The 57,671-nt window shown below is 67.3% G+C and carries 37 protein-coding genes (1 of these 37 running past the window's edge); 18 read left to right on the top strand and 19 right to left on the bottom strand.

The annotated features are described in order from the left end of the window. The 5 genes from rfbG to KVP70_RS30235 form a co-directional block, all read right to left on the bottom strand. On the bottom strand, window positions 1-748 hold a 748-nt coding region (gene rfbG, locus KVP70_RS30215; RefSeq protein ID WP_217946122.1), incomplete at its 3' end, for a CDP-glucose 4,6-dehydratase. Next, complete coding sequence (rfbF, locus tag KVP70_RS30220; protein ID WP_217946088.1) at window positions 745-1,518, bottom strand: glucose-1-phosphate cytidylyltransferase; 774 nt, start codon at window positions 1,516-1,518, stop codon at window positions 745-747. The genes rfbG and rfbF, both read right to left, overlap by 4 nt. A gap of 143 nt (window positions 1,519-1,661) precedes the next feature. Continuing rightward, complete coding sequence (locus KVP70_RS30225) at window positions 1,662-4,475, bottom strand: O-linked N-acetylglucosamine transferase family protein (RefSeq protein WP_217946089.1); 2,814 nt, start codon at window positions 4,473-4,475, stop codon at window positions 1,662-1,664. Between the two features lie 13 nt (window positions 4,476-4,488). Then, window positions 4,489-7,683: an O-linked N-acetylglucosamine transferase family protein gene (locus KVP70_RS30230; RefSeq protein ID WP_217946090.1), complete on the bottom strand. Its 3,195-nt coding sequence runs from the start codon at window positions 7,681-7,683 to the stop codon at window positions 4,489-4,491. Between the two features lie 151 nt (window positions 7,684-7,834). Continuing rightward, window positions 7,835-17,722 carry an SPM autocatalytic domain-containing protein gene (locus KVP70_RS30235; RefSeq protein WP_229225192.1) on the bottom strand — a complete coding sequence of 3,296 codons (9,888 nt, stop codon included), beginning with the start codon at window positions 17,720-17,722 and terminating at the stop codon, window positions 7,835-7,837. 208 nt (window positions 17,723-17,930) lie between these two features. Between KVP70_RS30235 and nudC the strand changes: the two genes are divergently transcribed. The 3 genes from nudC to KVP70_RS30250 all read left to right on the top strand — a co-directional run bounded on the left by nudC (window position 17,931) and on the right by KVP70_RS30250 (window position 20,717). Then, entirely contained in the window at window positions 17,931-18,749 is an 819-nt protein-coding gene (gene nudC / locus KVP70_RS30240) for an NAD(+) diphosphatase (RefSeq protein WP_217946091.1), read from the top strand. 61 nt (window positions 18,750-18,810) lie between these two features. Beyond that, complete coding sequence (gene folE / locus KVP70_RS30245; RefSeq protein ID WP_217946092.1) at window positions 18,811-19,377, top strand: GTP cyclohydrolase I FolE; 567 nt, start codon at window positions 18,811-18,813, stop codon at window positions 19,375-19,377. A 5-nt stretch (window positions 19,378-19,382) separates the two neighbouring features. Then, entirely contained in the window at window positions 19,383-20,717 is a 1,335-nt protein-coding gene (locus KVP70_RS30250; RefSeq protein ID WP_217946093.1) for a thioredoxin family protein, read from the top strand. On the opposite strand, the gene KVP70_RS30255 is transcribed toward KVP70_RS30250, so the two are convergent. From KVP70_RS30255 to KVP70_RS30265, 3 genes are all read right to left on the bottom strand, one after another. Then, window positions 20,707-21,564 carry an REP-associated tyrosine transposase gene (locus KVP70_RS30255; protein ID WP_217946094.1) on the bottom strand — a complete coding sequence of 286 codons (858 nt, stop codon included), beginning with the start codon at window positions 21,562-21,564 and terminating at the stop codon, window positions 20,707-20,709. The genes KVP70_RS30250 and KVP70_RS30255 overlap by 11 nt on opposite strands. A gap of 127 nt (window positions 21,565-21,691) precedes the next feature. Next, window positions 21,692-23,356 (bottom strand): M20/M25/M40 family metallo-hydrolase, encoded by a 1,665-nt coding sequence (locus KVP70_RS30260; RefSeq protein ID WP_217946095.1) that lies wholly within the window; start codon window positions 23,354-23,356, stop codon window positions 21,692-21,694. Window positions 23,357-23,384: 28 nt separating this feature from the next. After that, window positions 23,385-24,293 (bottom strand): LysR family transcriptional regulator, encoded by a 909-nt coding sequence (locus tag KVP70_RS30265; protein ID WP_217946096.1) that lies wholly within the window; start codon window positions 24,291-24,293, stop codon window positions 23,385-23,387. 107 nt (window positions 24,294-24,400) lie between these two features. Here KVP70_RS30265 and KVP70_RS30270 point away from each other — a divergent pair, with 107 nt between their 5' ends. The 3 genes from KVP70_RS30270 to KVP70_RS30280 all read left to right on the top strand — a co-directional run bounded on the left by KVP70_RS30270 (window position 24,401) and on the right by KVP70_RS30280 (window position 27,597). Continuing rightward, window positions 24,401-25,399, top strand: coding sequence for an aldo/keto reductase (locus KVP70_RS30270; protein WP_217946123.1), 999 nt, complete (start codon window positions 24,401-24,403; stop codon window positions 25,397-25,399). Window positions 25,400-25,554: 155 nt separating this feature from the next. After that, the gene (locus tag KVP70_RS30275) at window positions 25,555-25,851 is read left to right on the top strand and encodes a DUF4148 domain-containing protein (RefSeq protein ID WP_217946097.1); all 297 of its coding nucleotides are present in this window, start codon (window positions 25,555-25,557) and stop codon (window positions 25,849-25,851) included. A gap of 147 nt (window positions 25,852-25,998) precedes the next feature. Further along, window positions 25,999-27,597, top strand: a complete 1,599-nt coding sequence (locus KVP70_RS30280; RefSeq protein WP_217946098.1) for a methyl-accepting chemotaxis protein — start codon at window positions 25,999-26,001, stop codon at window positions 27,595-27,597. Between the two features lie 57 nt (window positions 27,598-27,654). Here the strand turns inward: KVP70_RS30280 and KVP70_RS30285 are convergent, their stop codons facing one another. The 3 genes from KVP70_RS30285 to KVP70_RS30295 form a co-directional block, all read right to left on the bottom strand. After that, window positions 27,655-28,092, bottom strand: coding sequence for a hypothetical protein (locus tag KVP70_RS30285; protein ID WP_217946099.1), 438 nt, complete (start codon window positions 28,090-28,092; stop codon window positions 27,655-27,657). 14 nt (window positions 28,093-28,106) lie between these two features. Next, window positions 28,107-29,690, bottom strand: a complete 1,584-nt coding sequence (locus tag KVP70_RS30290) for a methyl-accepting chemotaxis protein (protein ID WP_217946100.1) — start codon at window positions 29,688-29,690, stop codon at window positions 28,107-28,109. A gap of 126 nt (window positions 29,691-29,816) precedes the next feature. Then, window positions 29,817-30,431 (bottom strand): OmpW/AlkL family protein, encoded by a 615-nt coding sequence (locus KVP70_RS30295; RefSeq protein WP_217946101.1) that lies wholly within the window; start codon window positions 30,429-30,431, stop codon window positions 29,817-29,819. A 175-nt stretch (window positions 30,432-30,606) separates the two neighbouring features. On the opposite strand from KVP70_RS30295, the gene bufA2 reads away from it, so the two are divergent. The 3 genes from bufA2 to KVP70_RS30310 are packed head-to-tail and all read left to right on the top strand — an operon-like array spanning window position 30,607 to window position 32,498. Next, window positions 30,607-30,873 (top strand): BufA2 family periplasmic bufferin-type metallophore, encoded by a 267-nt coding sequence (gene bufA2, locus KVP70_RS30300; protein ID WP_008453189.1) that lies wholly within the window; start codon window positions 30,607-30,609, stop codon window positions 30,871-30,873. A gap of 39 nt (window positions 30,874-30,912) precedes the next feature. Further along, entirely contained in the window at window positions 30,913-31,743 is an 831-nt protein-coding gene (gene bufB / locus KVP70_RS30305) for an MNIO family bufferin maturase (protein ID WP_217946102.1), read from the top strand. Then, window positions 31,740-32,498 (top strand): HvfC/BufC N-terminal domain-containing protein, encoded by a 759-nt coding sequence (locus KVP70_RS30310; RefSeq protein ID WP_217946103.1) that lies wholly within the window; start codon window positions 31,740-31,742, stop codon window positions 32,496-32,498. Before bufB ends, KVP70_RS30310 begins: the two co-directional genes overlap by 4 nt. On the opposite strand, the gene KVP70_RS30315 is transcribed toward KVP70_RS30310, so the two are convergent. Both KVP70_RS30315 and KVP70_RS30320 read right to left on the bottom strand, forming a co-directional pair. Then, complete coding sequence (locus tag KVP70_RS30315; protein ID WP_217946104.1) at window positions 32,499-33,473, bottom strand: DUF2252 family protein; 975 nt, start codon at window positions 33,471-33,473, stop codon at window positions 32,499-32,501. Between the two features lie 9 nt (window positions 33,474-33,482). Then, window positions 33,483-34,214, bottom strand: coding sequence for a substrate-binding periplasmic protein (locus KVP70_RS30320; RefSeq protein WP_217946105.1), 732 nt, complete (start codon window positions 34,212-34,214; stop codon window positions 33,483-33,485). A 133-nt stretch (window positions 34,215-34,347) separates the two neighbouring features. On the opposite strand from KVP70_RS30320, the gene KVP70_RS30325 reads away from it, so the two are divergent. The 4 genes from KVP70_RS30325 (at window position 34,348) to KVP70_RS30340 (ending at window position 41,639) form a co-directional block, all read left to right on the top strand. Beyond that, window positions 34,348-37,725, top strand: coding sequence for a DUF4214 domain-containing protein (locus KVP70_RS30325; RefSeq protein ID WP_217946106.1), 3,378 nt, complete (start codon window positions 34,348-34,350; stop codon window positions 37,723-37,725). Window positions 37,726-37,989: 264 nt separating this feature from the next. Then, a complete protein-coding gene (locus tag KVP70_RS30330) occupies window positions 37,990-39,918 on the top strand; it encodes an SPFH domain-containing protein (protein ID WP_217946107.1) in 1,929 nt (642 codons plus the stop codon). 149 nt (window positions 39,919-40,067) lie between these two features. Beyond that, complete coding sequence (locus KVP70_RS30335) at window positions 40,068-40,604, top strand: type 1 glutamine amidotransferase domain-containing protein (RefSeq protein ID WP_229225193.1); 537 nt, start codon at window positions 40,068-40,070, stop codon at window positions 40,602-40,604. Between the two features lie 120 nt (window positions 40,605-40,724). Further along, window positions 40,725-41,639, top strand: a complete 915-nt coding sequence (locus tag KVP70_RS30340; RefSeq protein WP_217946109.1) for a hypothetical protein — start codon at window positions 40,725-40,727, stop codon at window positions 41,637-41,639. Window positions 41,640-41,656: 17 nt separating this feature from the next. On the opposite strand, the gene KVP70_RS30345 is transcribed toward KVP70_RS30340, so the two are convergent. From KVP70_RS30345 to KVP70_RS30360, 4 genes are read right to left on the bottom strand one after another with little or no spacing between them, the layout of a single operon-like run. Next, window positions 41,657-42,811 (bottom strand): DUF3322 domain-containing protein, encoded by a 1,155-nt coding sequence (locus KVP70_RS30345; protein WP_217946110.1) that lies wholly within the window; start codon window positions 42,809-42,811, stop codon window positions 41,657-41,659. After that, window positions 42,795-46,118 (bottom strand): ATP-binding protein, encoded by a 3,324-nt coding sequence (locus KVP70_RS30350; protein ID WP_217946124.1) that lies wholly within the window; start codon window positions 46,116-46,118, stop codon window positions 42,795-42,797. The genes KVP70_RS30345 and KVP70_RS30350 overlap by 17 nt, the downstream gene beginning before the upstream one ends. 59 nt (window positions 46,119-46,177) lie before the next feature. Next, window positions 46,178-46,891: a DUF4194 domain-containing protein gene (locus KVP70_RS30355; protein WP_217946111.1), complete on the bottom strand. Its 714-nt coding sequence runs from the start codon at window positions 46,889-46,891 to the stop codon at window positions 46,178-46,180. Continuing rightward, entirely contained in the window at window positions 46,878-48,338 is a 1,461-nt protein-coding gene (locus tag KVP70_RS30360) for a DUF3375 domain-containing protein (RefSeq protein WP_217946112.1), read from the bottom strand. Before KVP70_RS30360 ends, KVP70_RS30355 begins: the two co-directional genes overlap by 14 nt. Window positions 48,339-48,439: 101 nt before the next feature. On the opposite strand from KVP70_RS30360, the gene KVP70_RS30365 reads away from it, so the two are divergent. Further along, window positions 48,440-49,558 (top strand): J domain-containing protein, encoded by a 1,119-nt coding sequence (locus KVP70_RS30365; RefSeq protein ID WP_217946113.1) that lies wholly within the window; start codon window positions 48,440-48,442, stop codon window positions 49,556-49,558. Between the two features lie 94 nt (window positions 49,559-49,652). After that, complete coding sequence (locus KVP70_RS30370; RefSeq protein WP_229225194.1) at window positions 49,653-52,934, top strand: DEAD/DEAH box helicase; 3,282 nt, start codon at window positions 49,653-49,655, stop codon at window positions 52,932-52,934. Here the strand turns inward: KVP70_RS30370 and KVP70_RS30375 are convergent. Both KVP70_RS30375 and KVP70_RS30380 read right to left on the bottom strand, forming a co-directional pair. Beyond that, the gene (locus KVP70_RS30375; protein ID WP_217946115.1) at window positions 52,894-53,307 is read right to left on the bottom strand and encodes a nucleotidyltransferase domain-containing protein; all 414 of its coding nucleotides are present in this window, start codon (window positions 53,305-53,307) and stop codon (window positions 52,894-52,896) included. The two genes, KVP70_RS30370 and KVP70_RS30375, sit on opposite strands and share 41 nt — an antisense overlap. Continuing rightward, window positions 53,295-53,684, bottom strand: coding sequence for an HI0074 family nucleotidyltransferase substrate-binding subunit (locus KVP70_RS30380; RefSeq protein ID WP_217946116.1), 390 nt, complete (start codon window positions 53,682-53,684; stop codon window positions 53,295-53,297). The genes KVP70_RS30375 and KVP70_RS30380 overlap by 13 nt, the downstream gene beginning before the upstream one ends. A gap of 151 nt (window positions 53,685-53,835) precedes the next feature. Between KVP70_RS30380 and tssF the strand changes: the two genes are divergently transcribed. The 3 genes in view from tssF to KVP70_RS30395 are tightly spaced (at most 9 nt apart) and all read left to right on the top strand, a layout consistent with a single transcriptional unit that may run on beyond the window. Next, window positions 53,836-55,674 (top strand): type VI secretion system baseplate subunit TssF, encoded by a 1,839-nt coding sequence (gene tssF, locus KVP70_RS30385; protein ID WP_217946117.1) that lies wholly within the window; start codon window positions 53,836-53,838, stop codon window positions 55,672-55,674. Continuing rightward, entirely contained in the window at window positions 55,638-56,594 is a 957-nt protein-coding gene (gene tssG / locus KVP70_RS30390) for a type VI secretion system baseplate subunit TssG (protein ID WP_217946118.1), read from the top strand. Before tssF ends, tssG begins: the two co-directional genes overlap by 37 nt. 9 nt (window positions 56,595-56,603) lie before the next feature. Further along, window positions 56,604-57,671, top strand: partial view of a type VI secretion system Vgr family protein gene (locus KVP70_RS30395; protein WP_262311808.1) — the beginning only. 1,575 nt of this gene lie beyond the right edge of the window; the window shows 1,068 of its 2,643 coding nt (coding positions 1-1,068); the start codon lies at window positions 56,604-56,606; the stop codon falls past the right edge of the window.

Genomic DNA, 57,671 nt, shown 5'->3' on the forward strand with positions numbered 1-57,671 from the left:
TGTACAGGTGCTCGGCCAGGGTCAGGTAGCCCGACAGCGGCTCCAGCACGTGCTGCCACGGGCGGATCGCGTGCGGGCTGCGGATGCGCACCGGCTTGCCGGCGGCGATGGCGCGCACCATGTCGGGGATCAAACGGTCCTCGGCCCAGTCGCCGCCGCCGATCACGTTGCCGGCGCGGCCCGAGGCCAGCGCGACGCCATGCTCGGCGTATTTGTCAGGGTGGAAGAACGACGAGCGGTAGCCGGCCGTCACCAGCTCGGCGCAGGCCTTGCTGTTGCTGTAGGGGTCGTAGCCGCCGAAGGCTTCGTTCTCGCGGTAGCCCCAGGCCCATTCCTTGTTTTCATAGCACTTGTCGCTGGTGACGTTGACCACGGCCTTGACGCCGGGCGTGTTGCGCACCGCCTCGAAGAAGTTCACCAGGCCCATGACGTTGGTGGCGTAGGTCTCGACCGGGTTGGCGTACGAGTAGCGCACCAGCGCCTGCGCCGCCATGTGGATGACGATCTCGGGCCGGGCCTTCATCATCGCCTCGCGCAGGGCGGCGCCGTCGCGCACGTCGCCGATGATGGAGCTCATGCCGGCGGCGACGCCGGCGCTCTCGAACAGGCTGGGCTGGCTTGGTGCTTCGAGGGCGTAGCCGGTGACGTCGGCGCCCAGTTGCTGCAACCACAGGCTCAGCCAGCTACCCTTGAAACCGGTGTGTCCGGTCAGGAAAACACGCTTGCCGCGCCAGAAGGCCGGATTCATGGCCATCGCTTCCACGGCGCCTTGCCGCTGTCCCACAGCTCTTCGAGCAGGATCTTGTCGCGCAGCGTGTCCATCGGCTGCCAGAAGCCCTTGTGCAGCCAGGCGTCGAGCTGGCCGTCGGCGGCCAGCTGTTCCAGCGGGCCCTTTTCCCAGATGGTGCTGTCGTCTTCGATCAGGTCGATCACTTTCGGCGACAGCACGAAGTAGCCGCCGTTGATCCAGTTGCCGTCGCCCTGCGGTTTTTCCTTGAAGCTCAGGATGCGCTGGCCGTCCATGTCGATCGCGCCGAAGCGTCCCGGCGGCTGCACCGCGGTCATGGTGGCGAGCTTGCCGTGTTCCTTGTGGAAGGCGATCGACGCGGCGATGTCGATGTCGGCCACGCCGTCGCCGTAGGTGAAGCAGAAGGCTTCGTCGTTTTCGACGTGCTGGCGCACGCGCTTGAGGCGGCCGCCGGTGAGGGTGTCGGCGCCGGTGTCGACCAGCGTGACCTTCCACGGTTCGGCGTGGCGCTCGTGCACTTCCATGCTGTTCTTCTGCAGGTCGAAGGTGACGTCCGAGGTGTGCAGGAAGTAGTTGGCGAAGAACTCCTTGATGACGTAGCCGCGGTAGCCGCAGCAGATGACGAAGTCATTGATGCCGTGGGCGGAGTAGCTCTTCAGGATGTGCCACAGGATAGGCTTGCCGCCGACTTCGACCATCGGCTTCGGTTTGACAGTGGTTTCCTCGCTCAGCCTGGTGCCCAGGCCGCCTGCCAATATGACTGCTTTCATACTATCCCCGACTAGTTGAGCTGATGATGTGTGTGGTCCGTACTGGACGTATTGTCAGCCACATCCGTCGTATTTTAAACGAAAAGCAGGGGCCGATTGGGGCATCTTCTGGAAGGATGGGAAATTTCCACAAAAAAGCGAACTCAGGTTGACAGCAGCAGTTGGTAGCCCTGTCGCAGCACGTCGTGCAGCGCGTCGAGATGGGGTCCGGCGCCCGGCGCCAGCGCGGCGTGGCGGCTGGTGAGCAGCGCGCCCAGCGCGGCCAGGCGGCTCGCCAGTATCTGCTTGAAAGCGTCGGCGTCGGTCAGGAAGGCATGCTGCGCATGGGCTGCGTATAAAAGATGCAAGCCGTCGAGGGCGCGCGCCAGCGCGCCGAGCTCGGACTGCGCGGCGGCCGGCGCGCTGTGCGCGTGGCGCTCGGACAGCGGCTCGGCCAGGTAGACGCCGGAGCCGGACGCCAGCGCCGACAGCGCGATGGCGATGCCGGGCAGCGATGGATAGTGCCGTCCGAGATAGCGGCCGAAGCCCGCGCCAAGTATGCTGCGGCGCAGCAGCAGCGTGCCCGGTTCGCACAGCGTGGCGGTGGCGGCGGGATCGGACGACAGCAGCAGGCTGCCCAGCGCGGCGCCGTCGACCACCGTGTCGGCGCCGAACAGCGGCTGCTCGTTGCCGTCCGGCGGCCGGCGCCAGCTGCCGACCAGGCCGACGTTCGGGAAGTTGATGTAGAAGTGCATCATGCGCGCCAGTTTTTCCGGATGCAGCGCGTCGCCGTGCGGCGCGACGGCGATGTACTCGCCCAGCGACAGCGCCAGGCAGTGATCCAGGCAGGCGGCCGGCGACAGGCCGGGCGCGCGGCTGTAGCGCAGCTGCGGATGGCGTTTCAACAAGGGTGCGATGCGGGCGCGCAGCGCGTCGCCGCCGCTGCTGTCGCAGATGACGATCTCGGTATGGCCCCAGCTTTGCGCGAGGGCGCTGTGCAGCGTGCGTTCCAGTGAGGTTCCATCGCCGTCCGCGTCGTCGTGCGCGGCGATCAGGATGCTGGCCAGCGGCAGGCTGGTGTCGTGATGGCGGCTGCGGTCGGCGGCGCCGTCGCTGGCGCCATTGCTGTTGCTGTTGCGCTCCAGCGTGCCGCGCGCCACGCGCAGGTAAGCCTGTTCGAGGTGGCGAACGAAGCGCGGCGTGTCGAACAGCGCGGCGGTCTTGCGCTGGTTGGACAGGCGCCGGCGCAACGCGGTGAGCTGCGCCGGCGCGCAGGCCAGCCGCACCGCCGCATCCTCGTATTCCTGCCGGCTGTGGGTGACCAGTTCCGGCAGGCCGGCCGCGTGCAGCAGGCTGCCGGATGTGCGACTTGCATAACCGCGGCCGGAGCGGGTCAGCAGCGGCAGGCCGGCTTGCAGCGCGTCGCAGGCCTGGTCCGCGGCGTTGAACGGCAGGGTGTCGAGGAACAGGTCGGCCACCTGGCAGCGCCGCAGATCAAGCTGCGGCTGCGGCTCGGCAAAGCGCAGCCGATCGCTGGAAACGCCGTGGCGCAGCGCGGCCACGCGCAGGTTGTCGCGCACTTGTTCGCTGTCGGCGGCCAGCCACAGCACGCTGTCCGGCACGCGCTGCAGGATGCGCATCCAGCTGGCGAACTGCGGCGGCGCCAGTTTGTGGCCGTCGCTGAAGCAGCAGAAGACGAAGCCCTGGTCCGGCAGCCCGCACGCGGCACGCGCCCTGGCGCGCGCGGGACGCCGGCCGGGTTTGCGCTGGCGGTCGACGATCTGGAAGGTGTCCGGCAAATACAGCGGCTGTTCGCTGAAGTAGGGCGCCAGTTCCTGCGGCAGCGCGTAGGCGTCGGCCAGCACGTGGTCGACGCCGTCGAGCGCGGTGGTGCCGGGATAGCCGGGCCACGCGATCTGCATCGGCGCCGGGCGCAGCGCCAGGATGCCCGGCCGCCCGCCGGCGTGCAGGCCGTGCAGGTCGACCAGGATGTCGATTTCGTGCGCCCGTATCAGCTGCGCGGCTTGCAGGTCGGTGCTGCCGGCGATGCGCAGATGGTGGTCCAGGCCCTGCACGATGCGCAGGCGCAGCGCCGAGTTGTCTTCCTCGTCCCAGCAGAAGCCGTAGACCTCGACCAGGCTGCGGTCGTGCAGCGCATACAGTTCCGCCGTGTGGGCGAACGAGTCCGGCGACAGGTAGCCGATGCGCAGCTTGCGGTGGGTGTAGCCGGCGGCATCGGCCAGCGGCGCCGCGCCGCGCGCGACGTGGGTGGCGACGTGGCGGCGGGCGGCCGCCAGCTGCACGGCCGGATCGTCGCTGGCGCTGAGCGTGGCCGGCGCGGAGGCGGTGGCCAGCAGCTGCTCTTCGTCCAGCCCCGGCAACGGCGCCAGCACCGGCCAGGCGCACTGCTGCTGGCGCAGGCGCAGCCAGTGCGCGGCCACCAGCGGCTGGCGCGGGTCCAGCTGCAGGCTGTGGGTCAGCGCTTCTTCCGCCTCGTGGCGGCGCTGCAGGCCGTCGGCCACGCGGCCGATGTTGTTGAACAGCTGGATCTGCAGCTTGCCGGCGTTGGCGGCGTTGGGGTCGAGCAGGTCCAGCGCTTCGTGCCAGGTGTCGAGCGCTTCTTCCGGACTGCGGCGGCGCTCCATCAGCGCGCCCAGGCCCAGATAGGCTTCGGTGAAGCGCGGCTGGATCTCCAGCGCGCGGCGGTAGGCGTTTTCGGCGCCGCGCTCATCGCCGCCCTGCATCTGCAGCACCGCCAGGTTGTACCAGGCCGCGTGCATCAGCGGCGTATCGGCATGCCTGATCCACAGTTGGTAGAGGGCGACCGCCTGTTCGGGCTTGCCGCGCGCGGTCAGCAGGCCGGCGATGCCGATCAGCTCCGTGATCGGCAGCACGCCCAGTCCCGCCTGCGCAAACGCCAGCGTGGCCGCTTCCGCGACGTTGCCGGCGGCGATGGCGGCGTTCAGCTGGGCGGACATGGCGATTCCGGCGTCAGGCGGCGACCGCCACCAGGATGTACTGCGGCGCCAGCGCGTCCTCGACCGCGATGTCCGGATCGACGCCGCTGGCCTGCGCCATCAGGCGTATCGCCGCCAGGTATTTGTCGCGCGCCGCCTCGTCCGGAACCCGCGAGCTGCCGCCGGCGATCTTGAAGCCGGCCTGCTGGAACAGGTCGAGCATGGCGCCGCGCGTGAAGATGCGCTTGTGGCCCTTGTTCATCGCCGCGCCGTGGCCGTAGCGCAGGTCGCCGGCGTTGAGGCGGGCCTGGATGCTCCAGTGCTGGAAGTTGGGAATGGCCGCCACCACCCGTCCGCCCGGCGACATATTCGAGCGGATCTTGGTCAGCACGGCCCACGGGTCGTTCATGTATTCGAGCACCTCGCCGAGGATCCAGCAATCGGCGCCGGCCACGTGCGACCAGAATTCCGGGCTGGCGCTTTCGATGTCCTGGTCGAACACGTAGTCGCAGTGGGGGCGGGCGGCGTTGGCCGGCGCCGGATCGCGCTCGATGCCGGTGTAGTGGCAGATCGGGTTGCGCTGGCGGTAGGCCTTGGCGAAGGCGCCGTCGTGGCAGCCGACGTCGACCAGCTTGCCGGCGTTGGCCGGCACCTGCGCCAGCAGGTCCTGGTTGACGTGCGGCGTGGCGGCGGGCAGGTCGTAGTGGTAGCCACCGGTGCGGATCACGGTGCCTTGCCAGTCGTGCTTGAGGAAGCGGCGTTGCGGCGCGCGGCTGAAATCGTCGCCGACCCAGTCGACGGCGGCGATCAGGTCATGGGCGCCGGCGCGGTGGATGGCCAGCATGGCTTGCACCATCGGCGCGCCGTGCTTGATCGGCAGCGGCCACAGTCGCGCCACGTCCAGGTTGACCAGCATGCAGGCCGGGTGCAGGTAGCGCACGGTGCCATCCTGCGGACGGTCGTAGCCTTGTTCATTGACCAGGTGCAGATTGCCGGCGCCGTACATGCCCGGCTGCAGGTGGCTTTGCAGCGATTCGATGAAGCCGGGGTTGATCACTTCCACGTCCGAATCGAGGAACAGCACCTCGCCCTTCAGGCCAAGGTTGTTGATGGCCCAGGTCATGCCGGGGCCGTGGTGGATGTTGTAGCCGAACGGGATGAACTCGACGTTGTCGTGGCGCGCGGCGATGGCGCGGATCTGTTCCGCGATGTCCGGATTGGAGCCGTCGATGATGGTGACGCGGTTCGGGTAGAACTTGCGCAGCGACACCAGCAGCGCCTCCACCAGGTCGGGCGCGTTGTAGGAGACGGTGACGATCGGGATCTGCGTGGCGGGCAGGCGCGGCGCGCCGGCCTTCAGCAGCGCGGTAGGCGGCGGCGCCATGCGCGGCGCGGCCGGTTTGGCGATCTTCTGCAGCACCGCCTCCATGTTGCGCACGAAGCGCGGGCTGTCGAACAGCGCGCAGGTGCCGCGGTGGTCGTGCAGCTGGCGTTTCATGGCGGCGATGTGCGGCGGATCGTTGGCCAGCGCCACCGCCTTCTCTTCGTAGTCGGCGAAGTTGAAGGTGATCAGTTCCGGCAGGTCGACCGCGCGCAGCAGGCTGCCGGCCATGCGCGACGAGAAGGTCTGGCCGGCGCAGGTCAGCAGCGGCAGGCCGGCCCACAGCGCGTCGCTGGCGGTGGTGCCGGCGTTGAACGGGTAGGTGTCGAGGAACAGGTCGGCCAGCTGGTAGCGTGCCAGGTAGTCGGCCGGCATGGCGCGGCTGTTGAAGATCAGGCGCGTGCGCTGGACGCCGGCCTGCTCGGCGTAGCGGTACAGGTTCTCGCGCACTTCCGGATAGTCGGCCACCAGCCACAGCACGCTGCCGGGCACGCGGCGCAGGATGTTCATCCACACCGTGAACACCTCCGGCGTGAACTTGAAGTTGTTGTTGAACGAGCAGAAGACGAAGGCGTCTTCCGGCAGGTTGACCGAGGCGCGGGTCGGCTTGGGCGCGATCAGGCGCTGGCGGTCGTTGATCTGGAAGGTGTCGGGCAGGTACAGCGGCTGTTCGCTGAAGTCCCTGGTCATCTCCGGCGTGATCAGGAATTCGTCGGCCAGCACGTAGTCGATGCCGGGCAGGCCGGTGCTGCCGGGGAAGCCGAGATAGGTCAGCTGCACCGGCGCCGGGCGGTAGGCCAGGATGTTGGGGCGCGCGCCCAGGGTCAGGCCGTGCAGGTCGATCAGGATGTCGATTTCGTGGGCGCGGATGGTGCGGGCGGCCTGCTCGTCGGTTAGGTGGTCGATGCGCAGGTAGTGGTCCATGGCCTTGACCACGCGGGCGCGGATCGGCGAGCCGTCCTCGCGGCTCCAGCTGAAGGCGTAGATGTCGAACTTGCTGCGGTCGTGCAGCTCGTACAGTTCGGCGGTCAGGATAGACACCGCGTGCGAGCAGAAGTCCGACGACAGGTAGCCGATGCGCAGGCGGTCGTGCCGGTAGCCGTGGGCGCCGGTCAGCGGCGGCACGTCGGCCTTGACCTTGTCCTTGACGAAGCGGCGCGCGGCGGCCAGCTGCTGGGCCGGATCGGCGGAGGCGCTGAGCATGGCCAGCGCCGAGGTGCCGTCCATCATGGTGCTGAGCGGGATGTCGAGGCCGCTGTAGACCGGCCACGCGCACTGCTTCTGGCGCAGGTGGACCCAGTGGGTCATGACGTCGGCCTGCTTGGGGTTGACGCGCAGGCTCTGGGCCAGCCGGGCTTCGGCCTCCGGATAGCGCTTGCGGATTTCCAGCAGGCGGCCGAGGTTGTTGAGGGTCTGGGTGTACAGCGCGGGGGTGCTCTGGATAGGGGGCTGGATCGGATCGTTGAGGATCTGGTTCCACATGGCCAGCGCCTCGTCCGGGCGGCCGCCGCGTTCGAGCAGCGAGCCGAGGTTCAGGCGGCCCTCGACGAAGTCCGGATTGAGCGCCACGGCCTGGCGCAGCAGCGCCTCGGCGCCGGCGTCGTCGCCGGCGCCGGACAGCACCACGGCCAGGTTGAAGCAGGCGGCATAGGCCAGCGGGGTCGGCGTGTGGTCGATCCAGGTGCGGTACAGGGCGATGGCGGCCGGCAGCTGTCCGCTCTCCTGCAGCACGCCGGCGGCGCTGAACAGGTCGGCGATCGACAAGCTGCCCTGGGCGGCCATCGCCATGACGGTGCCGAGCGGGCTGGACTGAAACAAAGCGGGGTCGATAGGCAGGTGTGCGGTCATGGCGTGGCGGGCAGTGAAATTCCTTGCATTCTACCCCGCAACCCCGGGGTCAAGTCTGACATTCGGACACGGTCTCTGCCGTAGCGGCTGCTACGGCAGAGACCGTGTCCGAATGTCAGACTTGACCCCCATGGGGTTGAGCCCCGCGGGGTCAGCGGTTGGGGACGCTGAACCAGGTGGCGCCGTGGCCGGCGCCCTGGGTTTTGTCGCCCTGGCTGTCGCTCCATGCGGCTTGCAGGGCCTGGCTGGACTGGTAGTGGCGCAGCGCTGCGGCCAGCGTGCTGTCGGCGGCTTTGGCGAGCGTCAGCTGCGGGGCCGGGCTGGCCGTCGCCGCCGCCGCGCCGGCGGCGAAGCTGGCGATGGCGTTGCTCAGGCCGCTGACCTGCTGTTGCAGCGTGGCCGAGGCCGCCGCCGCGCCTTGCTGCGCCAGGAACCAGACGTCGGCGCTGGCGTGCGTGCCGCCGTCGCTGCTGGTGTAGCTCGACGTCAGGCCGATGGCGTTGCCGTTCTGCAGCGTCAACGCGGCGTCGGCGTGGGTGGCGATGCTGGCGATGCCCAGTTGGCCCAGCGTCTTCAACTCGTCCGCCTGGCTGACGCCGTCGGCGTTGCCGTCGACCCAGACCCGCAGCGCGCCGTAGCTGCCGTCGGCGGCGTCGATCTGGCCGTCGCCGTTGCTGTCGAGCGCTTGCAGCGCGGCGTAGCCGTCGCGCGCCTTGCGGCCGTCGGCCAGCGTGGTGGCGCTGCCGAACAACTCGCCGCCGTCGTTGATGACGCCGTCGCCGTTGCGGTCCAGGGCCAGCAGGCCGTCGTGGGCGTCGACCCAGCCGGTGTGCACCGCCTTGCCGTCGGCGCGGATGTCGAACTGCACGCCGGCGGTGATGCTCACGGTGCGCACGCCGTTGCCGTCCAGGTCCAGCACCAGCGGCGTGGCGTAGTTGGTCGACGAGGCGTTCAGCGCCATGGTCTGCGTCACCGTCATCGCCGCCACCTGGCCGGCGGTGAAGGCGTTGGCCTGCGTCACGCTGAGCGCGGTCAGGCCGGCGGTGCTCAGCGACGGCACCTGGCCGGCCGTGAACGCGGCGATCTGGTCGGTCGTGAAGACGATCAGCTGGCTGGTCTTCAGGCCCACCACCTGAGGGTTGGTCAGGCCGGCAATCTGCGTGGTCGACAGGTAGCCGATCTGGGTCGCCGTCAGCGAACCGAGCTGGCTGGTGGTCCAGGCGCCCAGCTGGGTGGTGGTGAAGGCGTTGATCTGGTCCACCGTCAGTGCGGCGATCTGGGCGTTCTTCAACGCCGCCATCTGCTGCGTGGTCAGCGCGGCCGCCTGCGGGCCGGTCAGCGCGTTGAGCTGGGTGGTGCTCAGGGCCTGGATCTGGGTGGTGGTCAGCGAGCGCAGCTGGTCGGTGCCGAAGGCCGCCATCTGGTCCACGGTCAGCGCGGTGATCTGGCTGAGCTTGATCGACGCGACCTGGGCCGTGGTGAACGACTGGATCTGGCCGTCCGACAGCGCCGCCAACTGGGTGGTGTTCAGGTAGCCGATCTGCGCGGTGCGCAGCGCGCTGATCTGGCCGGTGCTCAGGGCGATCATCTGGTCGGCCGTCATTGCGCCGAGCTGGACGCTGGTGAGCGCCTGCACTTGCGCGGTGTTCAGGCCGGGCAGTTGGGTGACGTCGAGGCTGGAGATCTGCAAGGTGCCGATCGCGGCCACGTCGGCCGTCAGCAGCGCGCCGACCTGGTCGGTCGACAGCGCGACCACCGCCGTCACGCTGAGCGCGGCCGCTTGCGCGGTGCTCAGCGCGGCGATCTGGTCGGTGCTGAAGACGCTGATCTGGCCGGCCACGATGGCGGCCACCTGCGCGGTCTTCAGGCCGCGCACCTGGGCCGTGGTCAGCGCCACGGTCTGGTCGGTGGACAGGCCGGTGAACTGGCCGGCGGTCAGCGCGGCCAGGTCCTGGGTGTCGAGCGCGGCGACCTGGGCGGTGTTAAACGCGGCCAGCTGGTCGGCGGTCAGCCACGGCATTTGCGCGGTGGACAGGCCGGTGATCTGGGCGGTGGCCAAGGCGGCGATCTGGTCGGTGGACAGGCTGCTGGCCTGGGCCGTCGTCAGCGCGGCGATCTGCGCGGTCTTCAGTGCGTTGATCTGGTCGCTGGTCAGCGCCAGGATGGCATCAGTGCTCAGTCCGTAGGCCAGCTGCGCCGTGCTGAGCGCGGCGATGTGGTCGGTGTCGAGCGCCGCCACCTGGGCCGTTTGCAGGCCCTGGGCCAGCTGGCGGGTGGTCAGCGCGGCCAGTTGCGTGGTGCGCAGCGCGTTGAGCTGGTCGCTGCCCAGCACGGCGACCTGGTCGCTGGTCAGGGCCGCGATCTGGCGCGTGGCCAGGGCGTTGACGTCGACCGTTTCCAGCGCCACCACCTGGTCGGTGGTGAGGGCGGCGATCTGCTGGGTGCTCAGGGTCGCGGCCTGGGCCGTGCCCAGGGCGACGATCTGGTCGGTGGTCAGCTGCTGCAGCTGGGCCGTGCTCAGCATCGAGGTTTGCGCGGTGCGCAGCGCGACCAGCTGGTCGGTGGTGAGCGCGGCGATGCCGTCGCTGCCGATGCCGTACACCAGCTGCGCGGTGGTCAGCGCGCTGATGTGGGCGCTGTCGAGCGCGGCCAGCTGGGTCGTGCTGAGGCCGTTGCTCAGCTGGCTGGTGCTCAGCGCCGCCTGCTCGGCGGTGGTCAAGGCGTTCAGCTGGTCGCTGCCCAGGGCCGCCACTTGCGCGCTGCCCAGCGCGGCGATCTGGCGCGTGGCGAACGCGGCCAGGTCGGCCGTCTCCAGCGCGGTGATCTGGTCGGTGGTCAGCGCCGCCACCTGGCGCGTGGCCAGGTTGCTCGCCTGCGCGGTGGTCAGCGCGACGATCTGGTCGGTGGTCAGGCCGGTGCTGATCTGGTCGGTGGTCAGCGTCGACAGCTGCGCCGTCGCCAGCGTGGCGAACTGGGCGACCAGCAGCGCCTGCAGCTGGTCGCTGCCCAACGTGACGATCTGGGCGGTGGACAGCGCGGCCAGGTCCACCGTCTCCAGCGCGCCGACCTGGTCGCTGGTGAGCGCGGTCAGTTGCACGCTGGTCAGGGCGCGGGTCTGCGCGGTGCTCAGCGCGACGATCTGGTCGGTCGTCAGCGCGCCGAACTGGGCGGCCAACAGGTTCTTGATGACGCTGGTGCTCAATACGGCGAACTGCGCGGTATTGAGCGCGGCCAGCTGGGCCGTGCCCAGGGTCGGCACCTGGACCGAGGTCAGCGCCGCGATCTGGGTGGTGCCCAGCTGGCTGAACTGGTCGCTGGTGAGCGCGCCCAGGACCTGCGTGCTCAGGCCGGAGACGGCGCTGCTGGCCAGCGCGTTGAGCTGGTCGCTGGTCAGCGCGGCGAACTGGTCGGTGCGGAACGCGGCCAGCTGGTTGCTGTGCAGCGCCACGAAGTCCATGGTGCTGAGCGCGGCGATCTGGCTGGTGCCCATGACGCCGATCTGCGCCGAACTGAGCACGCCCACCTGGGCGGTGCCGAGCGCGGCGATCTGGTCGCTGCCGAGGGCGACGATCTGGTCGCTGCCCAGGCCGCTGATCTGGGCCGTGACCAGCGCGGCGACCAGGCTGGTGGTCAGCGCGGCGATGTTGGCGGTCGGGATGGCGGCGATCTGCGCCGTCTTCATGGCGGCGAAGTCGGACGTCTCCAGCGCGTCGAGCTGGTCGCTGCTGAGCGCGGCCACTTGCGCCGTGCTCAGCGACGTCACCTGCATGCTGCTCAGCGCGACCATCTGGTCGGTGGTGATGGCGCCGAACTGGGCGGCGTTGAGCGCGGCGATCTGCGTGCTCGACAGCGTGACGAAGTCGTCGGTGCTGAGGGCGGCGATCTGGTTGCTGGTGAAGGCGTTCAGCTGGCGGGTGGCGAGGTTATCCACCTGCAGCGTGGTCAGCGCGGCGATCTGGTCGGTGGTCAGCGAGCTCGCCTGCGCCGAGGTCAGCGCGTCGATCTGCGCGGTGCTCAGGTTTTGCAGCTGGTCCATGGTCAGCGAGATCAGCTGCTGCGTGGTGAGCGCCTGGATCTGCGTGGTCTTCAACGCCTGCAGGTCGTCGGTGCCCAGCGCCTGCAGCTGGTCGGTGCTCAGCGCCACCAGCTGGGCACTGCCCAGGGCGGACGCCTGCAGCGTGGTCAGGGCGCCGATCTGCGCCAGGCCGAGCTGGCTGATCTGCAGTGTCGACAGCGAGGCGATCTGCGTGCTCAGCAGCGCGGCCAGGTCTTCCAGTTCCAGCGCCAGCAGCTGGTCCGAGCTCAGCGCGGCCAGTTGTGCGGTGGCCAGTTGCGCCACCTGGAGCGTGGTCAGCTGGACGATCTGGTCGGTGCCCAAGGCCTGGAATTGCGCCGTGGTCAGGCCGTTCAGCTGGGTCGAGCCCAGGCTTTGCAGCTGGTCGACCAGCAGGGAATTGAGCTGGTTGGTGTTCAGCGCGACGATTTGCGCGGCCTTCAGGGCCAGCAGGTCGTCGGTGCTCAGCGCCTGGATCTGGTCCGAGCTCAGCGCCTGCAACTGGTTGCTGCCCAGCGCCTGCGCCTGCGCGGTGGTCAGCGCGGCGATGCGGTCGACCGTCAGCGCCTGCACCTGGCCGGTGCCGAGCGCGGCGATCTGGGTGGTCTTGAGCGCGGCCAGGTCTTCCAGTTCGATCGCCGCCAGTTGCAGCGTGGTCAGCGCGGCCACTTGCGCCGTGCCCAGGGCCTGGTATTGCTGCGTGGTCAGCTGGATGATCTGGTCGGTGTTAAGCGCCTGGAATTGCGTGCTGCTCAATGCGTTCAACTGGGTGCCGCCCAGGCTCTGCACCTGGTCGATCAGCAGCGCGCCGATCTGGTCGCTGCTGAGGGTGGCGATCTGCGCGGTCTTCAGCGCCAGCAGGTCGGCGGTAGCCAGCGCCTGCACCTGGCCGGTGCCCAGCGCGGCGATCTGCGCGGTCGTCAGGCCGGCGGCCTGCGCCGTGGTCAAGGTCGTGATCTGGTCGCTGGTCAGCTGGCCGACCTGGACGGTGGTGAGGGCGGCGATCTGCGAGGTTTTCATCTGCGCCAGGTCTTCCAGCTCCAGCGCCTGCAATTGGTCGCTGTTGAGGATGCTGACGCCGGCGGTGCTCAGGCTGCCGATCTGGCGGGTGGTCAGGGCGACGATCTGGGCGGTGTTCAGCGCGGCGATCTGGTCGGTGGTCAGGCCGCCAATCTGGGTCGGCGTCAGGGCCTGGATCTGGTCGGTGGTCAGGTTGCTCAGCATGCCCAGCGCGGCCAGCTGGGCGGCGCTCAGCGCGGCAAAGTCGGCCGTGCTGAGCGCGCCGATCTGGTCGCTGCTCAGCGAGGACAGCTGGCCGGTCGACATGGCGCCGACCTGGTTGCTGGTCAGCGCGGCGATCTGGTCGGTGCTCAGCAGCGCCACCTGGGCGGTGCGCAGCGCGTTCACCTGCGCGGTTTTCAGCGCGGCCACTTCGTCGGTGTTGAGCGCGGCCAGCTGGTCGGACGTCAGGCTGGCGACCTGGCCGGTGGCCAGCGCCGCCACCTGCAGCGTGGTCAGCGAGGTGATCTGCGAAGTCAGCAGGCCCTGGAATTGCGCCGTGCTCAGCGACGCAAGCTGGGCCGCCGTCATCGCCTGCAGCTGGTCGGTCGACAGCGCGTCCAGCTGGGCCGTGCCCAGCGCCTGCAGCTGCGCGGTCTTCAGCGCCGCCAGGTCTTGCGTTTCCAGCGCCAGCAGCTGGCCGTTGGTCAGCGACGCCATTTGCGCGGTGCTGAGGTTGGACACTTGCGTGACGCTCAGGCCGGCGATCTGGTCGCTATTGAGCAGCACCAGCTGGTCGGTGCTCAGCGCGGCCACTTGCTGGGTCTTGAAGGCGGCCAGGTCCTGGGTTTCCAGCGCGGCCAGCTGGGCGGCAGTCATGGCGCGCACCTGGGCGGTGGCGAGGCCGCCCGCCTGCAGCGTGCTCAGCGCGACGATCTGGTCGGTGGCGAGGCCGTGGAACTGGGCGCTGCTCAGCGACGCCAGCTGCGTCACGCTCAGGGCGCGGAACTGGTCGGTGCTCAGCGCGTCGAGCTGGTCGGTGCTCAGGGCCAGCAGCTGCGCGGTCTTCAGCGCGACGATGTCGGCGCTCGACAGCGCCTGCAACTGCGCCGTGCCGAGGGCGGCGATCTGGCGCGTGCCCAGGCTGCCGACCTGGATGCTGGTCAATGCGGCGGCCTGGGCGGTGCTCAGACTGGCGATGACGTCGGTGCTCAGCGCGGCCAATTGCGCGGTTTTCAGCGCGGCGAAGTCCTGGCTTTCCAGCGCGTTCAGCTGGTCGCTGCCGAGGGCGGCGATCTGCAGCGTGGTCAGGTTGCTGACCTGCGCGGTGCTCAGCGCGATCAGCTGGTCGCTGTTCAGGGCGGCGATCTGCGCGGTCTTGAGGGCGGCGATCTGCGCCGTCTTCATCAGCGACAGCGTCTGCGTGCCCAGCGCCACCAACTGGTCGCTGCCCAGCAGCGCCACTTGCGCGGTGGCCAGCGCCGCCACTTGCGCCGTGCCCAGGGCGGCGATCTGCGTGGTGCTCAGCGCGCTCAGTTGGGCGGTGCTCAGGCCGTTGAGCTGGACGCTGGTCAGGGCCAGCATCTGGTCGCTGGTCAGCGCGTTCAGCTGGTCGCTGCCTAGGCCTATCATCTGGGCGGTCTTGAGCGAGGCCAGGTCGCGCGTCTCCATCGCCGTCAGCTGGTCGCTGGTCAGCGCCTGCAACTGGCGCGAGCCCAGGCCGGCGTATTGGGCGGTGCCCAGCGCGACGATCTGGTCGGTGCTCAGCAGCTTGATCTGCGCGGTGCCGATGGCGGCCAGCTGCGCGGTTTTCAGCGCGGCGAAGTCGGCCGTTTCGATCGCGACCAGCTGGTCGGTCGACAGCGCGGCGATTTGCTGCGTGGTCAGGCTGGACGCTTGCGCGGTGGTCAGCGCGACGATCTGGTCGGTGGTCAGCGCGGCCACTTGTTTGGTGCCCAGCGCGGCGGTCTGCAGCGTTTTCAGCGCCTGCAGCTGGGTGGTGCTCAGCGCGGCGATGGCGGACGTGCCGAGGCTGGCGATCTGGTTCGATTTGAGCGCGGCCAGGTCCTGGGTTTCCAGCGCGACCAGCTGGTCGGTCGACAGCAGCGCCAGTTGTTGCGTGCTGAGGTTGGACGCTTGCGCGCTGCTCAGCGCGACGATCTGGTCGGTGGTGACGGCGGCGATCTGCTTCGAGCTCAGCGCATTCAGCTGCGACGATTTCAACGCGGCCCAGTCGGCGGTGGTCAGCACGGCGATCTGGTCGGTCAACAGGTAGCCGATCTGGACGGTGCTCAGGGCGTTGACCTGCTGCGTGGTCAGCGCGCCCAGCTGGATCGAGCTCAGCACCTGGATCTGGTCCGACGTCAGTTGCGAGATCTGCGAGGTTTGCAGCGCGGCGACCTGGCCCGGCGTCAGCGTGGCGATCGACTTGGTGCCCAGGCCCAGCAGCTGGCTGGTCTTGAGCGCGCCGAAGTCCTGGGTTTCCATGGCGGCCAGCTGGTCGCTGCTGAGCGCGTTCAACTGGCCCGGCGTCAGCGCGCCGGCCTGGGCGGTGGTGAGGGCGACGATCAGGTCGGTGCCGAGGGCGGCCACCTGGTTCGAGGTCAGCGCGACGATTTGCGCGGTCTTCAGCGCGGCGAAGTCGGCCGTTTCCAGCGCGTTCAGCTGATCGGTCGACAGCGCGGCGATTTCACGGGTGGCCAGCTGGCTCGCCTGCAGCGTGGTCAGCGCGACGATCTGGTCGGTCGTCAGCGCGGCGACCTGGGCGGTGGTGAAGTTGGCCAGCTGCGTGCTGGCCAGCGCGGCGAACTGCGCCGTGGTCAGCGCGGCGACGGCGGCGGTGGCCAGCGCGGCGGCCTGCTGCGATTTGAGCGCCAGCAAGTCCTGGGTTTCCATCGCGGCCAGTTGGTCGGAATTGAGGGCGGCCACTTGCAGCGTGCCCAGCGAGGCGACCTGCGCGCTGGTCAGCGCGACGATCTGGTCGGTGCTGAGCGCGCCGATCTGGCCGCTGTTCAGCGCGGCCAGTTGCGAACTCTTCAGCACGGCGATGTCGCGGGTTTCCAGCGCGGCGATGGCGTTGCTGCCCAGCGCGGCGACCTGGCGGGTGGTCAGCGCGGCGGTCTGGGCGGTGGTCAGGCTGACGATCTGGTCGGTGTTGAGCGCGTTCAGCTGCAGGGTCGACAGCGCGGCCAGTTGCGCCGTGCCCAGCGCGGCGACCTGGTCGGTGCTCAGGCTGAGCAGATTATTGGTGCTCAGGCCGGCCAGCTGCTGGGTTTTCAGCGCGGCCAGGTCCTGGGTTTGCATGGCGCTCAGCTGGTCGCTGGACAGCGCGCCCAGTTGCAGCGAGTTCAGCGCGGCCGCTTGCGCGGTGCTCAGCGCGACGATCTGGTCGGTGGTCAGCGCGGCGATCAGGCCGGTGTTCAGGGCCGCCAGCGCCTGCGAGCGCAGCGCCGCGAAGTTGGCGGTGCCCAGCGCGGCCAGCTGCGCGGTCGACAGCGCGGCCACTTGCTGCGTGCCCAGGCCGATCGCCTGGTTCGAGCTCAGCACGCCGATCTGGTCGGTGTCCAGCGCCGCCAGCTGCGCGGTCTTGAGCGCGGCGATCTGCTGCGTGGTCAGGGCGGCGACCTGCGCGGTGCCGAGCGCGGCGATGCCGTTGCTGGAGATGGCGGCGATCTGCTGCGACTTCATGGCGGCCAGGTCGGCCGTTTCCAGCGCGGCGATCAGGGCGGTGCCGAGCGTGGCCATTTGCTGCGTGGTCAGGGCCGCCGCTTGCGCGGTGGTCAGCGCCTGCAGCTGGTCGCTGCCCAAGGCGTTGAGCTGGGCCGTGGCCATGGCGGCCAACTGCGCCGACTTCATCGCGGCGATGTCGCGCGTTTCGATGGCGGCGACCTGGTCGGACGTCAGCGCCAGCACCTGGGCGCTGGTCAGCGCGCCGATTTGCGCGGTGCTCAGCGCGACGATCTGGTCGGTGCTCAGGCCGCGGATCTGGCTGGTTTTCAATGCGGCGACCTGGGCGGTGCTGAGCGCGGCGATCTGGTCGGTGCTGAGCACGGCGGTGGTGCTGGTGTTCAGGGCGTTGAGCTGCTGGCTTTTCAGCGCGGCGAAGTCCTGGGTCTCCAGCGCGGCCAGCTGGTCGCTGGACATCTGCGCCAGCTGCAGCGTGGTCAGCGCGGCGGTTTGCGCGGTGGTCAGCGCGACGATCTGGTCGGTGCTGAGCGCGACGAATTGCTTGGTGGTCAGGGCGGCGATCTGCGCCGTTTTCAGCGCGGCAAAACCGTCGGTGCCGAGCGCGGCCAGCTGGTCGCTGCCGAGGACTCTGATCTGGTTGGACGCCAGGCTGCCGGCCTGGGCGGTGTCCAGCGCCGCCACCTGGTCGGTGGTCAGCGCGCCCAGCAGGCTGGTGCCGAGGGCGGCCAGCTGCAGCGTGGTCAGCGCGGCCACGTCTTCGGTGTCGAAGCTGATCAGCTGGTTGCTGCTCAACGCGGCGATCTGGCTGGTTTTCAGCGCGGCGCTCTGGCTGCTGCCCAGCGCGGCGATCTGGTCGGTGCGCAAGCCGCGCAGCTGCTGGGTGCTCAGCGCCGCCAGCGCCTGCGTCTTGAGCGCGGCGATGTCGCCGCTGCCGACCATGGCCAGTTGCGCGGTCGTCAGCGCGGCCAGTTGCGTGCTCGCCAGCGCGGCGAACTGGGCGGTGGTGAGGCCGTTGACCAGCTGGTTGGTCGTCAGGCTGAGCAGTTGTGCGCTCGACAGCGCCGGGATTTGCTGGGTGGTGATGCCATACCCGAGCTGATCGGTGCTCAGCGCCTGCAGGTTTTGCGTGGACAGCGCGCGTAGCTGGTTGGTCCCAAAATAGCCGAGCTGCTCTGTGGTCCATGCGGTCATTTGCAGGGTCGAGAGCAGTTGCACGTCGGCAGTCGTCAACATGGCGATCTGGTAGGACTGCAGGCTGATGATTTGGTCGGTGGTTAAACCAGGTACGAGTGATGGCATTTAATTGTTCTCCTTACGGAAATATATAGTACCGCCAATCGAACCCATGCGGAGAGCAAAGCCCCAAAAGTAGTTTAAATCTTGGTCTGAAAACAATGACTTAGCGCGTTTCCCGTGATCGAATTGTCATCGATTCTCCCCGCCTGAAATAATCATTTAGGAAACACTGTAAGATCATGTTTTGCGATGAATCCAGAGTCTCCCCGCCATGTTGCTGACGCCCGCCACATTTACGCCGCTGATCCGCCCCGCCGTGCATGAACATCCGCTCACTTTCGTGTTCCACCGGGGAGAGTTGCTTTTGCGCAACGAAATCCTGGGTTTGCCCGACCAGCAGGCGCTGGCGGCGCTGGATTTGCCGCCGGAACGCTTCCATGCGCTGGGCGAGTGGGAAGGCCGCTACTATCAGCTGGCGTGGGTCGATCAACCGGAACTACCGGGACCGGAGTACGGCTACCACGGTTTGCGCTCGCTGTTCGGCCTCGTCGACGACGGTTTCGCGGCCCTGGCCGGCCGGGCTTTCCAGCTGGCCGACTGGGCCCGCACCCACCGCTATTGTGGCGCCTGCGCGACGCCGATGCGCCAGCTCGAAGGCGAGCGCTGCTATCAATGCCCGGCCTGCGGCATGAGCGCCTATCCGCGCATCTCGCCGGCGATGATGGTGTTGATACGCAAGGGCGAGCAAGTGCTGCTGGCCATGCACGCCAACGCGCCGTACAAGCGCTACACGGCGCTGGCCGGCTTCCTGGAGGCCGGCGAGTCGATCGAAGAGGCGGTGCATCGCGAGGTGTACGAGGAAGTCGGACTGCGGGTGCACAACTTGCAGTACTTCGGCAGCCAGTCGTGGCCGTTCCCGCATTCGCTGATGGTCGCCTACACGGCCGACTACCTGGACGGCGAGATCCGCGTCGATCCGACGGAAATCGCCGACGCCCGCTGGTTCGGGCCGGGCGACGAATGGCCGGACATGACGACCACGGTGTCGATCGCCGCCGCGCTGCTGAAGGCCAACCGGCCGCGGGCCTGACGAGTACGCCGCCGCGGATTTCTATATACTGTCGGCAATCGTAAAAAAAAGGTGTTTCATCATGTCTCAAAAAGAATTCTCGGAAGGCGACTGGCGTCGTCTGATCGCCAGTTTCGGTGAAGATCCCGACCGTCCGGGCCTGGTGGAAACGCCGGCGCGCGTCAGCAAGGCATGGAAACACTGGACCTCCGGCTACGGCCAGGACCCGGTCGAGCTGCTGAAAGCCTTCGAAGACGGCGCCGAGCAGTACAACGAGTTGATCGTGGTGCGCGGCATCCCGGTCTACAGCCATTGCGAGCACCACCTGGCGCCGTTCTTCGGCAAGGCCACGGTCGGCTACGTCCCGAACGGCAAGATCGTCGGCCTGTCCAAGCTGACCCGCCTGGTCGACTGCTTCGCCAAGCGCCTGCAGGTGCAGGAACGCATGACCATGCAGATCGCCAACGCGCTGATGGAAGTGCTGGAGCCGAAGGCGGTGGGCGTGGTCGTCAAATGCCGCCACCTGTGCATGGAAAGTCGTGGCATCCGCACGCCGGGCGAAGAGACCGTCACCTCGGCCATGCTCGGCGAGCTGCAGCCCAACCTGGCGATGCGCACCGAATTCCTGGCCCTGGCGCGCGAGTCGTAAGCGGCATGGCGGCGATCGCGTGGCAGCAAGGCGGCCTGGCCGCCGCATTCGCCCTGGCGGCTGCGCGGCAGCGGCCCTTGTTCCTGTACTGGGGCGCGGTCTGGTGCCCGCCCTGCAACCGGGTCAAATCCGATATTTTCGCGCGCGACGAGTTCGTTGAGCGGTCGGCCTCGGTGGTCTGCTACCAGCTCGACGGCGACAGCGCCGGCGCGCAGGCCCTGGCCGCGCGGTACGGCTTGCGCAGCTATCCGACGCTGGTGCTGTACGCGCCGGACGGCAGCGAAATCACGCGCCTGCCGTGCGAGCTGGACGGCGAGCTGTTCACGGCCGCGTTCGACGTGGCGCTGGCCGTGCATGCGGCCGGCTCGTCCGCCTCGGCCGCGCTGGCGGCGGCCTTGTCCGGCGAGCGCAAGCTCAGCGCCGGCGAATGGTCGCTGCTGAGCCATTATTCCTGGGATACCGACGAAGGCCGCCTGCTGGGCACGCGCGCGCTGGCGCCGACGCTGCTGGCGCTGGTGCGCGCCTGCGACGACGCCGACGCCGGCGCGCGCCTGCAACTGCACGCGCAGCTGGCCACGACCGGCAAGGAAGTCGACGCGGCGGCCAACGCCGCCTTGCTGCTGCAGGTGTTTGCCGACGCGCGGCTGGCGCGCGCCAACATGGACATCCTCGGCAACAGCGGCGTCGCCCTGATCAAATTCGCCACGCGGCGCGAAGAACTGGTGGCGGCGCTGGGCGCCACCGCCGCGCAATGGGCCGACGACTTCTGGCGCAGCGCGCCGGACCGCTTGACGGCGGTGCGCCTGCAAATGCGCCTGGGCCGCCTGCTGGCGCCGACGCAGGGCTTGCAGGAGCAGGTACGGCTGCGGGTGGAAGCGGCGCTGGCCGAATCGACCGATCCGTACGAACGCCACACGCTGGTCAACACCGCGGTCAGCGCCCTGAACGACGCCGGCCTGCCGGCGCAAGCCGAGCAAGTGCTGCTGGCCGAATTGCCGCGTTCGCATTCACCCTACTACTTCATGCTGAGCCTGGCCTCCAGCGCCAAGCGGCGCGGCGACGCGGCGGCCATGCTGGACTGGTACGGCAAGGCATGGCAAGCGGCCGTGGGGCCGGCGACGCGCCTGCAATGGGGCGTCACTTACATGCTGAACCTGTTGGAACTGACGCCGCAAGACAGCGCCCGCATCGCGCAAGCCGAGCAAGGCCTGCGCGCCGACATCGCCGCCGCCGGCGCCGACGCCCACCACCAGCGCAACCAGTCCCAGCTACAAAAACTCCGGGGGTCAAGTCAACTCCGGGGGTCAAGTCTGACATTCGGACACGACCTCATCCGTTAAGCCGGTTCTCAGTGACTTCCGATGCGGCGACAGCGCGGCTTACCGTTTTAACCGAGACGCCGAAGTACGCGGCGATTTGCTGCATCGAAAACGCGGTCGACCGATAGGCCTCCGCCATGGCGACTTCGCGCGGCGCGAATGTTAAGGCGTATTCCTCCAGCGGCAGGGCAAGGGCCCGTCTTTGCACTCGCGCAATCTCTGCCGACCTGGATTCCTTCGCGGGCTCCCTGTGGCGGGCAATGAATGTCTCGTCGCCTAAAATGCAGCGGAAACTGACTTTCTTCAGTGGGCTCTCCGCATGCAAGCCCGTCATGACAAATAGGTGATAGGCCTGCCTGGCCGCGATCTGGTCCGGGCCGAAGCAATCCAATAACCAGCCTGTCGTCATCCATGTGGCTGCGGGCGCCTCGCCCATCATGGCGCGATAGCTGCTCCACTCCCAGTCACCGGGCGCGGCCACTTCACCGGCCCGCACGGGATTTAACACGATATAGCGCGCCAGTTCGCGAAGGTAACTCTCCTTCTGCACCAGGATGGCGTGATAACGGCCTTGCATAACGTGCCCGACCAATTCGTGGCGGCGATTGTAGTATTGCGAATATGCGCTGTTCAATTGGCGCATGCCTTGCCCGAGATTGCCTTCGGGCGTTTCGATGAGCACATGGTAGTGGTTCGTCATCTGGCAAAACGCGTGTATGACGAAATGAAAACGCCGGCATACCCGTTCTATTTCTTCCAGCCAGACCAGGCGGTCCACGCGATCGCGAAAGATCTCCTCACGTCGGTTGCCGCGGCAAGTGACGTGATAGAGCGCACCGGGAAATTCGAGTCGGAGAGGGCGGACCATCTCCCCAATGTAGTCGGTGCGCCGTGGCGTGGTGCTGATAAAACGCAGAGGTCGCGGCAGCTCGAGCTGATCTTTTACAGGTACGGTGGAGGTCGTGTCCGAATGTCAGACTTGACCCCCACCGGTGTTAGCGCTTGAACTCGGCGTTGTCTTTCCACTGCGGGCGGTCTTTGCCTTGCGCGGTCTGGTAGCCGGCTTTGAACAGCAGTTCGATGTCTTCCACCGCGCCGCTGGTGTCCCATTTGGCTTGCACCGTGTCGTTGACGGTGTGGTACTGGTGGGCGCTGTAGTTCAACAGCTTTTCGCGGCCGTAGCCGGCTGCCTTGCCGACGAAGTTGGAACTGCTGCGCAGATACACGACCGGCACGCCGCCCCGGGCGAACTCGAACTGGTCGCCCCGGTAGAAGCTGCCATAGTCGGCGTTGCTGTCCGGCCGCACGCTGCGCCCCTGGCCGCGCGCGATGGCGGCGACCAGATCGTCGGCGTTGGATTTGCCCATGCCGCTCAGCTCCACATCGCGGGTGCGGCCCCACATGTTCAGGCCGTCCACGTTGATGTTCAGCAGCGTCTTGTTCAGCGGGTACAGCGGGTTGCGCGCGTAGTACTGCGCGCCCAGCAGGCCGCGTTCCTCCGCCGTGGTCAGCACGAACACGATGCTGCGCTTGGGCGCCACCGGCAGCGCCTTGTACACGCGGGCGATCTCCAGCAGCGCGGCGACGCCGGTGGCGTTGTCCATGGCGCCGTGGAAGATCTGCTGCGTGCGCGGACCCGGCAGGCTCTCGTCGATGCCGAAATGGTCCCAGTGCGCGCTGTAGACGATCACTTCATTCTTCAACAGCGGATCGGAGCCGGTGATCCGAGCCACCACGTTGTGCGAGCCCACTTCGCGCCAGGCGTTCAGCGCCGTGACGTTGAGCTTGACGCCCAGCGGCACCGGCTTGAAGGCACGCGACAAGGCCTGCTGCTTGAGCACGTCGAAATCCAGTCCGCCGGCCTTGAACAGCTCGCGCGCGCGCTCGCCCTGCAGCCAGCCGGGGATGGCAGGGAAGGCCGGGTCCGGCGTTTTGCTCTTCAAGGCGAAATTCTCGCGGCCCCAGCTGTTGCGCACCACCTCGTACGGATAGGTGGCCTGCTTGGTCTCGTGCACGATCAGCGCGGCGGCCGCGCCCATCTTGGCCGCCATCTCGAATTTGTAGTTCCAGCGCCCGTAGCGGGTGATCGCGTTGCCGCCGAACATGGCCGGGTCCAGCAGCTTGGGATGCTTGGGGTCCGGCAGCGGCGGGTCGTTGATCAGCATGACCAGGGTCTTGCCCTTCAGGTCGACGCCCTTGTAGTCGTCCCACTGGAATTCCGGCGCCTGCACGCCGTAGCCGACAAACACCAGCTCGGAATTGGCCACCTCGATTTTTTTCTCGGTGCGCGCGGTCCAGGCGACATAGTCGTCGCCAAAGGTCAGCTGCTTGCTCTGGCCGTCCTTGACGTAGCTCAGCGTCGGATGGCTGGAAATGGCCACCAGCGGCACCGCCTGCAGATAGGTGCCGTCCGGGTTGCCCGGCTCCAGGCCCAGCTTCTTGAACTGCTGCTGCAGGTAGTCGAGCGTGACGGTTTCGCCCCGCGTGCCCGGCGCGCGGCCTTCGAAGTCGTCGGAGGCCAGCATGGTGATGTGCTGTAGCAGGCGGTCGCCGTCGATGCCGGCAAGCGCGGCCTCGACCGGTTTTGCGGCCTTGGGCGCGGCGGCGTGGGCGTGGCCGACGCCTAACGCCAGCAGCGCCATCGACAGTAGGTATCTCATGTGGAAAGGATTGTTAAGAAGGAATGCCTCATTCTGACACAGTTTGTTGCTCAAGGACACTGGCAAGCCAGTCGACAAACACCCGCACCCTCGGCGACAGGTGCCGATTATGGGCATAGACGATGTTCAGCGGCAGCGGCGCGGGCCGCCATTGCGGCAGGATTTCCTCCAATTGGCCCGAGGCCAGCAGCGGCGCCAGGCTCTGGCGCGGCATCTGGATCAGGCCCAGCCCGGCCAGGCAGGCGGCCAGATAGGCCTCGGTGCCGCTGACCGAGACCTGGCTGCGCATGGCCTGGGTGCGCTCGACGCCGTCGGCGTCCACGTATTCCCAGTCGAGGTCGCGCCCGCTCTGGCTGGAGAAGAAGTTGACCGCCGTGTGCTGGCGCAAATCCTCCAGCGTGCGCGGCCGGCCGTGGCGTTCCAGGTAGGCCGGCGTGGCGACGTTGATCTGCTCCATCGAGTCGATGCGGCGCGCCACCAGCGTGGAATCGCGCAAGGTGCCGCCGCGCACCGCGCAATCGATGCCCTCGCCGACCAGGTCGACGAAGCGGTCGTTCGAGCCCAGCCGCACCTGGATGTGCGGGTGGCGCTGGAAGAAGGCCGGCAGCGCCGGGATCACGTACAGGTGGGCCAGCCGCTCCGGCAGGTCGACCCGCACCGCGCCGCTGAGCAGCCGGCCTTCGCCGGCGAACAGGCCGTTGAGGTTGTCCAGGTCGTTGAGCAGGGCGGTGCAGCGCTCCAGGTATTGCGCGCCCTCGACCGTCAGGCTGACCTTGCGCGTGGTGCGCTGGAGCAGGCGCACGCCCAGCTGCTGTTCGATGGCCTGCACGGCGTTGGTGACGCTGGGCTTGGGCAGGTCCAGCTGCTCGGCGGCCTGGGTGAAACTCTTGCAGTCGGCCACCGCCTTGAAGATCTGCATGGCCTTGAATTGGTCCATGATTGTTATCTGTGTTCGAATAAAGTAATAGGATTTACGGTATTTATTGCTGCAATCGATAATAGCATAATGAATCCACTCGTTCACCACCCTGGAGATTCATCATGATGCAAACCCGCAAACTCGGCCGCACCGGCCCGCAAGTCGCTCAACTGGGCCTGGGCCTGATGGGCATGTCCGACCTGTACGGCCCGGCCGACCGCAAGGAAAGCCTGGCCACCATCCGCGCCGCCATGGAGGCCGGCGTCACCCTGCTCGACACCGGCGATTTCTACGGCATGGGCCACAACGAACTGCTGGTGGCCGAGGCGCTGGCCGCCGGCGGCCGCGACCAAGTGCAGATCAGCGTCAAGTTCGGCGCCATGCGCGACCCGGCCGGCAACTGGATCGGCATCGACACCCGCCCGGCGGCGGTGAAGAACTTCGCCGCGTATTCGCTCAAGCGCCTGGGCGTCGAGCACATCGACATCTACCGTCCGGCCCGCCTCGATCCGGACGTGCCGATCGAGGACACCGTCGGCGCCATCGCCGAGCTGGTCAAGGCCGGCCACGTCAGGCACATCGGCCTGTCCGAGGTCGGCAGCGAGACCCTGCGCCGCGCCCACGCCGTCCATCCGATCGCCGACTTGCAGATCGAGTATTCGATGATCTCGCGCGGCATCGAGAACGGCATCCTGCAAACCTGCCGCGAGCTGGGCATAGGCGTCACCGCCTACGGCGTGCTGTCGCGCGGCCTGATCAGCGGCCACTGGAGCAAGCAGCGCCAGGGCGAGGCCGACTTCCGCGGCCTGGCCAGCCCGCGCTTCCAGGGCGAGAACCTGGACCGCAACCTGGAACTGGTGGAAAAGCTGCGCGCCATCGCCGGCGAACTGGGCGTGTCGGTGGCGCAGGTGGCGATCGCCTGGGTGGCGGCGCAGGGCCAGGACATCGTGCCGCTGGTGGGCGCCCGCACCCGCGTGCGGCTGGAGGAGGCGCTGGCGTCGACCCGGGTGCGGCTGTCGGCCACCGACCTGGCGCGGCTGGAGCAGGCGGTGCCGGTGGGCGCCGCGGCCGGCAACCGTTATGACGCGCATTCGACCACCGTGCTGGACAGCGAAAAAGGCTGATCGATCGGCTTATTGATCAGATTATCGGATGAGTTTGACCGGATATTTGCGCTTTTATATCCGAAAAATTAATCCTAATATGACTCCATCGACGACACAAAGCCGGTTGGCACCCAAGACTGGGTGCCACACTTAATCTGACCAGGAGCATCAAAATGAACGCCAAATCCATCATCGCATCGGTCTCCCTCCTGCTGGCTGCGGGTGCAGCTTTCGCGCAGGGCCCTGTGGAGCAGAACGAAGTCACCGCCGACATCGCCAACATCAAGTCGGCCCCGAGCACGGTCACCCGCGCCCAGGTGAGGGCTGAAACCATCGCCGCCATCCAGGCCGGCGCGCTGGAGCAGAACGAAGTGACCACCGACGTCGCCTACGTGGCGCCGCGCGGCAAGACCGCCCGGGTGGACGCGCAACTGGCCGCCAAGCAAATCCAAGGCCGCAGCGCCCAGTAAATCGGTACAGGTTTTCCCAGTAGGCGCCACGCTGCAGAGCGCGGCGCCCGCTGTGTTTTTTTGATGCGAAATTTGTAAATAAGCGACATTTGTCCGAGACAATTCGGGTATTCTGGTTTCCATAAGACAATACGGAGACTCTGTACCATGAATAAGTTGTCCTTCCAGCAGAAGCTCTGGGTACCGTTGATTTGCAGCCTGCTGTGCATCACCGCCATCTTCATCTACCAGACCATGCAGATGCGCGACGTGCGCATCGAAGAACGCCAGATCGACCTGATGAATCTGGACGACGCCGGCATGAGCATCCTCAAGCTGTATGGCGAGAAGGCCACCTCCGGCGCCCTGAGCAAGGAAGACGCCCAGAAACAGGCGATGGCCGTGATCGCCAGCCTGCGCTTCGGCAAGGACGGCTACATCACCATCACCCAGGGGACCCGTTCCCTGATGAATCCGTTTAAGACGGAAAACAACGGCAAGGACATGGCCGATTTCAAGGACCCCAACGGCGTCTATCTGTACCGCGACATCGCCGCCGCCGGCGCCAAGCCGGAGGGCGGCGGCTTTGTGCGCTATTCCTGGATACGGCCGAACACCAAGGAGCCGGTGCCGAAGATGAGCCGCGTGGTGCACTTCGCGCAGTGGGACTGGGACCTGGTCACCGGCGCCTACGTCGATGACATCGACAGCGCCTTCTACCAGTCGCTGTACAAGTCGGCCGGCGTGCTGGCGGCGGTGTGCCTGGTGCTGTGGGCCATCGTCAGCATGGTCAACAAGAGCCTGCGCCACACCATCGGCGGCGACCCCGAATATGTCAGCGAAATCGCCCAGCAGATCGCCGGCGGCGACCTCAGCGCCAACATCAAGACCCACGATTCGGACCGCGCCAGCATCTTGTACGGCATGAAGTCGATGCAGGCGCGGCTGGCCGACACCATCGGCGAGATCCGCCGCAGCGCCGACACCATCGCCACCGCGTCCGGCGAGATCGCCTCGGGCAATATGGATTTGTCGGCGCGCACCGAATCGCAGGCCAGCTCGCTGGAAGAGACGGCCGCCTCGATGGAGGAGCTGACCTCGACCGTGAACCAGAACGCCGACAACGCGGTGCAGGCCAACCAGCTGGTGCTGTCGGCCTCGTCGGTGGCGGAGAAGGGCGGGCATGTGGTGTCGAAGGTGGTGCAGACCATGGACACCATCAATGCCTCGGCCACGCGCATCGTCGACATCATCAGCGTGATCGACGGCATCGCCTTCCAGACCAACATCCTGGCGCTCAACGCGGCGGTGGAGGCGGCGCGCGCGGGCGAGCAGGGACGCGGCTTTGCGGTGGTGGCGTCCGAGGTGCGCAACCTGGCGCAGCGTTCGGCCGGCGCGGCCAAGGAGATCAAGGAGCTGATCAACGCTTCGGTGGAAAGCATCAACGCCGGCAGCGTGCTGGTGGCGGAAGCCGGCACCACGATGGATCAGGTGGTGGCCAGCGTGTCGCGGGTGACGCAGATCATGTCGGCGATCACCGAGGCGTCGAGCGAGCAGAGCACGGGCATCGGCCACGTCAACATGGCGATCACGGAGATGGATTCGGTGACGCAGCAGAACGCCGCGCTGGTGGAACAGGCCGCGGCCGCGGCCGGCAGCATGCAGGAGCAGGCCGGCCTGCTGGCCGAGCTGGTGAGCCGGTTCAAGCTGAGCGGTGACCAGGGCGCCAGCGGCAAGCGCCCGGGCAGCCGCCTGGCCCTGCGCTAAACCCGCAAGCCTGGGGTCAGACCCCGCACGGGGTCTGACCCCTTTCGCAGTGCGGGGTTATTTGGCTGCTGCGCCAGCGTCGGCGCCGACCGGTTCCAGCACGGCGGCTTCAAACACCAGCTTCTTGCCGTCCACCCGGAACACCCCGATCAATTCGCCGCCGTCGCCTTTGACGTCGGGGTATTGGGTGCAGCTCTGGGTTTCAACCTGCCACATCTCCTTGCCGGCGCGCAGCGTCCAGACGTTGTCGCCGCCGGACAGCAGTTCAATCTCCACGTCGTCGGCCGGCATCTCGGTCAACTCGATCCGGCGCAGACATTCGGGCAGCCGCTGCATGATCAGCTCCACGCTGCTGGCGCTGCTCCAGAAGTGCTTTTGCGCGCGGTGCAGCGTCAGGGCGTGGTTGCCGGTGCCGCCGTCCGCGTAGTACGAAGCCGTGTCGTCGACGCATGCGGTCAGCATCAGGGCGGTCAGGACGATCAGGATTCTGCGCATGGGCCGGGCTTCCGTTAGTGGTGGGTGCGCACCATTATAGCGGTCCCCGGCGCCGCGCCGGTTTTGAAGAAGCCCACCACCGAGGCCAGCGCCGCCGCCTGCTCCTGCATGCTCTGCGACGCGGCCGCCGCCTGTTCCACCAGCGCGGCGTTCTGCTGCGTCACCTCGTCCATCTGCGTGATGGCCATGTTGATCTGCTCGATGCCCATGGTCTGCTCCTGGCTGGCCGAGGTGATCTCGCCCATGATGTCGGTCACGCGCTGGATGCTGTCGACGATGTCGCCCATGGTCTGCCCCGCTTCGCCGACCAGCCGCGAGCCGTCGTCGACGTTGGCCACCGAGGCCGAGATCAGTTCCTTGATTTCCTTGGCCGCCGCCGCGCTGCGCTGCGCCAGGTTGCGCACCTCCGACGCCACCACCGCGAAGCCGCGCCCCTGCTCGCCGGCGCGCGCCGCCTCGACGGCGGCGTTCAGCGCCAGGATGTTGGTCTGGAAGGCGATGCCGTCGATGACGGCGATGATGTCGACGATCTTGCGCGAGGAGCTGTTGATGCTGCCCATGGTGTCCACCACCCGCGCGACGATGGCGCCGCCCTTGGTCGCCACTTCCGACGCGCTGCGCGCCAGCGTGTTGGCCTGGCGCGCGTTGTCGGCGTTCTGCTTGACGGTGGACGTCAGCTGCTCCATCGACGACGCGGTTTGCTCCAGCGAGCTGGCTTGCTGCTCGGTGCGCGACGACAGGTCCAGGTTGCCGGCGGCGATTTCGCTCGATGCGGTGGCGATGGTGTCGGTACCATGCCGCACCTGGCCGACCACCTGCAGCAGATTGTCGTTCATCGCCTTGAGGGCGCTGAGCAGGCGGCCCGTTTCGTCGGTGGCGCCGGTCCGGATGCTGGACGACAGGTCGCCCGAGGCCACCGTCTCCGCCACGTCGACCGCGGCGTTGAGCGGCACCGTGATCGAGCGCGTGATGAACCAGGCCACGCCGCAGCCCAGCGCCATCGCCAGCGCGCCCAGGCCCACCTGCACCATCTGCGCGGTGCGCAGCACGGCCTCGACTTCCTCGCCGGCCTGCCTGGCTTGCGCGGTTTCGTAGACGAGGATGTCGTCGAGCGCCTTCAGCACCCCTTTCAGGCTGGGCGCGGCGACCTGGGTGAGGTAGGACGTGGCGTCCTGGATCTCGCCGTCCTTGCGCAGCTCGATCACCTTGTTGTTCTTGGCCGCGCCTTCCTTCAGCAGGCCATCGAGCGTGGCCAGCATGGCTCTTTCCTTGTCATCGGCGATATGTTCGCTGAGGATCTTCTTGGCCGCGCCATACTTCTTGCGCGATTCGCCGATCTTTTCCAGTTCGGCGTTCACTTCCGGCGTGCTGGGCACCACCACGATGTTCGTCAGCGACAGCGTGATGTTGCGCACATTGTCCACCATGCGGTTGGCCGCCTCCATCTTGACGTTCTTGTCGTCGATGATGTCGTGCGTGCGGCTGCCGATGCGCGTCATGGAGCCCAGTCCCAGCACGATCACGGCGACCAGCAGCGCCAGGACGATGGCGAAGCCGAAACCGAGGCGGGTGCCGATTTTTACGTGGTCGAACGACATGGCGCTACTCCTTCCGTGAAAAGCAAAAACGGATAATCCAGGAACTTGATTGTCCCCAGATTACCCGTTCGTGTCATCTGATTGCTTGGTCTGTCGCGGTGTCGCAACGTTGACCGATGCCGTCTATCAGAAGCGGTAGCCGACACCGACGCCGACCAGCAGTGGATCAACCTTCACGCGGCTGACCTTGGCGCCGCTGATGGAGACGTCGCTGCGGATCTGCACTTTCTTCACGTCGAAGTTGAGCGACCATTTCTTGTCGATGGCGTAGTCCACGCCAGCTTGCAGCGCCAGGCCGAAGCTGTCATGTTCCAGGCCGCCCTTGCCGCCCAGCAGATCGACCTTGGACATGGTGGTGTAGTTCACACCGGCGCCAACGTAAGGCTTGAACGGCGAATTGAGGACGAAGTGATACTGCAGCAGCAGCGTAGGCGGCAGGTGCTTGAAGGTGCCGATGTTTTTTCCGTCCAGCGCCACGTCATGCTTTTGCGGGTAGGTCAGCAACAGTTCGGCCGCCAGGTTGGGCGTGAAGAAGTAGGAGATATCGAAATCGGGGATGGTCTTGCTGCTGACGGTGATGCGGTCGGATGCGCCGACGCCGCCGACAGGATCGGACTTGTCGGCCGTATCCAGATGCACGGCGCGCACGCGCACCAGCCATGGGGATTCTTCCGCCATTGCATTGCTGCCAGCCGCCAGGCTCAGGGTGGCCAATACTGCTGCTGCTAAAAGCTTGCTCATTTCACTTCCTCTTTTTTGTCGTTAAGTAACGTAGGCAAGTCTATTGATGCAGCGCAGTAAAAACTTTGATCCACGTCAAAATACAAAATATTTTTCAAAATTGTGTAAGTAATCGCGCGGTGGCCGCGACAGAGTCATGCAGCACCAACCCAACTTACCTTTTTTGGAGAATCACATGAACCACATCACCCGCATTGCAGCAATGGCAGCAACTGTAGCAACCATGGCCATGTCGGCATCGGCCATCGCCGCCACCACCACCATCAGCGCCGACGACACCGTGCACTGCGCCGGCATCAACAGCTGCAAGGGCACCAGCGATTGCGCCACCGCGGAAAACGCCTGCAAGGGCCAGAACTCCTGCAAGGGCCACGGCTTCCTGGCCACCAAGGCCGGCGCCTGCTTTGCCAAGAAGGGCAAGATCGTCGACCTGGACAAGTAATCATCCATGCAGCGCCGGCACGGCCGGCGCTCCCCAACCATGACATCCACACTACCGTCGCCAGGGTTCGGCCTTGGCCTGCGCACCGCGCACTACCACGACATCATCGGCACGACGCCCGCTATATCCGGCATCGACTGGTTCGAGATCCTGTCCGAGAATTACATGGTCCCCGGCGGCAAACCGCTGGCGATGCTGGACCGCATACGCCGCGACTATCCGCTGGTGATGCATGGCGTGTCGATGTCGATCGGTACGCCGCGAGGTCCGTCCGACGATTACCTGCGCGAGCTGAAGGCGCTGATGCGGCGCGTCGAGCCGCTGTGGGTGTCGGACCACCTGTGCTGGACCGGCACCCACGGCGCCAATCTGCACGACCTGTTCCCGCTGCCGTACACCGAGGAGGCCGTGGCCACCGTGGTGCGCAATGTGGGGCGCGTGCAGGATTACCTGGAACGCCCGCTGTTGCTGGAGAATGTGTCAAGCTACCTGTCCTTCGAGTCGGACACTTTCCAGGAATGGGACTTCGTCGCCGCCGTGGCCGAGCAGTCCGACAGCCTGATACTGCTGGACGTGAACAACGTCTACGTCAGCAGCGTCAATCACGGTTTCAACCCGATCACTTACCTGGACGCGTTGCCGGCAGGGCGCGTGCAGCAGATCCACCTGGCAGGCCATAGCGTGCAGGAAGGCTGCATCATCGACACCCACGACCAGGCGGTGGCCGATCCCGTGTGGGCCTTGTACGCGCAGGCCTTGCGCCGCTTCGGCAAGGTGGCGACGATGATAGAGCGCGACGATAAGATTCCGCCGCTGTCCGAGCTGTCGGCGGAGTTGCGGCGCGCGCGCGCCTTGGCGGAGGCGGCATGAACCCGCTCGAACGTTTGCAGCTGGACTTCCAGCGCTACATCCTGGCCGACGAGGCGCCCGGCGCCATCCATGCCGCCGTGCGGGAACAGTACGGCCTGAACGCCGGCTCGCGCCTGGCGATCTACCACCGCGCCTATCGCAGCCGCTTGCGCCAGGCGCTGTGCGAAGCCTACGACAAGACCTGGAGCTTCATCGGCGACGACATGTTCGCCGAACTGGCCAACAGTTATCTCGCCGCGCATCCGTCGCGGCACGCCAACCTGCGCTGGTTCGGCGCCGGCCTGGCCGCGCATGCGGAGACGGCGCTGCCGGACTATCCCTTCATCGCCGAACTGGCGGCACTCGAATGGGCGCTGGGCCTGGCCTTCGATGCGCAGGACGTCGCACCGCTGGCGGCCATCGACGTGGCGGCGATACCGCCCGAGGAATGGGGCGATCTGCAATTCGGCCTGCATCCGTCGGTGCATCTGCTGGACATGCACTGGAACGCGGTCGCCCTGTGGCAGGCGCTGGCCGCCGATGCCGAGCCGCCGCAGGTGCAGCAATCCGACAACCCCACGCACTGGCTGGTGTGGCGCCAGGGCGAGCAGCCGCATTTCCGTTCGCTGGCGGCGGCGGAGGCGCAAGCCCTGTACCGCATCGCCGAAGGGGCGAGCTTCGGCGAGGTGTGCGCGGCGGCGGGCGAGGACGCGATGCTGGCGCTGGCTGGCTATCTACAGCATTGGCTGGCGCAGGGCGTGTTGGTCAAACAATGATCAGGCACTGGCCAGCCACGCCTTGCTGGCCTGCCATTGGGATTGCGTCAGTGCGGTCATCGCGGTGGCGGCGGCCAGCATGGGCTGGCGCCAGCCGTCGTCGTGGCCGTGGGCGATCAGTTCATCCGCGCCGGCGGCGCCGGAACGGCCTGCGGCGCGCAACTGGTCCCAGGCCAGGTTGCGGCCCATGGTGGCGATCACTTCCTGCAGGCGACTGAGCTTCTTGCCCCAGGCATCGAGCGCCACCCGGTCTTCCGACGGTTGCAGGCCGCGCAGCACGCAGGACTTGCCGTCCAGCGGTATCGCGTGCAGGAAGGCGTGATCGACCGCCTGCATGCGCCGCTGCACCGCCACCACGCGGCTGGCCTGGTCGGGCCACGCCGGTTGCCCGATGTTCCACGCGGCCAGGCGCGGCGCCAGCGCGGACGGCTTGCATTCCTTGATGTCGAGCAGATAGTTCCCGTCCGGCGAACCTTTGCCTTCGACCAGCACGACAAAGCGCATCAATCCCAGGCTGCCGGTGCCGGCGATGCGGCGCCCCGCGTGCAGCATGGTGTAGAAGCCGGGGTTGTCCTGCTGCGGGGCGAAGCGCGGCAGGAATCCGGTCAGCAGTTCGAGCTGGCCGGGCAGCAGCGGCAAGGCCTTGTCGCCGTCGATGCTGGCCAGCAGGCGCGCCAGGTCCCAGCTGGCCGGCGCCAGCGCGCCTTCGTCGAAATCGTTTATATCAAAATAGACCTGGCGGTTGTCGCCCTTGTAGCTGCCGAAGTTTTCCACATGCAGATCGCCGCAGGACCAGGCCAGCGGCGCGTCGCGGAACAGCGGCTGGTCGGGCAGGGCGTCGTAGAACAGGTGGTCGGCGCCGCGCAGGAACAGGAAGGCGCTTTGCGCCATCTTCCGGTACTTCCTGCGCAGCAGTTGCGGGTCGCGGTCCTGGTTGTGGGTTTGCAGGGCGGCGACCAAGGCGTCGGTGTTCATGCTGACCTCCTAACGGTAGCGCGCCAGGATCTGGTCGATGGCGCCCTCCTTGAGCATGGCGTCGATGACCCGGTTGGCGTCGGTGAACGGGACTTGCGATTTGCGCGAGAACGCGCACTGCGCCTTGAAGGTGGCGAACACCAGCTCCGGCCGCAGTTTCAGTGTCGGATGGATGCGCTGCAGGTAGAACAGCGTGTTCTCGCCGGCCAGCGTGTATTGCACTTTGCCGGCCACCATCTGCTGCACGTTGACGTCCATGCTGGCCGAGTCGATGCGGAAGAAGCGCTTGCCCAGCACCTTCTCGAGGCGCGGATAGCGGTAGCCGGCCACGGTGCCGATCGGCCTGTCGCGCAGGTCCTTGAGCGATTGCAGGCGGGGCGCGTCGGCACTCGCCACAATCAGTTCGGTGTCGGGCAGCAGCGGCGCGCTCCAGTCGTAGTCGCCGTCGATCCAGACCGGCATCACGTAGCACATGGCGTCGGCGCGGCCGCTGGTCAGCGCAGGGGTGACGCCGGCCACGTCGACGCTGACATAGACCGCGCGCAGTCCCAGCCGCTGCGCCAGGGCGTCGCCCACGTCCTTGAGGATGCCGCCGTCCAGTGCGCCATTGCTGAAGCGGACGATGGGCATGGTCTGGTCCAGCGGCGCCAGCATCACCAGTTCGCCGGTCGCGGCATGCGCCGCCGTCAGCGACAGGGCCGCCAGGGTCAGCATCAGCAGGGACGGCACGGGTTTGGGCATGGGCGCTTTCCGGTTCGGCAAGGAAATCCATTATAGACGCTGCGCGTGACGCGGCCGCGGGTGACAATTGAATAGTTTTGCTGGTACGAAATATTGATACCATGTTAGAACTATTAATCTATTTCCAATTCCCATGAGCGACGATTTCAGCAGCGACATCAACACCACCGGCCGCCTGGTCGTCGGCAAAGGCGCGACCGGCGTATTTGAGACCACCGGGGACAGCGACTGGTTCCGCATGGCGCTCACGGCCGGCACCAGCTACGTGCTGTCGCTGGATGGCGCGCCGCAAGGCGCCGGCACGCTGGCGAGCCTGTCGAACACTACGCTCACGGTGATGGGGCCCACCGGGCAGTGGATGTACTACGCTTACGGCAACGGCAACTTCGGACCGGCGCTGAATTTCACGCCGGCCGCGTCCGGCGACTACTACCTGGCGGCCAGCGCCGGCTACAACGGCATCGGCAGTTACACCGTCAAGGTGGCGCCGCCGGCGGCGGACGACTTCGCCGCCGACACCAGCACCGCCGGTTTCTTCTTCGGCAGTACCATCACCGGCGTCTTCGAGCGGCCGGGCGACGCCGACTGGTTCAAGTTCCACGCCGTGGCCGGCCAGATCATCGCCTTTAGCGCCGGAGCGGGAGCGGTGCCGGCCGACACCGCCATCTATGACGGTAGCGGACACTATTTCGGCTCGGTCGGCAGCACGCCGTTCAGGGTGGCGACCGGCGGCGACTATTACCTGGCCGTGAGCGGCAACTCCTACATCGGCAGGTACACGCAAAGCATGCGCTTGCTGAGCGACGATTTCACGGTCGACGCGCCGGGCAAGCTGAGCGAGGGCGCCCAGCGCAGCGGGTCGCTGGAGTTCAACGGCGACACCGATCCCTTCACGATCACCACGGTGGCGGGCCAGATTTACACGGTGACCCTGAATACGCAAGCGAGCGAAGGCCGCACCGTCTACCTCAACCTGTATGACGGCAATGGCCAGTACGCCGGCGCTGGCAGCCAGATGGCCAACAACGAGACGGTGGTGCGCTTCCAGGCCGACAAGAGCGGCACCTACACGGTGCGCGCGGAAAGTTACGCCACCTTGTCCACCGCCTTGCAGTACACGGTCAAGCTGGGCGTTGCCGCGTCGGACGACTATGGCAACACCCGCGCCGACGCCGGCCTGCTGGCACTGGGCGCCACGCTGCACGGCAAGGTGCAGGCGCCCAACGATGTCGACCTCTTCAAGACCGAGCTGGCCGCCGGCGTGACCTACACCTTCAGCATGGCTGCCGACGGGACGATCCCCAGTTACTCGCAGGCGCTGGCGCTGCAGGATGGCGCCGGCAACACCGTGGCGTCGGCGCGCTATGGCAGCGACACCTCGTTCAGCTACACGCCGACCAAGGGCGGCAGTTTTTATCTGCAGGCGTCCGGCTACACCGGCGCTGCCTACACCGTCACGGCGGGCTTAACGGTGGACGATTTCGGCGCCACCGCCGACAGCGCCGGCAGGCTGGTGGTGGGCACCCCGGCGAACGGCGAGCTGGAAGCCGGCGGCGGCGACCGCGACTGGTTTGCGGTCACGCTCGACGCCGATACGCTTTACTGGTTCACGCTCAAGGGCCAGAAGGAAGGCGCCGGCACGCTCAACGGCGGTTACGGCGTCGCCTTCAACCTGCTCGACGCCACCGGCAAGCTGCTGATGAAGTCGGACACCAGCTACACCGCCACCACCGGGACGCTGCCGTTCACGCCGACGGTCAAGGGCACTTACTACCTGGAAGTGGCGGCGCCGCAGTCGTCCGGCACCTACCAGGTGGCGGCGCAACTGGGCCAGAAGGACGACTACGGCAACGACGCCGCCCACGCCGGCACGCTGGAGCCCGGCACCGCCGCGAGCGGCAAGCTGGAGCTCACTAGCGACAGCGACGTCTTCAAGGTGCACCTGATCGCCGGCCAGACCTATGCGCTGGAACTGGCGCCCACCGACGGCGGCGGCAGCAGCTGGAGCAATTACACGACGCTCTATATGAAGGACAGCGCCGACAACTACGTGCCGCTGCGCTACCAGTACGCGTCCGATGGCAAGATCCACAAGTTGTTCGAGCCGGCGCAGTCGGCCGACTATTACCTGACCGTGGGGACCTCGACGAGCAGCGGCGTGGCGGGCGGCTACAAGCTGAGCGCGACCGACCTGGGGCGCGACGATTTCTCCGCCACCCCGGCGACCCTGGGGGCGCTGAGCCCCGGCGTACCGCTGACCGGCACCATCGGCGTGGAGGACGACCATGACTGGATCAAGGTGCACCTCGATGCGGGCCGGACCTATGTGTTCGACCTGCACGGCAAGCTCAGCGGCGGCGGCACCCTCGATGCCGGCACCGACTACTATTCCGCCATGGCGCTGGTGAACAACTACGGCGGCGCCTATGCCTATGCCAGCACCAGCGCGGCCAGCGGCAACGAACCCCGTCTGACCTACGTCGCCGGCCTCTCCGGCGACTACTACCTGGACGTCCACGGCGGCACCGGCCGCACCGGCACCTACACGGTCGAGGAAACCTTGGTCAGCGGCGACGTGACGGCGCCGCTGCTGGCATCGAGCACGGTGGCGGCGGGCGCGGTCGATGTCGCGCTGGCGCCGCGCTTCACGCTGAACTTCAACGAGACCATCGTGCTGGGCGCGGGCATCACGCTGACCGACGCCGCCGGCGTCGCCGTGACCGGCAACGGCGAGCCGCTGGCGTCGGTGTCCGGCCATGCGCTGGTGATCAATCCGCATCAGAACCTGGTGCCGGGCATGACCTACACGCTGAACCTGCCGGACGGCAGCGTCCTCGACCTGGCCGGCAACCACTACGCGGGCGCGACCAGCTACAGCTTCACCACCGTCAAGCCGGTCGCGGCGGGCACCGACGGCAACGACTACCTGCTGGGCAAGGGCACTGGCGCCAGCCTGAACGGCGGTGCCGGCCTCGACACCGTCTACTACACGCAAAAGCAGTACGAGCTGAGCATCGTGCGCAACACCGACGGCAGCGTCAGCGTCACGGACTACTGGGCGGCCAAGGGCGCCGACACGCTGACCGGCGTCGAGCGGCTGATGTTCTCGGATCACGCGGTGGCGCTGGACCTGGACGGCGCCGGCGGCCAGACCTACCGGATGTACCAGTCCGCCTTCAACCGCGTGCCCGACAGCGGCGGCGCCGGCTTCTGGATCAATCTGCTGGACCACGGCGTCAGCCTGAGGACGATGTCCCAGGCCTTCATCGACAGCCCTGAATTCAGGAGCATGTACGGCGCGGCGCCGACCGACCAGCAGTTCGTCACCAGCCTGTACAACAACGTGCTGCACCGCGCGCCCGATGCCGGCGGCAACAGCTTCTGGCTGAACACCCTGCACGATGGCGTGTCGCGCGCCGACGTGCTGATCGGCTTTAGCGAGAGCGCGGAAAACCAGGGCGCCATCGCCAAGATCATCGGCGCCGGCTTCAGCTACACACCGGTGGGTTAAGGCGCTCTGCCGCGATTAGAGCTGCGGCTCTAATCGCGGCAGACGTCCTTTACCTTCAAGCGATTTGTGCCAGAATGAGCTGCACGAACTCACTGAAAAGTCCCAACAAAAAATCGTGTTCACCCCACTCGCAAGTGCCCTCGCGGCGACCGCAGCAACTCCCCCACACGCCAGCCTGACCTTTGCCAGCCCACCGCGCTAGCTGCGTCAGACCGCGCACGCCATACCTGCATCCACAACTTTTTCCACAACCGAAAGGTTCGTATGTTTACCCTGCTTGGCAGTGAAGTGACCGTTGTCGTCCTGATTTTAATCATCGCCGCCCTGGTCAAGTTTTCCGGGATCATCAAGTACATACCCAACGACAGAGTTGGCGTCATTGAAAAACTATGGAGCTCGTCCGGCTCGGTGCAGAACGGCCTGCTGGCGCTGAACGGCGAGGCCGGCCTGCAGCCCGACCTGCGCCGCGGCGGCTTCCATTTCTTCGCGCCGTTCCAGTACCGCGTGCACATCCATCCGATGGTGTCGGTCACGCAGGGCACCATCGCCTACGTGTTCGCGCGCGACGGCATGGACCTGCCGGCCGGCCAGACGCTGGCCGACAACTCGCGCATCGTCGACTTCCGCAACGTCCGCGACTTCCTGCGCGACGGCGGCCAGAAAGGCCCGCAGCGCATGGTGCTGCGCGAAGGCACGCACATCATCAATCCGGCGCTGTTCGTGGTGATGACGGAGGAGTCGACCTATTCGATGTCGCTCGACGCGCTGGAAAAAGCCTACTACCAGCAGATGCGCGGCGTGCTCGACGAGCGCGGCGGCTTCAAGCCGGTGGTGATCAAGGAAGTGACCGGTTCGCATGACTCCGACCAGCTGGCCGTGGTGACGGTGCAGGACGGTCCCGGCCTGCTGAAGGACGAGCTGCTGGCGCCCGATGTCGGCGACAGCCACAACGCCTTCCAGGAGCCGGAGAAATTCCTCGCCGCCGGTGGCCGCCGCGGCCGCCAGGAGCGGGTGCTGGTGGAGGGCACCTACTTCATCAACCGTCTGTTCGCGACGGTGGAGTTCATCAAGAAGACCATCATCCCGGTCGGCTTTGTCGGCGTGGTGGTATCGTACACGGGCCGCGTGGGCGCGGACTTGTCGGGCAGCGAGTATTCGCACGGCGAGCTGGTGGAGACCGGCTGCCGCGGCGTGTGGCGCGACGCGCTGATGCCGGGCAAGTACGCGTTCAACACCTACGCCGGCAAGATCGAGCTGGTGCCGACCACCAACTTCGTGCTGATGTGGAAGTCCGGCGAGAGCGGCTCCAACTTCGACAAGAACCTGCGCGAGATCACCCTGATCACCAAGGACGCGTTCGAGCCGCAGCTGCCGCTGTCGGTGGTGGTGCACATCGACTACCGCAAGGCGCCGATGGTGGTGCAGCGCTTCGGCAACGTGGCGCAGCTGGTCGAGCAGACGCTCGATCCGATGGTGTCGTCGTACTTTAAAAATGTCTCGCAGACCAAGACCTTCATCGACCTGATCCAGTCGCGCAGCGAGTTGCAGAACAACGCGTCGATCGACATGAAGCAGCGCTTCCAGGCCTACTCGCTGGAATTCCAGGAGGTGCTGATCGGCACGCCGAAACCACAAGCCGGCGACAACAAGATCGAGGACATCATGGCGCAGCTGCGCGACCGCCAGATCGCGCGCGAGCAGGTCGAGACGTTTGCGCAGAAGCAGATCGCGGCCGACAAGCAGCGCGAGCTGAACGAGGCCGAACAGCGCGCCGCCAAGCAGAAGGAGCTGACCGGCTCGCTGGTGGACATCTCGATCAAGGAGAACCAGGGCTCGGCCAACGTCAAGGCCGCCGAGAAGCGCCGCCAGGAAATCGAGGCGCTGGCGCAGGCCGACAAGTTCCGCCAGGAGATGGAGGGCGCGGGCCGCGCCTCGGCGATCCGCTCGGTGGGCGAGGCGGAGGCGGCGGCCATCCAAGCCAAGTCCGAGGCGATGCAGGGCGAGGGCGCGGACAAGCAGCTGATGCAGACCGTGATGCTGCGCCTGGCCGAAGCGTTTGAAACGGCCAAGGTGCCGCTGGTGCCGCAAGTGCAGATGGGCGGCGGCGACAGCAACGCCTTCAGCACCTTGATGGGCCTGATGAGCGCGATGAAGGCCGGGGAGTTGACCCAGGCTATCGAAAACAAGGGCTGATCTTGGCCGGCGGCGCGCACGGACCAGCATGTCCGCGCGCGTCGTGGCCCGCTATGTTCGTCCGCGCACAGGCGCCGCGGCGTGGCTGTGGCACGCTTCCCGTTCAACTTCAGACAGGAGGCATCATGGCCACCCCAGACAATTCCCAAATGAAAGAGACACGCGTCGCGATCCTGATGACGGACGGCGTGGAGCAGGCGGAGTACGCCGAACCGCGCCGCTTCCTGGAGCAGCAGGGCGCGCGCGTGACGCTGATCTCGACCAAGAACAAAGGCGAGCAGGTGCAAGCCTACAACCACGCGCAGCCGGCCGCGCGCTACGAAGTGGAACTCAACGTGCGCGACGCCAAGCCGGCCGACTACGACGCGCTGGTGCTGCCGGGCGGCGTCGCCAATCCCGACCAGCTGCGCCTGCACAAGGAAGCGATCACCTTCATCCGCGAGTTCGGCCGCGAAGACAAGACCATCGCCGCCATCTGCCACGGCCCGTGGACGCTGATCGACGCCGACCTGGTCAAGGGCAAGCACGTGACCAGCTGGCCCAGCCTGGAAATCGACCTGCGCAACGCCGGCGCCGAGTGGAGCGACGAGGAGGTGGTAGTGGATGGCAAGTTGATTACCAGCCGCAAGCCGGACGACATCCCCGCCTTCAACCAGGCCTTGCAGCAACAGCTGATGGCGGCGTAAACGAGGGAATCGAGGGAATCGGGGGAATGCGGATTGCCTGTTGGCAAACGGGCGCTACCCTCACGGTATAGAACGTAGACTGGAATTGTATCGTCTCGCGTCTCACCCCAGGAGCCCATCATGACACACACATTGGCAGCAGTCTTTGAAACCCGTGCCGAGGCCAACCGAGCCAAGGACGAACTGATCCATAGCGGCTATGCCGCCGAGAGCATCACCGTGAGCGACTCCGGCAGCGTGGCCGGCACGCCGCGCATCAACGACAACGAATCCATCCTCAGCACCATCAAGCAGATGTTCAGCCAGTTGCTGGGGCGCGAACATGCGGACCGCCACATCTACGCGGAAGCGCTGAACCGTGGCCACGTGGTGCTGACCATCCAGACCCATGGCATGGAAGCGGCCGACCGCGCGGCCGACATCGTGGAAGACTTCAATCCGCTCGACATCGACGAGCGCGAGACCATGTGGCGCGCCAGCGGCTGGACCGGCGGCGAGACGCAGCGCGGCGGCGCCGGCGCCAGGCAGACCGGCCTGGGCGCGCAGCAAAGCGCGCCGGAGCAGCACGGCATCCGCCAGCGCGAGGAGGCGGTGGACTTCGCCCGTTCCGAGCAGGGTACGCTGACGCAAGGATCGATGCAGCGCGGCGAAACAGTGTCGCCGACGATGACCGGCGTGAACGCGCCGATCTCCGAGCAGAGCACGGTGCAGCGCAGCGGCATGCGCATCTACCCGCGCGACTCGGGCGCGGCCAACCAGGACAGCCTGAACATCCTGCGCGGCGAAGGCGAAGACGTGCTGTATTTCCGCACCCACTGGCAGGACACCTTCTCCTACGGCGGCGGTACGTATCAGGAGTACGATCCGGCCTACCGCTACGGCGAATCGATGGCCGGCAATCCCGGCTACAAGGACAAGCCGTGGGAGGAGGTCGAGCCCGAACTGCGCAGCAATTGGGAAAGCCAGCACGCGCAGTCGAGCTGGGAAAAATTCAAGGATGCGGTGCGCGCCGGCTGGGAGCGGGTGACGAAGTAGCTTGCCGCGTCGGCCCGTTACAGCGCCGCCGTCAACCGGGGCCAGGCGATGTCCCACGCGATGCGTTCCTGTTCCAGCCGCAGCGACTGGCCCAGCGCGTGTCCGCGCAGCGCGTGGTAGACGTCCCGTTCCGCCGCCGTCAGCGTGGACAGATCGGTGGCGGCGCACTGCGATTTTTCCGTCGTGCACAATGGCAGGAAGCGCAGCAGCGTGCGCCGGTCCATCATGACCGAGCGCAGCTGCGGCCAGATGGTCCTGGCACGGTGCAGTATCGCGTAGCCGTGGGTATCGATGTCGCCCCAGTAGTAGCAGGCGGCCGGCGCGATCCACGCCAGCGCGGCCAGCACATCGACGCCATATCCCAGGCCCATGAACGCCACCGCGCCGGGCAGGTCGTGCAGGGCCAGGCCGGTTTGCAGGTTTTCCACGATCAGGACCGTGGATGGTTGCCAGTCCAGGCGCGCCAGCGTCTGCACCGGCGCGCTCACATCGTCCAGGCCGCCCAGCCTGGCGCGCAGTCCTGGGTCCAGCACCCGCATGCGCACGGTCGGCGGCGGCTGCTTCAAGCCACACAGTTCATAGAACTTCCCGCCACCGCCGGCGCCGCCGCGCAGCGCGGCCACCAGTTCGCCCACCACGCCCCGGCGCGACTCCAGCCACTTGCTGTCGATGCCGGGCAGCGGGATCTGGCGCGGATACAGGCCCGATTGCGGATGCGCGGCCAGCCACGCGGCCAACTCCAGCAGGCGCTGGAAGTCAGCGTCGTCATAGTCGGCCAGCACCGGGTAGAGCGTCGCCAGCGGCCAATCGACGGCGGGCCAGCGCGCCGCCAGCAGCGCAAGGCGCATGACGGCGCGTCCCCACCGGTCCTGCTCGCCGATCCAGGCCGCCGCCTGGTCGGGACTGTGCAGCACCAGCGACTCCGGCAATTGCTGGCTGCCCAGCACTTTCCAGCGCCGTTCAGTCCAGCGCAATTCGCCCGCGCCGCGCCAGTGCCGCCAGTTGTCGGCCCAGGCGCGCACGGCGTCCGGCTGGCGCAGGGCCACCGCTTCGGTCGGCGTCCCGAGCGGGATGCTCAAGGGCCAGCCCGAGGCCGGCGCCGCCAGCCAGTCGCGATGCTGGTTCTGATAGCGCCGCGCCAGCCATGTCCGGACCTCATCCGGCAGCTTCAAGCGCCACCTCCATCCCCTGCTCCGGCAGCTTGAGCCGCTGGCGTTGGTCATCGTATTCGATCATCAGCACGCCGGAAATCTTGCGGTCGCGGATGTCGACGAAGCAGGCGCCGCCGATGAACGGTTCCAGCGTCATCACCGACTTGAGCGGCGTGGCGACGATCATCTGGAAGCCGAAGTTGGCGAAGATGTTCATCGCCAGCGCGGTGAATTCGTTGTCGGCCTTGTCGAACGCTTCGTCCAGCACCACCGGCGCATACACCGGCAACGCGTGGTCGCTGCCGCCCAGTTGGTAGCGCAAGGCCGCCGCCAGGCAGGTGGTGGCCAGTTTCTGGCGCTGGCCGCCGGACTTGCCGGCGCCACTCTGGTAGACCTCGACCTCGTTGCCGTCGGTATCGATCTCCCTGCCGATGAATTCCACATGCAGGCGCACGTCCAGCACCGCCTCGCGCCAGCGCCGCTGGTCCGGTTCCTGGCTGGCCAGGTCGTCGACCAGCCGGCGCAGCGCGATGAAGCGGGCCTCGGCCGACTCCCGGTCGCCGCTCCAGGCGTTGCTCAGTGCGCGCTGGATGGCTTGCTTGAAGTCGCGCACCTCGGGCAACTGGCGGTCGGTGGGTTGGATGTGCAGATAGGTGCTCAGATCGGCCGTCTGGTTGAACGGCACCTGGCGCAGGCTGGCGTTGACCAGCTCCATGCGTTCCAGGATGGCTTTGCGGGCGTCGTTCAGGTAGGTCGACAGCGCCGCCAGGTTCTGGTTGCTCTGGTTGTGCAGCAGGTCGAAGAAGCGCTGTTCGTGCGCCGGCAGCCCGTCCGTCTCCAGCCGCGCCAGCTTGGCGAAAAAGTCGGAGGCGGCGGCCAGCGTGGCGTCGAGCCCGTCGGAGTCGGCTTTCCATGTGCGGATGAAATCGGCGAAGCGCGCTTCGATGTCCCGCTCGCATTGCATGCTGTCGCGCTCCAGTGTTTCCACCGTCGCGCCGATCAGCTTGGCGACGGCGCGGTCGGCCTGGTCGACCCTGGCCAGCACCACCGGTTCCGCCAGTCCGCCATACAAGCGGTCCAGCCCCTGCTGCTGGTGCGGTGTCAAGGCCACGATGGACGGATCGTTGCGCAAGCTCTCCAGCAACTGCTGCTGCTCGGCGATCCTGGCCAGCCGGGTGCGGTGGTTGACGTCGGTTTCCCGCAGGCTGTCCTCGGCGGACTTCACCAGGCCGGCCTGTTCGCGCAGGCGGTCGTCGATCTGCTGCAGTTCGGCGTTGCCGTCGCGCAGGGCGCGCAACTGGCGGTCGATGGCGGCGATCCGCTCGGTGGGCGGCAGGCCGTCGATTTCCTGCCATTGCAGGTTGATCAGCGTGTTGCACGACATCAGCCGCTCGGCGCTGCGCTGCATCTGCCGGCGCAGGCTGTCCAGTTCCGTCTCCAGCTGGGCCAGGCGCTGCTGCAACTCGCGCTGCTGCCCCTCGTACAGCGCCAGCTTGTCGCGGTTGTCGAAGCCCAGCACCCAATGGCGGCGATCGTCGACGCTGTGGCGGTCATCCTTTTCGTGACGGGTGCGGCTGTGCTTGACCTGGCCTTCGCGGGTCAGGGCGCGCTCGGGCGCCGCGCGGAAGGCCCGCAGCGACGCCACGCAGGCGTAGTCGTAGCGTTGCCGCAGTTCGGCCTTGAGCCAGGCCGCATGGGCGCCGTCCTTGACGTCGAGCTTGTGCACCAGCGAGTCCGCCCCGAGCATCCTGGTCGTGGCGGACTCGGCGGCGCCGGTGCGGAAGTACACCAGCCGGCGCCCCAGGCTGACATCGTTGAGGTGCTGCGACAGCGCGTTGTAGTGTTCGTTGTCCACCAGGAGCGACAGCGCAAAGCCGTGCAGCACGCGCTCGGCCGCGCCGCGCCATGGCGCCTCGTCGGCCTTGACGTCGATCAGCTCGCCGGCAAAGGGCAGCGCCGCCTCGGCCACGCCGATCGCCTCGGCCAGCGCGCGGCGCAGTTCGAGCATGGGCGCCGGGATGTTGGACGGCTGGCGCCGCAGCGAGGCGATCTCCTGGGTCACGCCGGCCAGCGTGGCGGCGGCGGCGGTGCGCTCGCGGTCGCGCACCAGCAGCGGTTCCTGGTCGGCGCCGGCGGCTTGCCAGTCGGCCACTTCCTGGCGGGCCTGGCCCAGCAAGGCGGCGAAGCCCTGCGGGTTGGGCGGCAGCACCCAGCCGAGCCGGTCGCACGCCTCCTTGGCCTGCTTGCGGCGGCGCAGCCGCTCGGTGCGCTGCGTCTCCAGCGTGTTCCGTTCGTTTTCCAGATGTTCGATCTGGTCGCCGCCGGCGGCGCGGCGCCGGCTCTCCAGGTCGCGCAGCGCGGCGACCCGGTTGTCCAGCGCATCCTGCTGGCGCTGCAGCTGGCCGGCGTAGCCTTCGGCCTCGACCGCCAGCGTGGCCAGGTGATCGGTCAGCAGGCCGATGCGCAACCGCTCGCGGTAGCTGTGCATGCCGGCGCGCAGTTCCTCCTGGCCGGCGCGCTCGAGCCGCAGGCGCCGCAGGTCTTCGTGGCGGACCCGCGCCGGCGCCAGCGTCTGCACTTGCTGGCGCGCGGTGACGACCGCCTGGTGCGCCGCGTTGAGTTCGCCGAATTCGCTGACCAGGCGGTCGGCGACGGCGAAGGTTTCCGGCTTGTCGAGCATGAAGTCGCGCAGGAAGGCGTTGAGGTCGCCAAGATTCTTGGCCGACTGGGTCTTGTGCAGCAGGCGCAGCGCCATCTCGCTGTCGATGCCGAGCAGGCGGCAAAAGCGTTCGCAGTACGGCCGGAACTCGTCGCGCGCATAGGCCTCGGGCAAGGCTTGCTTGAGCTTGCGCACGTCGAAATTGCCGCTGCCGAAATCGTCCAGCTCGCGCAGGTCGAACGGGCGCTCCAGGATCAGGTAGTAGCGCTTGACGTCGGTGTTGCCATTGCTGTTGCCGCGCAGCCAGAACAGCTGCACCAGCACCACGTCCTGCCCCATGGCGTTGCGGTAGTGCAGCGCCAGTGCCGACCAGGTCGTGCCTTCGCGCAGGTAGCGGGTGGCGTATTCGCCGGAGACGGCGTCGCTCTGGGCGGCCCAGGCGCCGCGGATGTAGCTGACCAGGTTGCGGTCGCGGCCGGCGCGGTCGGCTTCGCGCGCGGCGGCGTTGAAGTCGACCCAGCGCGGTGGCACCAGCAGCGCCGAAAAAGCGTCGAGCAGGGTGGACTTGCCGGCGCCGGAGCGGCCGACGATCAGGAAACCGCGCTCGCTGATCGGCACCTCGTGCAGGCCGCCGAAGGTGCCCCAGTTGTAGACCTGCAGCCGCGCCATGCGGAATTGTTCGCGCGATTGTTGGCGCGGGCCTGGCGGCGCCGGCTTGGCGTCGGCGTTCACGCGTCGTCCTCCGTCTCGTCGGCGTCGGCCGGCTGTTTGCCGGGCAGGGCAGTCTCACCGGCGGCCATGCGCTGGTAGAGCTGCGTCAGGCTCTGGATTTCCTCGGCCGAGAACAGCAGCTTGAGCGTGGGCGCGATTTCGTAGCGGTCGTCGCTGGCGCGGATTTTCTGCAGGATGTTGTGTTTCTTGACCTTTTCCACCGAGGCGTGCACGCGCTTGGCGAAGCCGGCGCGGTCGGTGCTGGCGGCGCGCTCGTACAGCGTCAGGTTCTCGACCATCTCCTGGGTGGAGACCACGGCGCGTTCGCCGTGGGCGTCGGCCTGGGTCAGGCGCTGGCGCAGGTACAGGATCAGCACCGAATCGATGAAGGTCAGCTGGGCGCGGCGCAGCAGCAGCGGTACTTCCAGGTCGCCGGTGTCGGCCTGGCGGGTGAAGGCGACCTGCATGTCGCGGTCGATCACCAGTTCGAGGAACAGTTCGGCCAGGCGGCGCTTGACGGCCTGCTCGTCGCGCAGCAGCACCGGCCACAGCTTGGCGTGGCGGCGGCCCTCCAAGGCCGGGCCGGACAGCAGCTGCACCAGTACGCGGCGGGTGTCGAGCGGCAGTTCGCCGCTGTCGCCACCGAACAGCGCGGTGGACGGCGGCGCGCCGTCGGCGGCGGCCATGGCCTCGGCGGGCGGCGCGTAGTCCAGGTCTTCAGACGAGCTCATCGGCGCGTTCTTTCACAAAATAGATGACGGGAATGCGGGCGCTGCGCTGCTGCTGGTCGCCGCCGGTCCAGCTGACCGTTTCGCTGTGGCCGGCGACCAGGCCATGGCGGCTGCCGAGCGCCAGCAGGCCGAGCACGCTGCCCAGGCCCTGGGCGGCGGGGTAGGCGCGCAGCACGTCGGCCACCGAGGCTTGCGAGGCCAGATCGAGCACCGCGCGCACATGGGTTTTGAGGGTGCGGAAATCGATCTCGGACTGCGCCACCAGCTCGCCGACCGATTCCAGGCTGATCGGCGCGGCCTCGCCGGCCCGCATCGTGTCCGGCAGCGCCTGCAGCGCGGGATCGTGCAGCAGCCACTGCGACAGCGAAGCGAGCTTGCTGCTGGTGAGCGTCAGCGCGTAGTGCAGCGTGTCGGTGGCCTTGAGCTCGTCCTTGAGCGCCAGCGCGGCCAGCTGGGCCTGGCGCAGCAACTGGTTGACGCGGCGCTGCTCCAGGAATTCGCGGCTTTGCACGAAGTGCTTCAGGCTGCGGGCGAACGATTGCAGCACGTCGTGCACCAGGCCGCCCTGTTCGAGCAAGGTGCGCGTCAGGCGCAGCAGGAACTTGCGTTCGTGCAGGTCGAGGCCGGCGACGAAGTCGCGCGACAGCAGCTCGTCGAGCGCGCGCTCGAGCGTGGCCGATTGTTCCGGATCGGTCAGCAGGCGCCAGAAGGCGGAGAAGGTGCGGCCGGCCTCGCTGTCGCTGATCAGGTCGATGCCGGCGAACAGCGAGTCGAGCACGTCGCCGCGGTTGCCGTCGCTTTCCATGATGCGCGCGCGCAGGTCGCGGTTGAGCTGCTCGAACTGGTCGCGCACGCGGCGGAAGTCGCCGGCCAGGCCGTCGGCCAGCGTGATGATTTCGCGGGTGCGCTCGAGCGCGGCGTCGCGCGGCAGGATGTGCAGCACGCCCTGTTCGATGGCGGCGATTTCGCGTTCGATGCGCTGCTGCTCGTCGCGCAGCCGGGCGATGCGGCGGGCCTGGTCGGCGTCGGTGTCTTCCGACAGGCGCGCCAGCGCGTCGATGACCAGGCCGAGCCGGCTTTCGGTGGCGGCCGAATGCGGCTTGACCTGGGCCGTGACGAAGCGGATCGCTTCGATGGTCGAGGTCGCCAGTTCGTACTCCTCCTCGGAGGCGCCGGGCGGGTAGCGCCGCGCCAGGTGGCCGTCCGCCAGCCATGCGGCCACATAGGCTTGCGCCGTCTGCGGCCAATCCTCGCCCAGGCCGCGCAGGTGCTCGAGGTCGCGGGCGATGCGCTCGTGGAAAATCGAGGCCGGCAAGGTGCGCTCGCCGTCGTACAGATGCGTCTGCATCAGCGCCAGCGCGACCGGGCCGCTGGGCGCGGCCAGCAGCCGCCACAGCGGTTGCTGGCGCAGGCGGCGGTTGGCGGCGAGGGCTTGGTCGGCTTTCATGGCGTCATTGTAAGGCAGAGGCATGAAAATGGCGGTGCGCCGGGCGTCAAACGGCGCCGGCGCGCCGGTATAATGGCCGTTTGCCCTCTCGCGTGCCTACCATGCCGTCGAACAAGCCCAGCGCCGCCGTCCGCATTGCCGATCTCCCCGCCGCGCCGAAGTCGCGGATGCGCCAGCAATTCAACACCCTGATCAAGAAGCTGGAGAAAGAGCGCACGCTGCTTGCGGCCTGGCAGGAAACCTTGCCGCTGCTGCACACCATCACCGAACAGGAGCTGGCGCCGCTGGGCGCGGCTTTGCGCGCCCACGATCGGCGGATGGTGTTGCTTTGTGACCAGGCTTATGGCCATAAATCCATGGGAGCCCGCAACAAGGAGACGCTGGCGGAGTACATCCGCACCACCGGCTGGGATCTGCTGCAATTTGGCGACGACGAGGAGCTGGACCGTATCGTCGGCAAGTATGACGATTCGCCCTTCGGCCCGCCCGATGCGCAGGACGGCGCCGACCTCAAGACGGAGATGGAAAACCTGTTCGGCGTGGAACTGGAGGACGGCGGCTCGGACGAGGCGGTGATGGCCGCGCTGCACGCCAAGATGGACGAACTGGAACGCCAGGCCGAGGCGCGCTGGCGCCAGGCCGAGGAGAAACAGCGGCAGGCGGAGGAGCGCCGGGCGCAGTCGCCTGGCGCCATCAAGCAGGCCCGGCGCAAGGAGGCCGAAGAGGCGCTGATGAAGCAATCGGTGCGGGAGATCTACCGCAAGCTGGCCAGCGCGCTGCATCCGGACCGCGAGACCGATCCCGCCGAACGCAGCCGCAAGACCGGGTTGATGCAGCGCGTCAATGTGGCCTACCAGAAGAACGACTTGCTTGGCCTGCTGGAGCTGCAGCTGGAGATCGAGCAGATCGACCAGGCCGCCATCGACGGCCTCAGCGACGAGCGCATCGGCCAGTTCAACGCCGTGCTGCGGGCGCAGGTGCGCGAGCTGGAAGGCGACAATATGCATATCGAGACCACCGTGGCGATGGAATGGGAGCTGCCGCTGTACCGGCGCCTGACGCCCGAGGCGGCCTTGCGTGGCGTGCGCGACGAGGTGGCGCAGACGCGGGCGCGGCTGGCCGGCGCGGCGCGCGAGCTGGAGGATCTGCAAGACATCCGGAAGCTGAAGGCGTGGCTCAAGGATTACCGTGACCAGCAGTACGACGAGGACTGGTTTTAACTGACGCGCCACGACGGGCGGGAAATCGGCGCCGGGATCGGCGATAATGGCCTCTTCGCCACTTCCCTGCGAGCCTGAGCGCTCAAGCCGACGCATGCAACTGTACACCCCCGACGATGTGCGCCGCCAGTTCGACAGCACCACCTACGCGCGCGGCGCCGACTACCACCGGCGCGAGCTGGTGATGCAGGCCGGCCATGAGGGCGAGCTGATCAAGGGCAAGGTGCGCGGCAACGCGAGAACCCCGTACCGGCAATCGATCAAGCTGGTCGTGCGCGGCGCCGCCCTGCGTTTCGAGGGGGACTGCAGCTGCCCGATGGCGTACAACTGCAAGCATGTGGTGGCGGTGCTGCTGGCCGCCCGCGAGGCCGCCGCGCCGGCCGCGCAGCCGGCGCTGCCGTATGAGCTGTCGAACTGGCTGGGCACGGTGGCGCTGCACGTGCAGGCCGCGCAGCGCGAGCAGCAGGCGCTGCAGCCGGCCGCCAAGCCGACCTTCCGGCTGATCTACGTGCTGATGCCCGAGCCCGGCGGCCCCCAGCCGCGCCTGTACCTGTGCAAAGGCCGCATCGCCGCCGACGGCGCGATCCGCAGCGCCACCCAGATCAAGGATTTGTACGCCTTCCAGCACTCGCCGCCGGCGTTTATGCGCCAGCAAGACCACGAGCCGGCGCAAACGTTTATCGTCCTGCTGAAAAGCGTCTGGGGCCCGGGCGGGCTGGAACTGGCTGGCGAGAACGTGGGCAAGCTGTTGTCGCAGCTGGAGCAGATGGGCGCGCTGTACCTGGCCGACGACCGGACCGGTTTGCGCGCCGGCTTGCGGCAATTGCAGGCCGGGCCGGCACGCAGCGGCCGCCTGGCCTGGCGCGCCGGCGACGACGGCCATCTGCGCCTGGGCTGGCAGTTCGACGACGGCGCCGCGCCGGATGGCTTGCTGCCGGTGACGCCGGCGCAGTACTTGAGCGGCGGCCGGATCGGACAACTCGATCTGCCGGCGGCGCTGGCGGCATTGCCGATGAAGGCTTGGCTGTCGCTGGTGGCGCGCAGCCCGCGCCTGGCGCCGGCCCAGATGACGGCGTTCGCGCAGGCCATGCAGTCGTCCAGCCTGAACGGTTTGTTGCCGCTGCCGCAACAGGGCGTCAGCGTGCGCAGCGGCGTGCGGCCGCAGGCGGCGTTGACGCTGAGCAGCACGGAGCAGGGCGACTGCGCCCTGCTGGGCTTTGTCTACGACGGCCTGCGCGCCGGCGCCGACCCGCGCGCCGAACTGACCCGCGTCGGCGCGCAGGGCATCGAGCGGATCGAGCGCCACCCGCAGGACGAGGCCGCCGCATGGTCGGCGCTGGACGCGGCCGGTTTCCGGCCGCCGGACGGGGCGCCGGTGCCGGCGGACGCACCGTCCGGCGAACTGCGGCTGGCAACCGATCGCGCCTGGCTGCGGTTCATGGAGGAAGGCTTGCCGCGGCTGCGCGCCGAAGGTTGGCTGATCGAGCTGGCGCCGGGATTCCGCTTTGACCTGAGCGACATCGACGACTGGTATGCGCGCGTGGACGAGGAGCCGGCCGGCGCCGGCCAGGACTGGCTGGACCTGGAGCTGGGCATCGTCGTCCACGGCCAGCCGGTGCCGCTGTTGCCGGTGCTGGTGCAACTGATACGCCAGGCGCCGCGCGACTTCGAGCCTGCCGCGCTGGAGGCGCGCGCCGACGACGAGCCCTTGCTGGCCGCGCTGCCGGACGGCGCCAGGGTGGCGCTGCCGTGGGGGCGCGTCAAACCCATCCTGCGCACGCTGGGCGAACTGTATTTCACCGACCGCATCGGCAATGCGTTGCGCCTGCCGGCGCTCGACCTGGCGCGGCTGGCCGAGCTGGAGGCCGGCGCGCAACTGCGCTGGACCGGCGGCGAGCGCCTGCGCGCGCTGGGCCGCAAGCTGGCCGCGTTCGAGCGCGTGCAGCCGGTGGCGGCCCCGGCCGGTCTGCAGGCCAGTCTGCGTCCCTACCAGTCCGAAGGCCTGGCCTGGATGCAGTTCCTGCGCGAATACGAGCTGGCCGGCATCCTGGCCGACGACATGGGCCTCGGCAAGACCATCCAGACGCTCAGCCATATCCTGACCGAAAAAGAGGCCGGCCGCTTGACGGCGCCGGCGCTGGTGGTCGCGCCGACCAGCCTGATGCCGAACTGGCAGGCGGAGGCCGCGCGCTTCACGCCGGGCTTGCGGGTGCTGGCGCTGACCGGGCCGGAGCGGCTGGGGCGCTTCGGCGACATGGCCGGCGCCGATCTGGTGCTGACCTCGTACGCGCTGCTGCCGCGCGATGAAGAGGCGTTGCGCCGGCAGCCCTTCCACCTGCTGATCCTGGATGAATCGCAGTACATCAAGAACAGCCGCTCCAAGGCGGCGCAGACGGCGGGCCTGCTGCAAGCGCGCCACCGCTTATGCCTGACCGGCACGCCGCTGCAGAACCATCTGGGCGAACTGTGGTCGCAATTCCATTTCCTGATGCCGGGCTTGCTGGGCAGCGAGCAGGCGTTCAACGCCGAGTTCCGCAAGCCGATCGAAAAACTGGGCGACAGCGGGCGCAACGCCCTGCTGATCCGCCGCATCAAGCCCTTCCTGCTGCGGCGGACCAAGGACCTTGTCGCCAAGGAGCTGCCGCCCAAGACGGAAATGGTGCGCATGGTCGACCTGGCCGGCGCCCAGCGCGACCTGTACGAAACGGTGCGGCTGGCGATGGACCGCAAGGTGCGCGATGAGATCGCCCGCAAAGGCGTGGCGCGCAGCCAGATCGTCATCCTGGACGCGCTGCTCAAGCTGCGCCAGGTATGCTGCGATCCGCGCCTGTTGAAGGTGGCCGGCAAGCGCAAGACGGAGGCGCCGTCGGCCAAGCTGCAGGTGCTGATGGAGCTGGTCGACGAATTGCTGGCCGAAGGCCGCAAGCTGCTGGTGTTCTCGCAGTTCACCAGCATGCTGGCCCTGATCGAGGCGGAACTGCAGGCGCGCGCGGTGCCGTATGCCTTGCTGACCGGAGACACCGTCGACCGCGCCGCGCAGGTCGATGCGTTCCAGGGCGGCTTGGTGCCGGTGTTCCTGATCAGCCTGAAGGCGGGCGGCGTCGGCCTGAACCTGACGGCGGCCGACACCGTGATCCACTACGACCCGTGGTGGAATCCGGCGGCGGAGAACCAGGCCACCGACCGCGCCTGGCGCATCGGCCAGGACAAGCCGGTGTTTGTCTACCGGCTGATCGCCAGGGGCACGCTGGAGGAGAAAATCCAGGAGCTGCAACGCACCAAGGCCGGCCTGGCCGACGCGGTGCTGGCCGGCGGCGAGATGCAGGGCTTGCAGATCACGGCGGAGGATTTGCTGGGGGTGTTGTCGGCGGAATGAGGTTCGGTGCAGGCGAATATTCCTGTAGTTGCTGCCCGTTTCCCTGGTGATCTGGATAGAGCAGGGCACCATGCTGTCGTGCATGTTGCTTGAGCTTGTCGTTGGTGACATGGTCCCAATGAATGACGTCGAGCCGGAACAGGATAGGCAGGTCATCCAAGGCGTTCCACAGGTTGCCGAAATCACGCTCGCTCATGGTCGGGGCAAACACGGCAAGATCGATGTCGGATTGTGGGCGATAGGTTCCGGCTGCGCGCGACCCGTAGACCATGACGCTGTCGATAGTCGAATATCGCGAAAATACCTCGCACAGCGAATCGAGGATGGACTCGCTCAGGCCGAAGCGATGAGAGTGTGGCGCTAGTTTGTCCACGTGCTTACCGTCTTTGCCAGCTCGGAAAACAGCTGCGCACCCTGATTCTTGACAAATTGATATACGGCCATCGCTTGCGCTTCGTCGTAGGTGTGGCTGGTCAAATTGCGCATCCTGTGTAATTGACTCCAGCTATTTCCGTCGGCGAGCAGTCCTTGCTCAAGCGCTGCTTGCAAGGTGTCCTTGGCGTTCAGTACCACAATGTCTTTGGTTTCCAGCCATAGCTTGATGGCCTTCCACGCCAACTCATAAGTGAATTTGAAGCGTTGGATAGTCGCGTCTCTGAGAAACGAATTCTCCGGCTGCGCAAGTGCTTCCTCCAACCGGTTGACGGCTGATAGAAAATCGTTGCTGCGCTCGACTAGACGTTTATTCATCGCATTTATGATGGGGACTTGTCTTTTGTATTATAGCCCGAGTACAAAAGTGTACGAACAGCGATATGAATTGCTGCACGTCAAATGGAGGACTACCCGGGAGTGACATCATCGGCAGCCTGTGCGGTACCAATCCGCGATGGATGCCACGATGGAAAAACTGCTGCCTTACTTCGAACGCGAACTGAGCATGCTGCGGCGCACCGGCGCCGAGTTTGCAAGTCGCTACCCCAAGCTGGCGGGCAGTCTGCAAATGCGCGGCGAGACCTGCGCCGATCCGCACGTCGAACGCCTGATCCAGGCCACCGCCTTTCTCAACGCCCGCGTCGCCAAGCTGCTTGACGACGGTTATTCCAATTTCACCGAAGCGCTGCTGGGCATGCTGTACCCGCACTATCTGCGGCCGATTCCTTCCTGCTCCATCGCCCGCCTCGACTACAGCAGCGCCAAGGTCAATGAAATCAGCAGCGTCACCACGCTGCCGCGCGGCACGCAGATGAAGTCGCTGGGCAGCGACAGCGTCGCCTGCCGCTTCCGCACCGTCTACGACATGACGGTGGCGCCGCTGACCATCAGCGCCGCCTGGTTCGAGCCCTACATCCAGGCGCCGTCGACTTTGCCGCTGCCGGGCGAGGCCGGTGCCGCGATCTGCATCACCATCGACAGCTCCGCCGCCGCGCGCGGCTTGGCGAGGTTGGACCTGTCCACCGTGCGCGTCTTCATCGACGGCGAGGCGTCGCTGCGGTCCACCCTGAGGGACGTGCTCTTCATGCGCGCAGCCTGCGCCTGCGTGGAGGCCGACGGCCAGTGGCGCATGCTGGACCGGTTGCCGATCAAGCCGGCCGGATTCGCCGCCGAAGACGCCTTACTGCCAGCCGCGCCCTCGGAGCATGGCGCCTACCGTCTGCTGAGCGAGTACTTCGCCTTCCCTGAGAAATTCGACTTCTTCGACATCGACCTGGCCGCGCTGGTGGCCGCCAGCCCGGCCGGCTGCTCGCGGCTGACGCTGCGCATCGCCCTGGCCGAGCTGCGCCCCGACGCACCGGCCGCGCGCATCCTGCGCACGCTGTCGGACGAGCATCTGGTGCTGGGCTGCACGCCGGTGATCAACCTGTTCACGCAAGCGGCAACGCCGATCCGCATCGACCATCACCGCAGCAGCTATCCGCTGATGCCGGACGAGATGCCGGGTAGCGCCTGCGAAATCTACAGCATCGACGCGGTGCAGCTGCTGCGCAAGACTCCGCAAGGCAGTTCGCTCACCGAGTTCTTCCCCTACTATTCGCTGCGCCACGGCGAGCAGGACAGCCGCAAAGGCCACTACTGGCTCGCCCACCGCGACGAGGATGTGGCCGATGCCGCCGCCGGCCATGAATACACGCTGGCGCTGGTGGACCGCGATTTCTCGCCGCTGACGCTGGACGAGGGCACGGCGTCGGTACGCCTCACCTGCAGCAATCGCAACTTTCCGCATGGCATGCAATACGGCCGCGCGCGCGGCGACCTCGGCACCGAGGCGGCCGCCGGCAGCTTCCCGATCCGCCTGCTGAGGCGGCCGACGCTGTCCTACCGCCAGGCCAGCGGCGGCAATCAATGGGGCCTCATCACGCAGCTGGCCTTGAACCACCGCTCGCTGACGCAGGAGGGATTGCCGGCGCTGACCGCGATGCTGCGCCTGTACGCCCAGCAGGACAGCGCCGTTTCGCAACGGCAGATCGACGGCGTCATGGCGCTGTCGCAGCGGCCGGCCACCGCGTGGGTGCGGCAGGCGCGCGGCAGCGCCTATCTGCGCGGCGTGGAAGTGCGGGTCTCGCTGGACGAGGAGGCGTATGCCGGCAGCGGTGTGCACGCCTTCGCGCAGGTGCTCGATCACCTGTTCGGACTGCACGTGCATTTGAATAGCTTCACGCAACTGGTGGTGCTGTCCCACGTGAACGGAAAGGAGTTGCTGCGATGCCTGCCCCGCAACGGCGCACTGACGCTGGCTTGATCGACGCACTGCTGGCGGAGCCGCAAGGCTTCGAGTTCTTCCAGGCGGTGCGCCTGGTCGAGCAGGCGCAGCCGCCGCGCCGGCTGCGCTATCGCAACCGGCTGTCGCTGGCGTTCCCGCCGAACCAGATCGAGAACGTCAGCGACGACGGCGACGACCTGATCCGCCTGACGCCCGCCTTCATGGGCCTGCTGGGCAGCCACGGCGCGCTGCCGCTGCACTACTCGGAGCGCATCAGCCGTCACGAGAGGACCAGCAACGACGGCGGCCCGCGCGCCTTCCTGGACATGCTGTCGCACCGGTCGCTGTGCATGTTCTACCAGGCGTGGGCCAGGCACCGGCCGGAATGCATGACGGCGGCGGATGGCAGCGACGGTTTTCTCGCGATGCTGCTTGCACTGTCCGGTGCGGCTCCCGACGGATCGGTCGAGCGCGAGACGCTGGCGCGCTACGCGATGCAGATCCGCAGCCGCAGCGTGTCGGCGCCGCTGATGGCGGGGATCTACTCGGAATACTTCAACGTGCGCTTTGTGGTGGAGCAGCTGGTCGGGCAGTGGCAGGCGCTGCCGGCCGCGGATCAGGCGCGGCTGGGCAAGGCCCATGTCGACCTGGGCGCGGGCGTGCTGCTGGGCGAGCGCATCTACGGTTGCGACGCGCGCGTGCGCCTGCGCATCGGTCCGCTGGACCGGGCGGCCTACGAGGATTTCCTGCCCGGCCACAGCGCCGCGCGGCGGCTGGAGGCGATGCTCGGCCTGCACTGCGGCGTGGGCATGACGTATGAAGTGCATCTGATCCAGCGGGCCGAGGATGTGCGCGCGCCGAGCCTGGATGGCGGATGCAGGCTGGGCGTCAATGCCTGCCTGGTTGACGGGCCGCCAAGCGAGGACCGCGAAGAACTGATGTACCTGCTGCATACCTGAGGAGCGATTGTGGAAAGCGATAGTGATTTCTTCAGCTTCATGGGCCTGGCCAAGGAACTGGTGGCCAGCAACCGGCCGCTGCGCCTGCGGCTGGATCTGCCCGGCGGCGTCAACGACGACATGCTGCTGCCGCAGCGGGTGTTCGGCTCGGAGACCTTGTGCGGCGGCATCGAGTATCGCGTGCTGTGCGTCTCGTCCGACGCCTATCTGCCGCTGAAGCAAATGATCGCCGTGCCGGCCGCGCTGGAATTCGTCACCGATGTGGGCGACTTGCGCAGCGTTTGCGGCATCATCACCGAGGCGAGCTCGGGCGACAGCGACGGCGGCCTGGCCAGCTACCAGCTGGTGCTGCGCGACGCGCTGGCCGTACTGGAAAAACGCAGCAACACGCGCGTGTTCCGCAACATGAACGAGGTGGAGATCGTCCAGCGCATCCTCAACGAGTGGCGGCAGAAGAATTCCACGCTCGGCGTCTGCTTCAAGCACGAGGTGGACGAATGCTTCCACCAGCGCGAATATCCACAGCGCGAGTTCACCATGCAGCACAACGAATCGGATGCCGCCTTCATCCGCCGCTTGCTGAAGCGGCGCGGCATAGGCTGGTACGTGCGCGCGCAGGGCGGCGAGTATCCGGTGCATACGCTGGTACTGTTCAACAACGCCGACATGCTGCGCCAGAACGCCGCCGGCACCATCCGCTATCACCGCGACGCCGCCACCGAGCAGCGCGACACGATCACCTCCTGGAGCGCGGTGCGCAGCCTGCAACCGGGCACGGTGACGCGGCACAGCTGGGACTATCGCAATTCGCAAGGACGCGACTTCATGATGATGGACGCCAGCAGCGGCGTGAACCAGGGCGTGAACGGCAACGAGCTGGCCGCCAGCCTGGACGACTATCAAATCCTGGCGCCGCACGCGGGAAGCGACAACGAGGACCTGTGCCGCCTGGGCAAGCTGCGCATGCAGAGGCACGATTACGAAACGAAATGCTTCCACGGCGAAGGCAGCGTGCGCGATCTGTGCGCGGGGGAGTACTTCACGCTGGCCGAGCATCCCGAGGTTGACCAGCATCCG

It is taken from the genome of Duganella violaceipulchra (genome assembly GCF_019166075.1).
Taxonomy (GTDB): Bacteria; Pseudomonadota; Gammaproteobacteria; order Burkholderiales; family Burkholderiaceae_D; genus Rugamonas; species Rugamonas violaceipulchra.

Coding starts and splice junctions, on each gene's coding strand:
- KVP70_RS30235 (WP_229225192.1), bottom strand. CDS start 17,722: ATGCCATCACTCGTACCTGGTTTAACCACCGACCAAATCATCAGCCTG.
- tssF (WP_217946117.1), top strand. CDS start 53,836: ATGGAAAAACTGCTGCCTTACTTCGAACGCGAACTGAGCATGCTGCGG.
- KVP70_RS30330 (WP_217946107.1), top strand. CDS start 37,990: ATGTTTACCCTGCTTGGCAGTGAAGTGACCGTTGTCGTCCTGATTTTA.
- KVP70_RS30325 (WP_217946106.1), top strand. CDS start 34,348: ATGAGCGACGATTTCAGCAGCGACATCAACACCACCGGCCGCCTGGTC.
- KVP70_RS30340 (WP_217946109.1), top strand. CDS start 40,725: ATGACACACACATTGGCAGCAGTCTTTGAAACCCGTGCCGAGGCCAAC.
- KVP70_RS30350 (WP_217946124.1), bottom strand. CDS start 46,118: ATGGCGCGGCTGCAGGTCTACAACTGGGGCACCTTCGGCGGCCTGCAC.
- KVP70_RS30370 (WP_229225194.1), top strand. CDS start 49,653: ATGCAACTGTACACCCCCGACGATGTGCGCCGCCAGTTCGACAGCACC.
- KVP70_RS30380 (WP_217946116.1), bottom strand. CDS start 53,684: ATGAATAAACGTCTAGTCGAGCGCAGCAACGATTTTCTATCAGCCGTC.
- KVP70_RS30275 (WP_217946097.1), top strand. CDS start 25,555: ATGAACGCCAAATCCATCATCGCATCGGTCTCCCTCCTGCTGGCTGCG.
- KVP70_RS30290 (WP_217946100.1), bottom strand. CDS start 29,690: ATGTCGTTCGACCACGTAAAAATCGGCACCCGCCTCGGTTTCGGCTTC.
- KVP70_RS30295 (WP_217946101.1), bottom strand. CDS start 30,431: ATGAGCAAGCTTTTAGCAGCAGCAGTATTGGCCACCCTGAGCCTGGCG.
- KVP70_RS30260 (WP_217946095.1), bottom strand. CDS start 23,356: ATGAGATACCTACTGTCGATGGCGCTGCTGGCGTTAGGCGTCGGCCAC.
- KVP70_RS30285 (WP_217946099.1), bottom strand. CDS start 28,092: ATGCGCAGAATCCTGATCGTCCTGACCGCCCTGATGCTGACCGCATGC.
- KVP70_RS30315 (WP_217946104.1), bottom strand. CDS start 33,473: ATGAACACCGACGCCTTGGTCGCCGCCCTGCAAACCCACAACCAGGAC.
- folE (WP_217946092.1), top strand. CDS start 18,811: ATGTCTCAAAAAGAATTCTCGGAAGGCGACTGGCGTCGTCTGATCGCC.
- KVP70_RS30365 (WP_217946113.1), top strand. CDS start 48,440: ATGCCGTCGAACAAGCCCAGCGCCGCCGTCCGCATTGCCGATCTCCCC.
- KVP70_RS30225 (WP_217946089.1), bottom strand. CDS start 4,475: ATGTCCGCCCAGCTGAACGCCGCCATCGCCGCCGGCAACGTCGCGGAA.
- KVP70_RS30280 (WP_217946098.1), top strand. CDS start 25,999: ATGAATAAGTTGTCCTTCCAGCAGAAGCTCTGGGTACCGTTGATTTGC.
- KVP70_RS30320 (WP_217946105.1), bottom strand. CDS start 34,214: ATGCCCAAACCCGTGCCGTCCCTGCTGATGCTGACCCTGGCGGCCCTG.
- rfbF (WP_217946088.1), bottom strand. CDS start 1,518: ATGAAAGCAGTCATATTGGCAGGCGGCCTGGGCACCAGGCTGAGCGAG.
- nudC (WP_217946091.1), top strand. CDS start 17,931: ATGTTGCTGACGCCCGCCACATTTACGCCGCTGATCCGCCCCGCCGTG.
- KVP70_RS30270 (WP_217946123.1), top strand. CDS start 24,401: ATGCAAACCCGCAAACTCGGCCGCACCGGCCCGCAAGTCGCTCAACTG.
- bufA2 (WP_008453189.1), top strand. CDS start 30,607: ATGAACCACATCACCCGCATTGCAGCAATGGCAGCAACTGTAGCAACC.
- KVP70_RS30310 (WP_217946103.1), top strand. CDS start 31,740: ATGAACCCGCTCGAACGTTTGCAGCTGGACTTCCAGCGCTACATCCTG.
- KVP70_RS30335 (WP_229225193.1), top strand. CDS start 40,068: ATGAAAGAGACACGCGTCGCGATCCTGATGACGGACGGCGTGGAGCAG.
- KVP70_RS30355 (WP_217946111.1), bottom strand. CDS start 46,891: ATGAGCTCGTCTGAAGACCTGGACTACGCGCCGCCCGCCGAGGCCATG.
- KVP70_RS30265 (WP_217946096.1), bottom strand. CDS start 24,293: ATGGACCAATTCAAGGCCATGCAGATCTTCAAGGCGGTGGCCGACTGC.
- KVP70_RS30230 (WP_217946090.1), bottom strand. CDS start 7,683: ATGACCGCACACCTGCCTATCGACCCCGCTTTGTTTCAGTCCAGCCCG.
- KVP70_RS30360 (WP_217946112.1), bottom strand. CDS start 48,338: ATGAAAGCCGACCAAGCCCTCGCCGCCAACCGCCGCCTGCGCCAGCAA.
- KVP70_RS30250 (WP_217946093.1), top strand. CDS start 19,383: ATGGCGGCGATCGCGTGGCAGCAAGGCGGCCTGGCCGCCGCATTCGCC.
- KVP70_RS30255 (WP_217946094.1), bottom strand. CDS start 21,564: ATGGTCCGCCCTCTCCGACTCGAATTTCCCGGTGCGCTCTATCACGTC.
- bufB (WP_217946102.1), top strand. CDS start 30,913: ATGACATCCACACTACCGTCGCCAGGGTTCGGCCTTGGCCTGCGCACC.
- tssG (WP_217946118.1), top strand. CDS start 55,638: ATGCCTGCCCCGCAACGGCGCACTGACGCTGGCTTGATCGACGCACTG.